Genomic DNA, 57,671 nt, shown 5'->3' with positions numbered 1-57,671 from the left:
ATTACACCAATAAAGATTGGAATATATGGATGAATAGGTGGTTTATCCAGTTCATTCCCCTACTTTCTATTAAATTATATTTTCCATAAGCACTTATTTTACTCCTTTCATTTGTAGAAAACTATAAAAAATAGAGGATTTTTCACTTGTGAGTTCGAATCTCGATATATACATAAAAGGAGATGGACTTCATGGGATGGTTAACAGGAGATCAATTTATACTAGATGTATTGTTAAAATTATTAATTGCGGCAACCCTTAGTTTGATTATCGGGATAGAAAGAGAATTAAAAAAGAAGCCAGTTGGGTTAAAAACGAGCATGGTTATCGCGACATTTAGTTGCTTATTAACGATTATTTCAATCGAAACAGCGTATTCAACACCCGCGCGTCCAGATATTAATATCACGATGGACCCTTTACGTTTAGCAGCACAAATTGTTAGTGGTATCGGATTTTTAGGTGCTGGTGTTATTTTGAGAAAAGGAAATGATAGTATTACAGGTCTTACTACTGCCGCGATGATTTGGGGTGCGGCTGCGATCGGTATAGCTGTCGGAGCTGGTTTTTACATTCAGGCTTTTATTACCGTTGTCATCGTAGTAATCGGAATAGAAGTAATAGCACCACTTCTAATGAGATTTGGTCCTAAACGATTACGTATGCGCGAAGTAAAACTTGTTGTTATTATCGATCAAGCCGAGCATATTCAAGATTTAATTGACTATATGAAAATGCACGGAATGTTTATCGAAAATATTTGCATTCGCGATATACTTGCAACTGAAAAGCCTCTACATGAAATTGATATGCGTTTTTCAACAGTAGAAGCAAATAATACACTCGCAATTTATAATAGGCTTCGCAAATTACCGTTTATAAAAAACATCCATATAGAATACTTAGATTAACGGAGGCGGATTGGCCATGGGAGAACTTTTTAGCTTATTAAAAGGTGGGAATCGACCTTCCTTATTAGCTGCATTTGTAAACACTTTTTTAGGTGTCATTAAGGGCGTGGCATTTTTCTTAACTGGAAATGTTGCGATGTTTGCAGAAATGATGCATTCATTCGGTGATGCAGCGAATCAGTTTTTCGTATTTATTGGTTCGGCTTTATCAAAAAAGGCACCGACACAGCGATTTCCAAACGGTTACGGACGAATTGTTAACCTAGTTTGTCTAGGGGCTGTATTAATCGTTGCGATTCTTTCATACGAAACAATTAAAGAAGGATGGCATCACTTCCTACATCCAGCAACTGAATCATCAGGTATTTGGATTGCACTAGGGGTACTTGCTATTGGTACAATTTTAGAATTTACCGTTTTGCATAAGGCAGCAAAAGAAGTATTGCATGAGGTTGGCGTTGAAACAAAAGGTGTTGCAATCATACAATCAATAAAATATTTGAACCGTGCAAAACCTGCCACAAAACTTGTTTGGATGGAAGATTCAGTTGCAACATCAGGTAATATACTCGCATTTTTTGCAATTATTATTGCTTATTTCACAGAGTTCTATCGTATTGAAGGTTTAGTGTCAATGATTATCGGTCTGATGATGTTTTACGTGGTTGGTCGTGTGTTTTTAGACAACGCAAGAGGCGCAATCGGAGAAACAGATGAGGAAATGCTTGTACACATTGGAAACTTGGTAATGGAAGATCCAAATATTAAAGATATCGCTCGCTTAGAAGTAATTAAAGAGGGTGAGTTTTTACATGTTGAGCTTATAGCCGAAACAGATCCGAAGTTATCGCTCGCCTATTTGGATGACGTACGAGATCATTTAACGGATTTACTATTAAATCAAAAAGGCGTAACAAAAGTGACAATGGCCTTTGACGAAGACGACGGTGAGCGCAGATGGCAACACACAGCAATGAAACAGAATAACAAAAAGGTATGATGTAAATTTGAGGGGAGTACTGTCCAAAAGCAAACACTTTTGGACAGTCTTTTTTTATAGAGACATTTCTAAAATTTTTCGTACGTCCTCTGCTTGAAGCTTATTAAAATTACCAAATGGACCATTGACCATGCAGTGCTCAACAATTTCATTAAAGTATGTTGCATCAATTTTATAATCCGCTAAGCGATTTGGTGCACCAATTGAAGTCCAAAATGCCGATAATGCGTCGATTCCTTCTAATGCCATTTCTTCATCTGTTTTATCCTTAACGTCAATACCGAATACATTCACCGCAATTTTTGCAAAGCGTGCTGGATTGACTTGTACATTATGCTTCATCCAGTGTGGGAAAAGTATTGCTAAACCTCCTGCATGTGCAATGTCATAGTATGCCGAAACCGCATGCTCGATATTATGCGTTGCCCAGTCTCCGCGCGAACCTAATGATAAAAATCCGTTTAAGCCGAGCGTACCCGCAAGCATTAACGTTTCGCGGTAGTCATAGTTAGTAGGATCTTTTAAAGCTTTTGGTGCAACTTCGATTAATGTCCGTAAAATCCCTTCGCTCATCTCATCCGTTATTGGCGTGTTTGATGCGTTGTTGAAGTATTGCTCGAAAATATGTGACATCGTATCAACAACACCGTTTATCGTTTGATCTTTAGGGACAGAAAATGTATAAGCAGGGTCTAAAATCGAAAATTTAGGGAAGCATGCCGGACTGCCCCAACTGAATTTTTCCTTCGTTTCTAAATTTGTAATCACAGATCCTGAGTTCATTTCAGATGCAGTTGCCGCTAGTGTTAATACAGTTGCAAGTGGTAATGCTTCTGTAGGCAAAACCTTTTTCAAAACGATATCCCAAGCATCTTCCTCTACCTTAGCCCCTGCTACGATAAGCTTTGAACAGTCGATTACAGAACCACCACCAACAGCTAATACAATATCAATATTATTTTCTTTACAAATGGCTATCCCTTTACGTGCCGTTTCAACACGCGGATTTGGTTCAACACCAGCCAACTCAAATACATTCATATTCAAGTCACTTAAAATCTTCATGATATCATCATACACACCGTTCGCTTTAATGCTTCCTCCACCATATACGATTAAAATATTTTGTCCATACTGCGGTAGCCCTTTACGTAAATATTCAACACTGCCCCTACCAAAATGAATTTTTACTGGATTATAAAATGAAAATTTGTTCATGAAAATCCTCCTGTCGTTTATCCCGCATTTAGAAAGCAAAGTGGACGATCCACTATCCCTAAAAGCCCGATTAGTGAAAACTAATGCTCGGTGGGATGAGGCCTCCCGAGCAAAGTTTCAATTTATAAAAAGCCCCACCTCTACGAAAGAAGTGAGACTAAATTATTTCCTATACCCAACCACGGAAGCGTGATGCTTCTGCTGTGCGGCGTACACCTACCATGTAAGCTGCTAAGCGCATGTTGATGTTACGGTTTTGAGCCGTTGTGTAAACATTGTCAAAAGCCGTTATCATTTTTGCATATAATTTTTCACGTACTTCTTCTTCCGTCCAGTAGTAGCCCATGTTATTTTGTACCCACTCGAAGTAAGATACCGTAACACCACCTGCTGATGCTAAAACGTCTGGTACTAAAAGAATGCCACGCTCTGTTAAAATTTTTGTTGCTTCTGACGTTGTCGGACCGTTTGCCGCTTCAACAACGATGTTTGCTTTAATGTTATGTGCATTTTCTGCCGTAATTTGGTTTTCAATTGCAGCAGGAACTAAAATATCACAGTCTAATTCTAATAGCTCTTTATTAGAAATCGTATTTTCAAATAATGTTGTCACCGTTCCGAATGAATCGCGACGATCTAATAGATAGTCAATATCTAAACCATTCGGATCATGCAGTGCACCATGTGCATCTGAAATACCAATTATTTTTGCACCTAAATCGCTCATAAATTTCGCTAAGAAGCTACCCGCGTTACCGAAGCCTTGAATAACAACACGTGCACCTTTAATTTCAATACCACGCTTTTTTGCAGCTTCTTCAATTACAATAGTAACACCTTCTGCAGTTGCACGATCGCGACCTTGTGAACCACCAAGTACAATTGGCTTACCAGTAATAAAACCTGGTGAGTTAAACTCGTCCATGCGGCTATATTCATCCATCATCCACGCCATAATTTGTGCATTTGTAAATACGTCTGGTGCTGGAATGTCTTTTGTTGGCCCTACTACTTGGCTAATTGCACGTACATAACCACGGCTTAAACGCTCAACTTCGCCCATGGACATTTCACGTGGGTCACAAATTATCCCACCTTTACCACCACCATAAGGAAGGTCAACAATACCGCACTTTAATGTCATCCACATAGAAAGCGCTTTCACTTCCTCTTCACTAACCATCGGATGGAAGCGTACCCCACCTTTTGTTGGACCTACTGCATCATTGTGCTGCGCGCGGTAACCAGTAAAAACTTTTGTTGTACCGTCGTCCATTTTTACTGGAATGCGTACTGTTAACATACGAAGTGGTTCTTTTAATAATTCGTACATTCCTTCATCATAACCTAGTTTATTTAATGCCTCATGAATTACTTCTTGAGTTGATGTAAACAAGTTTAAATTTTCAGCCATTGTTATTCGCCTCTTTAAAATTTAATGTAATAGTGTCTTTCCGCCAACATTGTAACATACTTCAATATAACTTTGTTAAATAATTTGTCACACTTCGAATAATTTTCTGAATTCAGTCGTGATTTAATGAAAAAAATACTTTTTCGATATAAAAATATACAATATTGCTAGTTTTTATTACAAAAAAGAAAATCGAAGTGGTTGGTACATATCTCGTTTTTTTTGAAAAATGTGAAAAATAATATTAATATTTCACCTAATCAAATTGAAGCTCCCTCGTAAGTCAAAAAAGTGTTAGTCCGATTGTATTTTGTTCTATCATTTTCTTTTTTGTCCCTGCCTCTTGCTCTACTATGCAAAAAAGATGTCCAAGAATTACTTCTCGGACACCTTCTTATTGTCATTACTGACCTGATTGCTCAATCCAATCTTTTAATTTGTCTTTTAAAATTCTAAAGCCGTCCGCATCGACTTCATCCACACGATCTTGTAATGAACGTCTTGGATGCGACTCTTTTTTTCGATAATAGGGTACTTCTTGTAACTCACGAATCGATAAACTAATTTTCTTTTGTTCTTCGTCTACTTCAAGCACCTTAACTTCAATGTCTTCCCCTACCGATAGAAAGTCATTTACATCTTTTACAAATCCGTAAGTAATTTCTGATATATGGACAAGACCTTGTGTCTGTTCATCTAAAGCAACAAAAGCTCCGTATGGTTGAATTCCTGTTACTTTACCGATTAGTACGTCACCTACTTCAATTTTTTTTACCATACTTTGTTCCTACCTTCTTTTTTCATCAATACGTATATGTCATGTTAAATTATAACATATGATACTATGCGTAACAAAGAATCGACTTAATATAGTATTTTCTGTATATAGAGTACAAAATTAACGTCTTAAAACAAAAAGATCGATCTATTTTCCTTTTAAAATTATTGCATTTCACAAAATATTTTGCTTTAAATGTATAGTTATTATAGGTTTACCTTTATTAATAGCCGAATTTATGATTGGGCGTCGAGGTCAAAAGGATCCAAGTGCGATTGCTATGCTTGAAGTTGTTGTATCAATTGGAATTCGCGAAAAAACACAATCTCGCAAAAAAACAACTTGGTTTTTGCAGCAGTCATTTTCATCGTAGGGATTCCTAGAGCCTTATCATTTGGACTTCTATTAGATATTAATTTTAAACCGTTCGATTTTCGGCTTCGTAGATTATGTTACAAGCGCTATTCTAATGCCGATTGGTGCATTATTAACGTCGATTTTCGCGGGATATCATTGTTCGAAGAAAATTTCGCGTGAGGAAATGCAAACTTTACCGGTTGTCTATAATATTTGGTACTTTATTGTTTGTTATTTAGCACCGTTATGCATCATTGCTATTTTCGTAAATAAAGTGTTCTTTAGTTAAGTATTAAAAGGTTTATCCAAAAATTATTTATCGGATAATCCTTTATTAATTTTCATTTTTTCACATAATATTGGATTTCATAAATCTTCCTGCATATTATATTTAAAATAATCGAAATTTCAGGAAGGATGTGAACCACATGAAGGTTTCACTTCATGAACAATTAAAACTTTTACGTATAGAGAAAAAATTATCAATTGAAGAGCTTTCAATGAAAACGCAGCTAGGTATCGAAAAATTAACTGCATACGAAACAGGTGAACAAATCCCTTCAAAGCAATCATTATTCGTGTTATCTACAATACTAGATGTACCCGTTTCGAATTTAGTCGACGGTTTAAAATAAAAAAACGAGCAGCCCATTGGTTTGGGTTGCTCGTTTTTGTTAGATAATACATTTTGCTATAAATTTTTCTGCGATAAGTTTATATGAAATCGCGACACAGTCTTCAAATGGGATCCATTGTTCGTAAGAGTATTCATAAACAGTTTGAATCACTTTTGCTAGTTCAGATGGGTCGTCAATTCCTTGCAAGGCAGCTACAACATCAGCAGTTTCAGTTTCATAGCTTTCTGAGCCTAAATTAAACGGATCCCAGTCCAGCAATAGTTGTACACACTTCTGGTTCATTTCTGTATTTTCCATTTTATTCACCTAACTACTCTCTTTCTATTAGTTAGTATGATAACATAGGTTCGAACATATCAAAAAGAAAAGAGGATTATTAATGTCATTTTTTAATGAAATTCATGAACGCCGAAATTCTAGCTCCATTAAATGGGATAAAATGTGCGAGGTTTATAACTTAGAGAATACATCAGAGCTTCTACCAATGTGGATTGCTGACATGGATTTTCCCGCACCAACAGTAGTAAGTGAAGCCATAACTGAACGTTTAAAACATCCCATTTTTGGTTATACGTTCGAAAACTGTAAGGTTAAAGATGCCACGGTGCAATGGTATCAAACACGTCACAACTGGACAATCGATCCAGATACAATCCTATTCCAATCAGGAGTTGTACCTGCAATTGCCACTATTGTTGAGACATTTACGAAAAAAGGTGACAAAATCGGAATGGCGACACCAGCCTATCCTCCATTTTTCAATATTCCAAATGCACAACAACGAGAAATCATTACATGTGAGCTAACTGAGCAAGATGGTCAATATTTTTTAAACTTTGAAAAACTCGAACAAATCTTCCAATCTGATATCAAGATGTACATTTTATGTAATCCGCACAATCCAATCGGTATTGTATGGAGTCGTGAACAATTAGAGGAGCTTGTTGCACTTTGCATTAAATATGATGTGTATTTATTAGCAGACGAAATTCACGCAGATATTTTAATTAAGAAAAGTTATACACCGACACTAACTGTTAAAAATGCAGATAATGCAAAAATTATTGCATGTATCGCGCCGACAAAAACATTTAACATCGCGGGTATTCATGCAGCGATGATGATTGCATCAAACAAAGAATTATTTGATGCATTAAAATCACATACAGAAGCACATGGACAAATGGGCTTAAATGTTTTTGCATGTACAACAGTTGAGGCCGTTTATACAAAAGGAGCACCTTGGTTAGATGAGCTACTTCCCTATATAAAAAATAATATGGACTATGTTGTTACTGAACTTAATGCAATTCCAGGTATTTGTGTTTCAATTCCTGATGCAACATACTTAATGTGGATTGATTACCGTGGAACTGGTCTTGAAGAAAATGAAATAATGCATCGCCTTATACATAAAGGCTTAGTTGCTCTTGACCCAGGAACAAAATATGGTAAAGCAGGACAAGGTTTTTTACGTATGAATGTCGCATGCCCATTTGATTTAGTGAAGCAAGGTGTGGAAGGTATTAAAAAAGCATTACAATAGGAACAAAAGCGCTAAAGCGCCCTTCCAGCCCCGAGTGGGCAAAACGCCACGTCCATGTGGCATGCCTCCAATGACTCACATCGTGTGGGCCGCAAGTTTTGGAGGGCCCGACGAAAAAGTAAACGCTCCACCACTTTTGCATGAGGGTTCTAATGGTGCGAGGGGCTGGCGCTTTAACCTAGACGGGAGTTGACTTTTTGTAAAAGTTATCCTCAATGCGATAGTTTATAGTTTCCTTAACAAGAACAAAAGCGCCCCAATTTAGCTTCGGGACGCTTTTTGTATATTGCTTTTGCAGTTATTTTCTTGCATTTTCTTTCGCCATGCGCTCATCACGCTCTTGTAACGCGCGCATTTCTAGATGTTGTGCCTTTTCAGCTTGACGAGCAGAAATTCGACGGAATAAATAAAATGTTGCAAAAACAATAATGATTAAAATCAAAAATTCAATAGCAGCTGGTAAATAAAGCGATTTATCTTTAGGGAAATATAAGAAGCCACCAGAGAAATTGATTAAAAATTGATTCACCCGCGAAACACATCCTTTAAAAATTAGTCAATTACAGTGATTGACTCAATTTTAACATCTTCTTTTGGTTTATCGTGCATATTTCGGTCAACGTTCGTAATTTTGTCAACAACTTCCATACCTTCAACTACTTGACCGAATACAGTGTGCTTACCGTCTAACCATGGTGTACCACCGTTTTTCTTATAAAATTCTACTTCTTCTTTAGACCAGCCACGAACTTCCATTTGCTTTAACATCGAAACTTCAACTTGAGGAGCTTGTACAATAAAGAATTGAGAACCGTTTGTGCCAGGACCAGCGTTTGCCATAGATAGTGCACCACGGATGTTTAATAACTCTGGAACACACTCGTCTTCGAAAGTACCACCCCAAATTGATTCGCCGCCCATACCTGTACCAGTTGGGTCGCCACCTTGAATCATGAATTTAGGAATAACACGGTGGAAAATAATGCCGTTATAATAACCCGATTTTGCATGACCTAAAAAGTTTTCAACTGTTTTTGGTGCTTGCTCTGGGAATAATTTAATTTTGATTGAACCCATAGTTGTGTTCATTTCTACCATTACTTCACCAGGATTTAATTCTTTTGATAATTGTGGAAGCATATTTGTCTCTCCTTTAAATAAATTATGAATGCTTGGGTATAGATAAATAGAAATGTTTACATGAAAAATCAATGACAGTATATCCATTTATATTCTCCCATTGCTACCAAGTTTCAGTTTACCACAAGTTATGCAATTTCTGCTATTAACTTGCGAAGCACTTTCTTCGGAACCCGAAATAAGTTATACTGAAATTTAATTAATAAATTTACGGAAGAATGTGATTTATTTGCAAAATATGAAACATAACTTCATCATCATTTTAATTGCCAATTTTATCGTAGCAGCTTCAGCTACAATGATTATGCCCTTTTTATCACTATATATTGATACGTTAGGTGATTTTTCAGATAGCTACGTACAAACTTGGGCTGGTTTAATTTTTGCAGCGACCTTTATTAGCGCACTGTTAATGTCACCCATTTGGGGAAGAATTGCCGATAAATATGGTTACAAGCCAATTATGATAATTAACTGCTTCGGCATTGCTGCGAGTATTTTCTTAATGGGTTACGTACAAAACGTTGAACAATTTTTCTTACTGAGGCTCGCAATGGGGATCGTAACAGGCTTTATTCCTACTTCTATGGCGTTTATTAGTAAACACACACGGAAAGAAGTCGCTGGTAAAACTCTTGGAACACTACAGATGGGAAGTGTTGGTGGGACATTATTTGGTCCTGTCATTGGTGGAATAATGGCCGATTCATTTGGTTTTAAATATACATTTATTATTACTGCAATCTCAATTACGATTGCTGCAATCATTATTATCATTGGTATTCATGAACCTACGATTATTCGTAAAATGAAAAATTCCATCTACTCACGCAAAAATGTCATTTGGGCGATTTTTCATCACCGCCTCATTTTAAATGTCATGCTCGTTACAACACTTATTCAAATCGGGAACTTTAGTATTCAGCCTTTGCTTTCGCTTTATGTCTCTGAACTTTCTCGCACACAGGAAGTTGCGATGCTTGCAGGCGTTACATTTAGTGCTGCAGGGCTTGGGAATATATTATTTGCACGCTTTTGGGGAAAACTGAGTGACCATCATGGCTACGAAAAAGTATTATCTTTTTTACTTATCCTTGCAGTTGTTTTCATTATTCCACAGGCATTCGTTACAGAGCTTTGGCAGCTTATTTTATTACGCTTCATGTTTGGTATTGTGTCTGGTGGGCTAATTCCAATTACAACCGCGCTCATTCGTCGTGAAGCACCTATTGAAGTGCAGGGTGAGATTATGGGCTATAACCAAAGTTTCCGTTTCCTTGGCAATATTTTAGGACCAGTACTTGGTGGGATTGTTGCAAGCTTTGGTGGTATTCATTCAGTATTTTACACAACGGGCTTATTATTTTTAAGTGCTTTTACAGTAATGTATTTCTTACGTAAACTTCCAAAACAATATATGAATGAACTTTTAAAAAACCACGCTTAAATGTATGTCCCTTTTATGGTACTCTTTTGTAGATACATATAACTGGCTTCAGCAATTCTTTTTGTACCGAAAGCGAAACGACAGGTACAGAAGTTCCCTTCTTCTATAAGTGGGAGATGATTGCTAAATATGCAATTCTATTCAGTGGGGGTTCAAACCCCGGCTGAATCAAGTTAATGCCTCGGCGGATGTCACAGATTTTTTAGGGGAGTTTTTCGAGCGAGCTCGAAAAAAATCTGGACGCAATTACGCCGAGGCGTAATTGATTAGGGGGTAATTTATGAAACAAGTTTTTGGCTACATGCTTATCTTATGTAGCATCCCTTTACTACTTTTACTCGGAAGCGAAGTATGGAAAGAACTCGCAAAAGCACAACAGCACGAACAACTTATCGAAAAATCGATGGAGCTTCCTGAAAATACTGTTTCGACATTACCAATCACATTGTACGATGCGAACAATGAAATTTTTAGTGAAGAATATACAGAATGGTCACAGCCTCTAAAGCTTGATGATATTCCTGAAGTGGTGAAGGATATTTTTATTTTTAGTGAAGATGAAAGTTTTTATGATCATATCGGCTTTGATGTCAGCGCGATTGCACGTGCATTTATTGCCAATAGCAATGAGCAGTCGATTCAGCAAGGTGGGTCGACCATTACGCAACAGCTCGTCCGTATGCGGTATTTATCAGTCGACAAAACATATGAACGTAAACTAATGGAGCTATTTTACTCGTATGAGCTTGAAAAAGTTTATTCAAAAGAAGAAATTTTAGAAATGTACTTAAATGAAATGTACTTTAGCAATCAGGTATATGGTATCGGTGCAGCGGCAACCTATTATTTTGATCGCCCGCTCGAAAAACTAACGATAGCGGAAATGGCGTTTATTGCCGCGATTCCGAATAACCCATCCTTGTATGATCCATTACGAAACTTTGACAATACGAAAGCCCGTCAAGAACGCTTACTTGATAAATTAACTGAACATCAAATATTAACCTTACAAGAAGCAGCTATGCATAAGCAACAGCCAATTGAACTCGCTGTTAAAACAAAGATTCAACAGTATCCAAGTTATAGCACTTATGTTTTACAAGAGTTGAAATGGCTCATCGGCGAGCAAACAGGTTATAATGAACAAATTGCTTCTACGACAGACAAAATGGAAAAAGAATTTTTACAGCTAGAGCTACAAAAGAAAATTGATACCCTATTACAGCAAGGTATCCATATCTATACTGCGCTCCAGCCAGATAAGCAGAAGCAAGATGAGGCAGCAATTAACGATATTTTATCTCACTCAGAATTACAAGCGAGTGCGACAGTTATCAATAATGAAACACGTGAAATCGTCAGCATTTTCGGTGGCAAGAATTATCAAAAGTATGATTTACATCGGGCATTTCAATCCCCTCGTCAACCAGGTTCTGCCTTTAAACCAATTAGCGTGTTTGCCCCGTATTTCGAAACAACAACCGCTACAAAAAATTCCATTGTTAGTGGCGCACAATATTGTGTAGGTAATTTCTGTCCTGAAAACTACAGAGGGATTTGGTATGGCAACGTAACGATTGAGAAGGCATTCCAAGACAGTATTAATACAGCTGCATTAAGGCTTTACAATACAATTGGTGTGGATACCGCCTTCTCATATATCGATCGTTTCCAATTCCGCTCGATTATCGATAAGGATCGTACATATGCGTCAGCTTTAGGAGGGTTAACTTACGGTGTTACCTCACTTGAATTAGCCGATGCGTATTCTAGCTTTATTGACGGCTTTTATGCACCCGCACGTAGTATTCGTAAAGTAACAAATTTACAAGGGGAAACAATCTATAGTTGGCCACGTGAACGTGAGAAAATTTGGTCGGCAAGCACTGTCAATACGATGCGGGATTTATTGCATAAAGTAGTCACAAACGGTACAGGAAAAGGATTATATAGCTCTTCAGGCTATCTCGGTGCAAAAACAGGTACTACCAATCAGTTTAAAGATTATTGGGTTGCAGGCTTAACAAATGATTATACGACAGCCGTATGGATCGGTTATGATACACCACGCTCGATGGAAGCAATTGAAAAGCAAAAGATTCATTTCTCAATTTTCAATGCCATAACCAATTAGAACATTTTATATTTTCCTACCCACATAAAAAAGCTTGTTTGTCTTGAATTAACTTAAGACAAACAAGCTTTTTACATTATACAAACGGCAAACTCGCTATTACACCATTATACAATTTCACAATCGCGTAAACGATTAACGCTAATAATAAACACCACGATAACACTTCAAAGAATATAAGCCCAATTACACCAACAACCGACATGTATTGGCTCATTTTATAGACGTAATAAATGAAATAACAGAACGTAGTCGTTAAAAATACAGCAATTAATAGTATCCAAGATTGAATTCCAATAACTGATGCAAACGCACCGAAAAAGAAAATCACATAGCCACCGCGTGCTGCATGAATAGTTTGACCTTCTTTATCCTTCGAAAAAAATAACATGCCAAGTTCATGAATTGTTTCACCAATCAACTTTAATGCCGAAAAAACCATGAAAAATAATAATGCAAATACAATTAATAGCACAAAACGCAACTCTAAATCCGATAAAAACTCACGCATCCCATTGTATACACCGATAGATTGAAAAAACTGAAGCGATTCAGATACTCCAAAAATACCAAATGTAAAACTAAATAAAATGATTGTAAATAGTGGTAAGTAACCATATAAATATGGATTTTTCATAAATTAATTCCCTCAAAGCTCGTAATATTTCTTTACTTATCATAGCTAACAATGGTGGGGTGAGCAAGAATGTTCTTATGTTATACGTATGGCCTTACCAATTACGGTGTCTGCGATATGGTGGATAAGGTTGGTACGGTTGATATGGATATGGATACGGCGGATAGTAATAGTATGGTTGCGGATAACGGTTAAATGAACCCCCTAAAAAACTCCCTAAAAATCCTCCTAGAAATGGTGCGCCGAATGGAAAAAAGCCGCCAAAGCCACCATATGGATAACGATTCACCAATTGTAAAGCCTCCTCCCCTTTTTCCTAGCATATTCTACCGCATTTCTTGCTATTAGTTACTCGCCTATAATTCTCGAATTGTAGGCTATTGTTTTGTATAAGCTAATCTTAAAAAGGTAAATTTACAGCATTAATAAATTGTCTATACATGCACGTTTTTTATTTAGACAGCATATCTGCAGTGATTTTGTGCAAAATCAGGAAGGTCTTTTTATAGCTATGTTTATATACCGTTTCATAAAAACACGCATAACAATGTTCATAAAAAAGGCTACAAACACTAATTTAACAGCGTTTATTGCTTTCCCTTGTATTCCCTACCTTTGATTTGGAAATATTATTTAGGTTCGTTTTGTATGCTTTATAAATATATGAGTACTTTGATAAGTGCTCTAAAGGTTTTAGTCTATTTTACTCGTTGGAACATAGGATGATTTTTTTCAAATTGGATTAAATCCCATAAGTTTCCGTACAAATCTTTAAATACCGCAACAATACCATATGATTGTTCTTTTGGTTCTCTAACGAATTCAATTCCCTTACCTATCATTTCATTATAATCTCGCCAAAAGTCATCTGTCCCAAGGAATAGAAAAACTCTTCCTCCTGCTTGATTACCAATAATAGATGTTTGTTCGGGTTTTGAAGCCCTTGCAAGTAATATTGTAGTACCAGATGAGCCAGGTGGGGATACTACTACCCATCGTTTATCTTGTTCTGGTTGATATATATCTTCAATTAACGTAAAATGTAGTTTTTTTGTGTAAAACTCAATAGCTTCATCATAATCTTGAACAACTAAAGCAATATGTACAACAGATTGTATCATTTTATTAATCCTTCTTTCATCTTCGATATGCAAAAATTCTTACTCCGTATTTATTGTAATCTTTATCTTCTCAAAACTCTTTTTGTTTACCTCACCCATCGCTCGCTAACCTTACATAAAAAACATGATTCAATACTATGGCTTGTTTATGAAACGAGAAAAATCCTGCGTATCAACTCAGGATTTTTCATCAAACTTTTTTTATAAACTTCATGACTTTGTTTAAAAACTACAATAAGACGTCCGCATTAAGGCTTTGAAAGCGTCGATGGGAGATCATATGCCCGTAAAAGGGGCTTGTTATTGTTATTCGTTATCGCGTAACTCTACTAACGTAGCAAGTGTACGAACCATAACGCCCGTACCACCTTTAGGACCTAATACATGTGGTGCATCAGCATCTGATGTCCCCGCGATATCTAAGTGAATCCATGGTGTATTTTCTGCGAATTCACCAACGAAGCCTCCACCGAAAATCATATGACCATCGCGCCCTGGTGAGTTATTTAAGTCGGCTACATCCGATTTACGAATACGTTTTTTGTCGCTTTCAGTTAAAGGTAAGCGCCATACGAATTCCCCTGCTTCAATGGCAGCACCCATAAACTCTTCGAAAAATTCTTCATCATTTGTTAGTGCGCCTGTTTTATCTTTACCTAGCGCGACAATTACCCCACCTGTTAATGTAGCGACATCGATTAAATAATCCGCGCCTTGTTGTTTTGCATAAGTTGTAGCATCGGCTAATACTAATCGACCTTCAGCATCTGTATTTAATACTTCTACTGTTTTACCATTGTACATTGTAATGACATCATCTGGTTTAAACGCTTCACCTGAAACCATATTGTCCGTAGAACCAATTACTGCGACAACGTTTTGTTTTGGACGTGTTTCACCGATAATACGCATTGCTCCTAGTACAGCAGCAGCGCCTCCCATGTCACCCTTCATACCAACCATACCTTCACGCGGTTTTAATGAGTATCCACCTGTATCATACGTTACACCTTTACCAACAAAGCCAATTACATCTTCCCATTTTTGTTTCCCTTGGTATTTGATCGTAATTAAGCGTGGCTCTTCAACCGAACCTTTATTAACCGCTAAAATTCCGCCCATACCAAGCTCTTCAATTTGTGCTTTATTTAACACTTCGATTTCTAAATCATATTGGTTGGCTAGCTCTGTTGCGTAATTTGCTAAATCCGTTGCAGTTAGTAAGTTTGGTGGTAAGTTAATTAGTGTTCGTGCTTCATTTACCGCATCGGCATAAATTTTACCAACTTCAAAGTTTGCGACCACATCGTCCATCGCCGCTTCTGTTACGAATTGGATTTGGTCGAAGTATACGTCTACTTCGTTTGAAGATGTTTTATAGTTTTGTACAGAATAAAAGCCTAAATTTAGACCTTCACCTGCTAAATAAGCAACTTCTGCTTCTTCTAGCGTATCAGTTGTAAATGATTCTACCCAAAGTGTTACATTACCAATTTTCGCTGCTTTTAACTCTTTCCCAACTGCAGCAAAGACTTCACGTAATTCATTTGCTGTTAGGTTTTTGCGCTCGCCTAAACCAACGAAGTATACACGCTTTAATGAAGCCGGTGAACCTGCATAAGGTAGCTTCGTAATTTTTTTTGCATCGGTAATAATTTCACCGGCACGTAACCAAGCATCTACTGTTTCACCGTAAAATTCGATAAATGCTGGCCAATTTTTCATTTGCTCGCGGTGTTTTTGTACTCCGACAATTAATGTTTCAGAAGTAAGAGTATCAAATGTTTGTGCTGTAGTTTCTATATTCATAACAAAACGCCTCCTAATGTATAGCTCCATTATATACAAAAAAGTTAATTCGGGGAACGAAACAAATTAAGTTTTCGGATTTTTAGTGGGGAGGAAAGTATATATTTTTCAGTGTAATCCGCATAATAAAAACACAATACTCGCTATTTTCACTCGAGTTATCTTTTTCAAAGGAAAACTGAATCTATATTTTTCACCGATTTAATGTTCTGACAAAAATATTCGTATGTAAAAAAATGTTACCTTTAATGCTATAATATTAGCAATTACAAGAAAGTGGGTGGGAATAATGGAGCTGTTACAAAATACGCCACTATGGCTAGGTGTCTGCGCGATTCTTTTTGCACAAATATTAAAAATTCCCATTAACTTTATTATGACAAAGAAAATAGATTGGAACTTACTTACTTCTACAGGGGGGATGCCAAGTTCACATTCTGCAGCTGTAACAAGCATCGCATCGGCCATAGGAATTGAAACAGGCTTTGGCTCCCCTACATTTGCGGTAGCGGCGATGCTTGCTGGTATTGTTATGTACGATGCCAGTCACGTACGCTTTCAAGCAGGTCAACATGCTGCTGTTCTAAATGAATTGCGCCACGACTTACAATTATTCTTCAAAGAGATCAAACGTTGGCCAGAAATGAATGAACAAGAAAAAATACAAGACTTAAAAACATTATTAGGCCACAAAAAAAGCGAGGTATTTATCGGTGGACTTTCGGGAATAGTACTGTCATTTACATGGTATGCGCTTATGATGTAAAGAACAAAAGCGCTAATGCGCCTGTTCAGCCCCGAGTAGGCAAAACGCCACGTCCATGTGGCATGCCTCCAATGACTCACATCGTGTGAGCCTCAGACATTGGAGGACCCGACGCAAAAGTAAACGTTCCACCACTTTTGCAGGAGGGATCGAAATGGCCGAGGGGCTGGCGCTTTAGCCTAGACGGAAGATAAATCTTCGTAAAAGTAATCCACAATTCGATAATTTATTATTTCCTTAACAGACAAAAAACACGCCTACACAATAATTGTAAGCGTGTTTTTTCCATCTAAAATCAATTAAGCCTTGGCTTAATTGCGTCTGGATTCGGCTTTGCGCTCGCGGAAAGCCGAATCCATGACATCCGCCGGAAGCTTTTACTTCTTACAGCGGGTGTTTGAACATCTGCTGTATGAGGTTAAAACATTCGATAGCCAGCTTTTCGAAGCGCGATCATGACAAAGCCCGCTACAATCGCACCACCAAAACCACCAGTTAAAATTAATATATCTACTAAATGCAACGCTTGAGCTTTATCGACTAAAGCTGGAAAAGCTGTTCCCGGCTTGAAAATATAATCTAAAAAGCTCACCTCATCAATAATAAATACAACAACAATCGGATAAAGTACGGCCATTAACCACGTCATGCGTAATAGCATGTTTAATAAAAATCCAATTCCGAAAAACATGACAAAAAATAACACAACCGAAATAATTAATTGTACTAACGAAACGTCATTCATGTTATGTATACCCCCAATAATCTCTCATAATTTTACATGATTGGGGTTATGCTTTCAATTGTACATCCAAAATAATGAAATTAAGAACCAAATTGTCAAAATTCATTCATATTGTACGTGATTTTTATCATTTTATAAGGGTTATTTCTTGAAATATAAATGATATTCATTATAGCCAAAATCATCGCCTGGATTAATGTCCTCTATAATGGGGTGCATATGGCGCGCAACATGCTCCTGTGCCATTTCTTTTAACATCACTGACGATAATTCATGCATGACAATATCTCTCGGTGACATCCAGCAGGCTTCTTGAATTTCTCGGTCTTGCAATATAAACGGTGCCAACTCATCGACCAGTCGACAATAAAAAATCGCCATATTATCACTAATATCATTTAATATCACACCTGAACGAAAACCAACTAAACCAACGACTTTACACATAACACCTGTTTCTTCTAATACTTCACGCATCGCTGCTTTCGTTACCGTTTCAGCTTCTTGAACAAAACCCGCTGGTAATGACCAAACCCCCTTAAGTCCCCCATAGGTCTTTTTTACAAGCAGCCACTCACCGTTTGCATTTTCAACAATGGATGCTACCCCTAGCCAAACTTTCCCTCGATCCTTTTTTACCATTATTAATCCCCCGTATATGAAAAAACATGCAAAGGTGACCTTCACATGTCTTTTTCCATTAATTTTTGCTACATCAATTTACAATATTATGCTCATATAAATAATCATAAGCAATATCAATAAATAAAAATTCTCCATTTGCTAATGCCATTGAATAGGTGCGCGTTAATTCACCTGTTTCAATATCACTATAAACAGACGACAAATCACCTTTATGGTCCTTCGCCAATTTAATAATATTTAACAGAAAATACGGTCGCCAACTCCAATTTTTCCCTTGAGCTGCTTCTTGAATTTCCCACTTGCCTTCCTTCCTGCGAATATTCGGGCTAGTCTGGAATCCATTATTATCACAAATATAAATTCGGAATGCGCAGTTTTGGAGGGCATTCGCTAACTGCATCAGCTTATTCTGTTGCGAGCCTGATGGGTTCACTTGCTCAACAATTGTACAAATCTTTTTTTCTAAACGCTTCATTTCCTCATATTTATGAAGGAGTTGTTTTTTTTCCGTTGCAATAAACTGCTCACATTCGCTACGGAAACGCTCTTTTAGCGAATCACGTGAGTTAAATTGTTTGTCTGGTAATTGTAAATAAGGGCCTTTAAAAAAACGTGCCCCATTTTTCCACCCGTGCTGTAATTGGTACACTGTTTCGATATGTTCGATGAGTAACAATGTGCCCATTTTCACCGCAAGTGCGCGGATTGTCGCAAATGCATGGTTTTGTGAGCCCCATAAATTATAATTCAGCTGCCCGACATTAATTTTTAGGACAGCCGGTTCTACCATGAGTAAGTTTTCTAACTGTGTTTGTGAGCCGACATCTGAAAGTGCAATTTTCACACCATACGTTTTGATATAACGAATTAAATGGTGTAACTGATCAATTTCACCTGTATATTTATGCTCAGCCATAACAAGCGTAATTTGAGGTAAATTTTGCTCATCTATAAGCTCCTTCAACATCGTAAAATAGCTTTCACCGTAATCTAACACTAATAAATTCGGATTACATGGAATATAAAGCCCGACATCTGAAATCAAGTGTGCAACGGATTGTAGTGACTTACGTACAAATAACTGTTCAATTTCGGCACGTATATCTGCTGGCACGTCTTGTTCGTATGTAATTTGCTCAATATTAATTATGCCACTTTCACTATCTACTTGCCCGATAACCTCATACGCAACGACGCGATGACCATCAGCACTATATATTGGTTCATATAAGATTTCAATTTGATCAAGCTTATCTAACATTTCTAAAACACTCAATGTAAAAGCCTCCTTCACTCGTAAGGTGTACCACTATCATAATTCAAAAATTTAGATAATACAAAGAGATACGTTAAATTATAGTAATATACTAGGGAAAGTTTGAAATATTCGTACAAAAAAGCGGTTAGCAATTTTTTTTGTAATGCTAAGGCTTTCATTTATTTATGATCGAATGTAAATCACAGAGTGGATTGTATATGTCACTGATTCAATTGAACCCTAACCAACTTAATGAAGTGCTAACGCAATCTCATCATTACTTGCATTATAAGTTTACATACCTCTATCTTGCTTTTCAAAGACTCGATAATAGGGGAATTTTAATTTTCATTACTAAATCGAATATTTGTCAGAAAGATATTGTACAGTAGTCAGGAGATATGAATAATTGCCATGTTATACTTACGAAAGACTTCACTGTATCCTTAAACAAGAATTAGGGCATTTATCACCCTTGAAAGAAGCATCCTAAGATAGGGAGGATTAAGACGTGAATATTACAAGGGAAAAGATAGAGAATCATCAAATCTGGATTTATGTTTTTTCATTAATTTTTGGAGGAATAATAGGTCTATCAGATAAAAATTTAGGAACTAGTTTAGATTGGACTATTTCACCTTTCATAGCTGTACTCATGTATGGAATGTTTGCTCAAATTCCATTTTTAAAACTACGTGAGGCGATTTCAAACCTCAAATTTATGGGTGCATTACTAGTGGGGAATTTTATTGCAGTCCCTATTATCGTTTGGTTCTTAATAACAATATTTCCTCAATCTTCACCAATATTATTAGGAGTTTGTTTGGTCTTACTAACTCCATGTATTGACTACGTAATAGTCTTTACTCAGCTTGGGAAGGGAAACGAGAAATTAATGTTAGCTTCGACACCTATTTTATTTGTAGTACAAATGATATTACTTCCATTCTATCTATGGCTATTTATAGGTGAAGAGATGGTAGGAGTTGTTCATTTAGAGCCATTCCTAGAAGCTTTTTTATTTCTAATAGTAGCACCTCTAATATTAGCTGTCTTTACTCAATTATGGGCTAAAAAGAAAACAATAGGTGAGAAGGCACTAGATTTTACTACGTGGTTGCCCGTTCCGTTTATGGGTTTAGTATTAATTGTGGTAGTGGCTTCGCAAATTGGTAAGCTATACAGTGATTTCGAGATAATCGTGCGTGTTATTCCGATATATATCTTGTTTTTAATCATTACACCACTTGTATCTCGTTTTATTGCGCATGCATTCAATTTAGATAAAGGGGCAGGAAGAGCATTAATTTTTAGTACAGGAACAAGGAACTCCCTAGTAGTTCTACCTTTAGCATTAGCTTTACCTAAGCCTTGGGCAACGTTAGCGTCGGCTGTAATCGTTACACAAACCATTGTGGAATTAATAGGGGAAATAATCTATATCAAGGTAATTCCTAAACTAATACTTAAGGATTCTGATAATTAAAGAAAAGGACTTGCATTTATGTTAGAATCCCATATTTGCAAGTTCTTTCGCTGTGCCTTCACATACTCACTCCTGTAACTTCACGAAAGGGTTTGTAGCAAAGCCTGTGTGAATGTTTCTTCTGCTCCAATTTCTGCGCTCATAAGTACTACCAGCTCATTAAACGCTTCTTAGAAGTTGCTAAGTTTGTTTTTATAAGATCATTCAAAGTTGGAACTGATTAGACACCCTCACCTATTCCTGTGGTAACAGCCCCCTTTCTTCCATTTATCTACCAATCCAAACTCTATTATGTTACGATTTCTGTATTAACGTAATTTTCAGTTATTAAGAAACAGGGAGATGATGACTTGAGTATTAAAGCTTCTTATCAGGGAATAGTTGAACTTAACATTGTACATTGGGAATCTATTGACAATTTAGGCGTAAAGATTACCGAAGTTAGAGACTCACAAAAAATTTATACGAATGACATAGTTGAAATACAACAAATTGTTGATTTTGGTCGAGTTACAGAAAGGTCTCATAGAATAGTAATTTTTTTTAACTTAAAAAGAGATTTAGACAACCTTGGGGAAAAAATAATTTTATGAGTTATTTTCAGCAATGGGAACAATAGCCATTACACATCATTCAAGGACTTGCATCAATGGTTTAATCCCATTATGCATGTCCTTTTGTTATCATCGCCTCTATCTCGCTGTAGCCCTCCACTTTACTGTACAGCAACATTTAGATAGCCTGTGTGAATGATTCTTTTGCCACACACCCTCAGCACTTCTAGCAGATATTACAAGGTCAATATTTTTCTTAAAACCATACAAAAAAGCCTTCTTGATTCGTTTTGCTTTCGCAACTTACAAATCAAAAAGGCTCGGTATCTACAACCCTAAACATCATTTTAAGGTTGTGTTTACACATTTTCAGGATTGTGTGCACACCAATTCTAACCGTTATTTACAATCCATCACTCACAACTTTGCGGTTCAGCTGGACGTGCAGCCGCTTTAAAGCTCGTGCCACAACCACATGAAGCTAATGCGTTCGGATTATCGATGGTAAATCCACCGCCCATAAGCGATTGTTTAAAATCAATTTTTGTACCTTGTAAAATGCCGGCATCATCCTTAGAAACTAAAATGCGAATGCCGAACTGATTATCTGTAAAATCATCTTCGTTTACATCATTATCAAAAGCCATCCCATACGATAAACCACTACAACCGCCGCCTTTTACTGCGACACGTAAGCTTGCATGTTCCTCTTCGTTATGAGCCATCATTTCTTTGACTTGAAATGAGGCTGCTTCTGTTAAAATTACTACCTGTTTTTCAATCGCCATTCCAGTCACCTTCCTTTATACGGTTATCATATCAATTGTATTTCCCTTCTGACAACAAAACTGCCTGTTAGAAAAACATATTTTTCGCAATATAGAAGGAAATGATGTGTTTTCTATTTGGATTATCTTGAAAAATTAATACGTTTTCATCCTCCAAAGAAAATAAGACTATATATAATAAGTAATTCAAAGGAATATTGTACTAATAATTTCATAATATATCTAATAATTAGTTACTACTTTAATAAGAATATTGATATAATATACTTAATATTTTAGCAGAGAGGTATGATCACATGGAAATTTCTCCATTTTATGAAAAAAGTATAGAATGTATGCACTGCAAAAAAAGCTTCACATCACTAAAAGTTCGTACAAAATCAATAAAAATTGAGCATACCGAATCCGACTTTCAACCTATTTATGCAGATAAGCATGTAAACGCTTTATACTATAATGTATTTGTATGCCAACACTGTGGGTTTTCATTTACCGAAGATTTCAATAAATATTTTGCACCTGGTGTAAAAGAGAATTTAAATAAGCAAATTTGCGAAAATTGGATACCTCATAGCTTCAAAACTGAGCGTACGGTATTTGATGCAATTCAAGCTTTCAAACTAGCCTTTTTATGTGCAACGATTAAAAAAGAAAAATATGTTATTACATCGGGCTTAGCGCTGCGTTTAGCATGGCTGTACCGTTCATTAAATAATTATAACCAAGAACTACGCTTCTTAAAAATTGCGCGTGACCACTATATGGAAAGCTTCTCTAATGGTGACTATTCAAGTACGCAAATGTCTGATGTACGCATAATGTATATGGTTGCGGAATTATCACGACGTTTAGAAGACTACGAAAACGCAACACGCTTTTTCTCACGCGTTATTGAGACTCAACGTGTTGGTGGTGAGGCCAAATTAGTAGATATGGCAAAAGAACAATGGGAACTTGTACGCGCTGCCCGTGAAAAAGTTGCACATTAAAAGGCAGGAGAGCTATTCTCCTGCCTTTACCCGTTATATTAGAATACTTGCTCTACTTCAATAATGCCTGGTACTTCTTCTAATAAGGCACGTTCGATACCAGCTTTTAACGTGATTGTAGAACTTGGACAGCTACCGCATGCACCTAATAAACGTAATTTTACGATACCATCTTCAATGTCTACTAATTCACAGTCACCGCCATCGCGTAATAGGAACGGACGTAATTTATCTAAAACTTCTTGTACTTGTTGATATTGTTCTGTTTCTGTCATTTTGCTCGACTCCCTTCACTAAAGTTATTATAATGTGAAGAAGTAAAAAAATCCATTAATGAATAACGAAAGGTTTGAAATTCTATGTCTACTAAAAAACCAATTATTGAAATTTACGGTGCAGATATTATGTGCGCAAGCTGTGTCAATGCACCATCATCTAAGGATACATACGAATGGCTACAAGCTGCTATAACACGCAAATATCCAAACCAAGTATTTACAATCCGATATATCGATATCGAAGGTGTAATTGAGAATGAACGCGATCAAGATTACGCCAATCGTATTCAAGAAGATGAATTTTTCTACCCACTTGTTTTGATTAATGATGAAGTTGTTGGTGAAGGCTACGTACAAATCAAGCCAGTATTCACTGCACTTGAACAGCTAGGCTTTGTTCCTGTAGAAGAATAAAAAAATGTCCAGCGCAAGAAATCCTTGGCTGGACATTTTTTTAGTTATCGTTTTGTCTTTTATAGTACCAAAGTAAACCAGACTTCATAAGGCGTGCAATACGACCTGTTACGGTTGTATCTGCTAAGTGGACGAAACCTTGTTTTTTACCTAAAGAACCCATGAAGCCCTTCATTTTGATTTCAGATAGTTTTTCTGGTAATGCTTCACCTTTCCAACGCATTTTTAGCACTTTTGCAATACGCTCTGCTTGCTCTTCTGCTAATTGTGCTGTTGGAGGTAAGTGTGAAGAAGCCGAATCCCCTACTACATAAACATCTTCGTCACCAATGACATGATAATGATCTGTGATAACTGGACGGTTGAATTTATCTTTTTCTACATCTAAGTCACGAACGATTTTTACCGGTTGAACTCCAGCAGTCCATACTATAACATCTGCTTCGATAATTTCGTCATGATTGTGTAATCGACCTTCTTCAACACATGTAATATTTGAATTTGCGATTACTTCCACGTTGTTTTTCTCGAACCAACTTTTAATGTATTCACTTAACTTTTCTGGGAAGTCACGTAAAATACGTTGAGAACGGTCAAATAATTTAATTTTTAAATCCGCGCGACTTTCACGTAATTCACTCGCAAGTTCAATACCCGAAAGACCTGCACCGATAATGGCTACCGTTGCACCTGGTGCTAAACCACATACTTTTTCGAATGTAGAACGAGCCTTTGCAATCGTTTGAATGCTGTATGTGAATTCATCTGCACCTGGAACACCGTGATATTTATCAACACAGCCTAAACCTATAACAAGCTGATCGTATTCTACTTCTTGCCCATCTTCTAAGAAAACTTTTTTGTCTTCTCGATCGATTCGAACAATTTCACCATAAACGCGTTTTAATCGATCATGTTCAGGAAAATCAACACGAATTTCTTTATCTGTTGATGTACCTGCTGCAAGTGCGTAGAATTCCGTTTTTAAGCTGTGGAATGGTGTACGGTCTACTAGTATAATTTCTACATCTGCCGGTAAGCTCGGTAATAGACGTAGTAAAATACGCATATTTCCATAACCGCCACCTAATAAAACTAATTTTTGCATAGCATTTTCCCTCATATCTCTAATTAATCAATTGAACTTCCTATGTTTCGAAGATGTCCTACCTTCACTTAGTAATATGTTCACTATTTACAAAATGAAGAGCTCCAGTGTTCACAAACTTTCCATATTCATTATAACCGTTTGTGATAACATTCACAATATATTATAATATGTTTTGTGAAAAAATTCACATAAAGAATTCCGATTAATTTTATAGAAATCTATGCAAGTACGTAGCATTTGACGCCAGTAAAAAAACAAAGTAGCATGTGAAAGTAGCGGGGTGACAAGATGTTTAACATGGTTGAATTTTGTATTACGAATTTAGCAAACGGTGCACAAAAAACATATGAGGAGCTCGAAAAAGATCCTGAAATTGATGTGCTTGAATACGGCTGCATGAGCTATTGTACAAAATGTGCGCGAGGCTTTTATGCGGTAGTAAATGGTGAAGTGGTGGAAGCAGATACGCCGGATGAATTAACAAAGGCGATTTATCAATATATTGAAGAAAATCCGATGTGGTAAACTTCCACATCGGATTTTTTATTTAATCAGTTCTAATAAATTTTCAACGCAATACGTTGGCAATTGTGCTTGTTGTTTGACGATAGCTGTTGGTGTTACACCTGTATTCACATGAATTGTATCACAGCCAAAATTAATGCCACATAAAATGTCCGTGTCATAATTATCACCAACCATGACCATCTGACACTTATCAAAGCCGTGATCATCTGCCATAATTTGTAGCATCAAAGGTGAGGGCTTACCAACAAAAATCGGTGTCACCCCAGCAACATTCGCAATTAAATGAACAAACGAACCATTGCCTGGTACAAAGCTATCTTCATTTGGAAATTTAATATCGCCATTTGTTCCGACTAAAACCGCACCATTTTGTACATATACACTCGCCTTAGCAAGCTTTTCATACGTCATTTGGCGGTCAATTCCCATTACTAAAATATCCGCTTGCTCTTCAGTAATGATGAGTCCTTCTTGAAGAAGTGCTGTACGAATCCCCTGCTCTCCAACAACATTGACACGCTTGTCCTTACTCATTTTTGCTACATACTTTGCTGTAGCAAGCGAGCTCGAATAAATATGCTCAAGCGGTGCAGTAATGCCCATATCATGTAGCATTTGCTGAATGGTTTCACGTGTTTTTGATGAGTTATTCGTTAAATAAAACGGCTCGATTCCTTGCGCTTGTAATTGATGTACAAACTGAATAGCCGAATCAATACCAGCTTTACCGCGATAAATCGTGCCATCTAAATCAAAACAATACGCTTTATAGTGCATATTATTTATCCTCTGGTAAAAATGCAGATACTGGTCCTAACTCATTTGTTAAATAATCTTGTACTTTGCCTGAGTATTGTTTCATTGTCGGTAAGTTTTTTGTTAATACAGCTAAAATTTCGTCATTATCTACTGCAATATATTCGCGCACGATCATTTTACGTAGTCCAACTATTTCTTTTAACGGTGCATCCATTTCTGTTGCGATGACTTTTTCATCAACGAAAATATCAATAATATCTTCATAGCTACCAGGGTCACGCATAATGAAGCCATCGATTACTAAGTTCCCTACATCCATCATTGCTTCCATAACGTTATGACCAATACGCTGTAAGGCTAATTTATGAATATCGTCGGCTAACCAGTTGTCTGTGCCTTCAAAAATGGCAATCAATTCGTCTAAATGTGCTAAGTTGTTAGTAATTTTATTTCTATCTACGAAATACATAGATAAAGCCTCCATTCAATTAATAAAAGTTGATAGTGTTTTCTAATATATAGTACCATATTCTTTAGATATGGAAGGGGTACAAAACAAAATGGAACGATTTTTCTTATATGATGATGTAGAAGATACAAAAACGCGCTTTGTGAGTTTCGCAGGAAAAACACAGCGCTACGATTTAGCTATTTTACAAAGTAGCCGATTCTTTGGCAAAGTACTTGTACTAGACATTCAATTTGGCCGCTTTGCTATTATCGGCGCAGATGATGTCGAAGAACCAGGATACTTAGAACACGCCTACAACCGTACTGAAGTAGAAACAGAGGATTTACGTGATTACTTAAGAGAGTTATTAAGCTGAAAAAACGAGGAGGCATATTGCATGCTTCCTCGTTTTTATGTTAATGGATATGTTATTCAACTGTTGTTTCTTCTACTGGCGCTTCCTCTGTAGCTTCCACTGCCACAATTTCTGGTGCGCGGCCTGCTTTTTGTACGATAAAATACGCACAGCCAAAATTACAATACTCATATAAATAATCTTGCACCGTGCTAATTTTCGTATCAAATGTAGATTTTTGATTTTTGTCGTCAAAAAATCCTTTTAAACGTAGCTGACCATAACCCCAGTCCCCTACGATATAATCGTACTTCGATAAAATATCTGAATACCGTGCTGTAAATGCTTCTTCTTCGAAGCCCTCTCGCACATCTTCAATAATTTCATACATATAACCTTCTACAATAATCAAATTAGACACCACCTATCATACGTTCCATGTTATATAACATTTCACCTGAAAGCAATATCGACCGTTAAATTTCTAGTTGATGTTTTGTAGCAGCGTTTACTTGTTCATCAGCATGGTAGCTACTACGTACGAGTGGTCCAGCTTCACAATGACTAAAACCTTTTTCCATCGCAATTTTACGAAGCTTGCCAAATTCTAACGGTGAATAATATTTCTTCACTGGTAAATGCTTTTTCGTTGGCTGTAAGTATTGGCCAATTGTCATAATGTCGACGTTATTTGCACGTAAGTCATCCATTACTTCATAAATTTCTTCCAGTGTTTCACCTAAACCAATCATCAATGAAGATTTCGTTGGGATTGATGGTTCCATTTCCTTCGCACCACGTAAAAACTCTAATGAACGATCATATGTCGCTTTTGCACGCACACGAGGTGTCAAGCTACGTACCGTTTCAATATTGTGGTTTAAAATATCAGGCTTTGCATCCATTAACATTCGTAAATTTTCTTCACGCCCCCCTAAGTCAGACGGTAAAACTTCAATTGATGTTAATGGGCTTTTACGACGAATCGCACGTACTGTTTCAGCAAGTACTTCCGCGCCACCATCTTTTAGGTCATCACGGGCTACCATTGTAATTACAACATGCTTTAAGTTCATTAATTGTACTGAATCTGCTACACGTTCTGGCTCTGCTAAATCAAGCTCATTCGGAAGGCCTGTTTTTACAGCACAAAAGCGACATGCACGTGTACATACCGAACCTAAAATCATCATCGTTGCGGTACGGCGTTCTCCCCAGCATTCGTGAATATTGGGACAGCGAGCTTCTTCACAGACAGTGTGTAAATTTTTTTCACGCATTAGCTTTTTTAACGCTTTATACTCATCATTTGTATTTAGCTTAATTTTTAGCCACTCGGGTTTGCGTAAATGCTCCTCTGTTGGACTAGTTGGTTTACAAGATGTCATTGTTTTCTTCCTTTCACTCAACTACTACTAAGATACTGCTGTTGTCAATGTACCATAGATAGCGTTTGCCAACAACTAACTATCGCTATTATTTTAACTAATTAGAATAGAGCTTAATCATACGGAATTGGTACTTCGATTGATGGTTGAGTACCTTCTCCTGCACTGTAAATATGTGGAACAGTACCTTGGACTAAGCCAATTGCTATTGGGATTTTTTGTTCAACCGAAGCAGAATGACTAGCAAATGGAATAATAATTTTCACGTTTACTTCAATCAATAAATTTACTTCGACAATTGCGTTATTAATACCAAACTCCCTTATGCTTGATTGAACATCGCTATGTACATTACCAATAATATGAAAACGAATCGGGATTTTTGGACCAAGGTTACCGATGATGGGAATATTTAGTGCCTGACCAAGTGGCACAAAAAATACGATACCATCACCAGCCTCCATTTTACCAACATCGTATTCGACATTTTCTAAATTTGGCAAATGTGATAAATCCCCACTTTCTGCCTGCTCTAAATATTCTTTTACTAATGTTTGTGTTTCCGCGCGCACTTGATTAATAATCTCGGTATTAAATTTTGTCGTAATCATATCCTTTGATTGTGTAGGTAAATTGACAATAATCTCATTGACATCCAGTACACTAGAGGTACGTGAGTTAATCGCCTTACTCACAACATAAGAAGCCACTTTATTCGTTTGTACTTCAGCATACTCTTTATAGATCGGCATCAAACGCCCGTTAATAGTATAAATACTGAGTACAACCGAGAGCACTAAACTAACTAAAATAAGCGTTATTATATTTTTACTATTGCGCTTTTTCGTCCTAAAACGCATCCCTGTTTTTTTACGAAAACGCAAAAAAAATCCTCCTTCTCACAAAATATGAGAAAGAGGAATAGGTTATTCGGCTGGGACAACATAGTCCACTTCGATTTTTTCAATATTTAATAATGGATGGTCACTCAGACAAATTTCGTATGTAGCATCTAATAGCTTATCGTCTTCTTCAAAAATACGTACCCATGGACGTGTTACATCGACTATATTTTGTTTCGAAATAATGCCTCGTCGCCCATCACTTAATAACACAATTGAACCATTTGCATAATGAACTACGCTACGTAAAAAGGCATCTACTACGCGTGCATCAAACAACTTCGCTCGCCCTTCCATAATGATGGCAATCGCATCTATCGGTAGCATTTTTTTACGGTATACACGGTTTGATGTTAAAGCATCAAATACATCTGCAACTGCAATCACCTTTGCAAAAGGATGAATTTCAAAATCAACTATGCCTCGTGGATAACCACTACCGTCAATTCGCTCATGATGCTGGAACGCACAATGCGCAACAAGTAATGACACTGAATGCAAATTGCGTAATATGTCAAAGCCAAAACGTGCATGTTGCTTCATTTCTTCATATTCTTCATCCGTTAATTTGCCGGGCTTCATTAATATTTCAGATGGAATTAAGAGCTTCCCAATATCATGTAACAATGCACCAATACCGATTAGGCGAACATCTTCATAAGAATAGCCTAACTCTTTGGCAATCGCCAGGGAATACATCGTTACTTGAAACGAGTGCTGGTAAATATATTCATCATATAAATACGCATCTGTTAAAACCATTAATACTTCGCTACTATTCATGATCGAATTTAATATATCATCCACAATTAAGCCTAGTACTTTTGACTGTTGATCTAATACATATGAGGCTTGGGATGCTTTTGCTCGTTTCACGTCCGTAAAAGCTTTTGTCATATTCTTTACTGCTTCGATTCTTTTGGAAGGAGACACCGTTTCTTCGATTTCTATCCCTGTCGAAATCATATCATCAATATATAAATATTGAATTTTCAACTCACGTAATCGCTCAACAATTCGGTTAGTTACGATAACGTCTTTATGTAATAGTGGGTGTCCCGCTTCATTCCAGATAGTTCTACCGACTACCATACCTTCCTTCAAAACATTGATCGATATTAATCGCATTTCTTATTTGTTCTCCATTCTAAAGTTGCGTATATTATAAAATTATAAATATTCGGTGAAAAGGTATATTTATTATTCAGGCAAATTCCTTCACACAATATTCTATAAATATATCACGTAAAAATTGCGGTAAAAAATACTCTTTCTTTGCATACTTAAACCTTGGGAAGAAGAAGCCAAATGTAAATAAATCCAATGTCGCTAAACGGTATTCTTGCTCTGCATTAACAGGTACACCATTAATGAACAGTTCGCGTTCATGATTCATCGTTATTCCGTAATTCAGCATTTTACCGAAAATAACACCTCTAAAACCAAGCCCCTTCAGTTCAAGTCGTGGCCAATCTTTATTTTCTGATTGCACAAAAATTTCCTTTAATTCCGCACCTGTAATATGCACTACACATACATTTATCGGATGAGGTAAAATTTTGTGAATATCATATTTGGAAACAAAGCCCTTTTTTAATGATTCAACGAATATACCTGCATTAAACATGACACAATCTGCATTTGTATATTCATACATACACTCAGCAAATAAATCCGATAACTGCGAACGATGGAACCATTCTTTATTATAGAATTTTGCTGCATAAAATACAGGCTGCGCTAACATTTGCTTGGCCTGCTGCTGTATATCTAGTAACCATTCCGTTTCACCTGATGCTTCGGGTAATAATGCATTTTCATAGAGACGATCTGATTTTTTCTCTAATTTTTTTGTCGCATGATTAAACTCCAATATTAAATGACCCGTAAATTGTCCAAATTTCCCGCCACCTGTTAGCAGTACACCGTTTTCAATACGGCCATTCTCAAATACATGATGTGTATGCGAACCAAATATAACATCAATAATAGGACATTCTTGCGCAAGTAGCTCGTCTTCCGTAATGCCTAAATGTGATAGACAAACAATAACATCTACCTCATTTTTTAAAGCGTATGCCCATTTAATTATTTCAGCTCTAGGCGTAGTCACTTCCCAGCCAAGTTCCTTATAAAATACTTCAAACGATGCTGTCGCAGCTAAAACCGCGATTTTAGTTCCATATTGTGTTGTCAAAATCGTATAAGGCTTCATCCACTGTGGATTTTTCTGTTGAGCCGAAAACAAATTGCCAATAACAACCTCAAATTGGGCATCGTCATAAAGATGATACAGCTCATCATGTGCTAACGTTATGCCCTCGTTATTGCCTAATGTTACGACATCATAGTGGGCATCATTCAACATCTTTATGTTGCCTTGCCCAAGCGTGGCCTCAGTATACAAATTCGAGCGATCTAGATGATCTCCTAAATCGACTAAAAAGCTCGTCTCCCCTAGTTCTGCGAGCATTTTTCGTGTTGCTTCAATAAAATACTGACTACGTTTCCAATACGTAAAATGACTATGTAAATCATTTGTATGGAAAAAATGAATTTTCTCTCGCACAACTGCCACCTCATTTGATTTTTTATTTACAACAAAAGATGTTTAATCACCAAATAAGCCTAGCTGTTTTGGCGCTAAATTTTCAAATTCGAGTTGCAAAATTTGTTGCATCCGTTTGGCATTTTTCGCAGCATGACCACCAGAATTGTTGTTAAACAGTACATACACTTGCTTTGCCTGTTTATTTAAAAAATGTACTTGTTCACTTAGTTGCTGTAGTTCTCGTTCATTATAATCATATAAAAAACGTACTTTACGCCAATTTTCTCCATGTCCAATATTACGCCAACCATGTACATTGCGTCCATGAATCCGTACAAGTACTTTTTCATGCGTAGCAATTGGCACAAAAGGTACTGAACCACTACCAGCTTGTGGTTCATCACAAACGCAATGTATATAATCATTGTTCTTGAGAAAAGCCAATGTTTTGTCTTTCATTTGTTCGCTATACCAAGTTTGGTTACGAAATTCAATTGCCACTGGGTAATCGGCTAACTGCTGCTTGATATATTGAATATAATTAACATTTTTTGTCTGGCAATCAAACCACGGCGGAAATTGCACGAGCACCATCGCGAGCTTTCCATGCCTTTGGAAAGTATCTGCACACACACGAAACGCATTGAACATATCATTACGCGTTTCAAATGGCAATTCATCTCGTAAATGCCCCGTCATACCTTGATATGCCTTTACTACAAACTGAAACGTATCCGGTGTATCTTTACACCACTTCTCTACATTTTCAACAGAGGGAATCGCATAAAACGATGTATCCAATTCCACTACCGGAAAATGTCCACTATAATCAAATAATTTATCTTTTGCAGCTGTCACTGAACTATAAACGTCGGGGTGATCGCCCCAACCTGTTAATCCGATTGCAATCATCCCGTTCACCTCTTATCTTGATTGTACTACAACTGTTATTCTCTATACGAATTCATTGCAAAATACATTAATTCCAAGCATACTAATAGATAAAAGGAGAATGATTTTATGCATATTTTACAAACTTTAAGCGAATTTGAACAATTTAAAATTGGTGCAAAGCCAGTTATTTTCGAGTTTACAGCAAATTGGTGTCCGGATTGCCGATTTATCGATCCGTTTATGCCCGAAGTGGTAGAAAAATATTCAGACTTTCATTTTGTCAAAGTAGACCGCGATCAATTTATCGACCTTTGCATCGAGCTAAATGTCATTGGGATTCCAAGCTTCGTTGCTTATGAAAATGATACAGAGCTTGGTCGCTTCGTAAGCAAAGACCGCAAAACACAAGAAGAAATTGAAAGTTTTATCACAGGATTAAAGTCAGAAAAACACAGCTCACGCTAAATTGTCAAGAGTTGTTGTCTTTTCTGATGTGGATTATATTGAAAAACTTCTACTTTCCTATCCACAAAAAAATGCTTCAAACGCTTAATGTGCGTTTGAAGCATTTTTCATTATTTAATGATACCCTCATGCTCTTCGTTTTTCGAAAGTCTGCCGCTCTTCTTTTGTCCTAATGCCCAAAAGATAATTACAACCGCTACTACTAATACAGCAGCTGGTACGCCTAATGTTATTGGCCAAAATAAATTTTCCACAAAAAACCGCTCCTTTTATGTACTTAATATATACTATCCATTATTCCATCTAATTCAGATATTGTAAATGATTCCCTTTGATTTATTGTTATTTTTCCTCTTTTTCATCGTCATTTCTTCACGATTTCAACATAATTGTTCTCGAACTTATAAAAAAACACTTGCTGAAAAACAGCAAGTGTTTGAAAAATTGAATTACCCGATTGAACCTTCCATCTCGAACTTGATAAGACGGTTCATTTCTACTGCATATTCCATTGGTAATTCTTTCGTGAATGGCTCGATGAAGCCCATTACAATCATTTCTGTCGCTTCTTCTTCAGAAATACCACGAGACATTAAGTAGAATAATTGCTCTTCAGATACTTTTGAAACTTTTGCTTCGTGCTCTAAAGATACATTATCGTTTAAAATTTCGTTATATGGAATTGTGTCTGATGTAGACTGGTTATCCATAATTAATGTGTCACATTCGATATTTGCACGTGCACCTGTCGCGTTTTTACCGAATTTCACTTGGCCTAGGTACGTTACTTTACCGCCTTGTTTCGCAATCGACTTCGAAACGATTGTAGAAGATGTATTCGGTGCTAAGTGAATCATTTTCGCACCCGCATGTTGATGTTGACCTTTACCAGCTAGAGCGATTGATAAAGTCATACCACGTGCGCCTTCTCCTTTAAGAATACAAGCTGGGTATTTCATTGTTAATTTAGAACCGATGTTGCCGTCGATCCATTCCATTGTACCGTTTTCTTCAACTACAGTACGCTTTGTAACTAGGTTGTACACGTTGTTTGCCCAGTTTTGGATTGTTGTGTAACGGCAATATGCATTTTTCTTAACAATGATTTCTACTACTGCTGAGTGTAGAGAGTTTGTTGTGTAAACTGGCGCTGTACAGCCTTCTACGTAGTGTACAGAAGCATCTTCGTCTACGATAATAAGCGTACGCTCGAATTGCCCCATGTTTTCCGAGTTAATACGGAAGTATGCTTGCAACGGTGTATCTAATTTAACACCTTTTGGCATATAGATGAATGATCCACCAGACCAAACCGCTGAGTTTAATGCTGCGAATTTGTTGTCAGTGTACGGGATTACTGTACCCCAGTGCTTTTTGAAGATTTCTTCGTTTTCTTTTAACGCTGAGTCAGTATCTTTAAATACAATCCCCATATCTTCAAGATCAGATTTCATATTGTGGTAAACTACTTCAGATTCGTACTGAGCAGATACACCTGCAAGATATTTTTGCTCTGCTTCAGGAATACCTAATTTATCGAAAGTTGTTTTGATTTCTTCAGGTACTTCATCCCAAGAACGTTGTGTTGCTTCAGATGGCTTTACGTAGTACGTAATTTCATCGAAGTTTAAAGCTGAAAGGTCGCCACCCCATTGAGGCATTGGCATTTCATAGAATTTGTTAAGAGCTTTTAAGCGGTAGTCAAGCATCCACTGTGGCTCTTCTTTCATATTGGAAATTTCACGAACGATTTCTTCTGTTAATCCACGCTCAGAACGGAAAATCGATACGTCCTTGTCATGGAAGCCATATTTGTAATCGCCGATTTCAGGCATTTTTTTAGCCATGTTGTCTCCTCCGTTCATCAATTGAGAAGTGGGGCTGACCAAAAATTGCTTTTCGGACATTCCCCTTCACTTACATTATTTCATTTCGTTGTTTACGCCTTTTTCCATTGCTTTCCAAGCCAATGTTGCGCATTTAATACGAGCCGGGAACTTCGCTACACCTTGCAGTGCCTCTACATCACCAAGATCGTATTTTTCGTCGTCGAAGTCTTCACCTAACATCATTTTTGAGAAAATCTCCGCTAGTTCTAAAGCTTCGTCTAGTTTTTTACCTTTAACGATTTGTGTCATCATAGATGCAGAAGACATTGAAATCGAACAGCCTTCACCGTCAAATTTCGCATCTTCTACGATGCCATCGTTTAGCTTTAATGTTAAATGGATACGGTCACCACAAGTTGGGTTGTTCATATCAATTGTTACAGTATTTTCATCTAAAGACCCTTTATTACGAGGGTTTTTATAGTGATCCATAATTACGGAACGGTATAGTTGATCTAAGTTATTAAAAGACATCGCCAAAATACTCCTTCGCTGAGCGCAATCCAGCTACTAATGCGTCAATATCTGCTTCATCATTATACATGTAGAAGCTTGCGCGTGCAGTTGCTGTTACTTGAAGCCATTTCATTAATGGTTGAGCACAGTGGTGTCCGGCACGAACAGCAATTCCACTCATATCTAAAACTGTTGCGACATCATGTGGATGCACATCGTCTAAATTGAATGTTACAAGTCCGCAACGTTGCATCGGGTCACGTGGTCCGAAAATCGTTAAGCCTTCAATCGTTGACAGGTTGTCCATCGCATAGCCTGCTAAATGGTGCTCATGTGCTGCGATATTGTCTAAGCCGATTTCTTCTAAAAAGTCGATAGCAGCACCTAAACCAATTGCACCTGCAATGATTGGTGTACCGCCTTCAAACTTCCACGGTAACTCTTTCCATGTTGATTCTTGTAAACCTACAAAATCAATCATTTCTCCACCGAATTCTACCGGTTCCATGTTTTCAAGAAGCGCTTTTTTACCATATAGTACACCAATTCCAGTAGGAGCACACATTTTATGCCCCGAAAGAGCCGCGAAATCTACATCTAAATCTTGAACATCGATTTTCATGTGTGGTGCTGCTTGTGCGCAGTCCGCTACCATGATTGCACCATTTTCATGGGCAATTTTTGCGATTTCTTTGATTGGATTAATCGTACCTAACACGTTTGAAACATACATCACAGATACGATTTTCGTTTTTGGGGTAATCGTCGCACGTACCTTTTCTAATGAAAGTGTACCATCTGCTTCAAGATCAATGTATTTCAGTACAGCGCCTTTTTCCTTTGCAAGCTGTTGCCATGGAATAATGTTCGAGTGATGTTCCATGTACGTAATGACAATTTCATCACCTTCCACAATATTTTGACGGCCATAGCCTGACGCTACTGTATTTAATGCAGTTGTTGTACCACGCGTAAAAATGATTTCTTGCGTAGAGCTAGCATTAATAAACTTACGAACTTTTTCACGTGCGCCTTCATAAGAATCTGTTGCACGGTTTCCAAGTGTATGCACACCACGGTGAACATTGGAATTATCTAGATTATAGTAATTTGATAACGCTTCAATTACTTGAATTGGCTTTTGAGATGTTGCTGCACTATCTAAATAAACTAGCGGATGTCCATTGATTTCCTGATTTAAAATCGGAAAATAGCTTTTAATCTCTTTTGGTATCATTATCGAACTTTCCTTTCGATAACCTCCGTCAGCTGTTTTTTAACACCTTCGATTGGAAGGTTCGTAACAACTGGCGCAAGGAATCCATGAATTACAAGGCGCTCTGCTTCTGCTTTTGAGATACCACGGCTCATTAAATAGTACAGTTGAGTTGGGTCAACACGTCCAACAGATGCTGCGTGTCCTGCTGTTACATCGTCTTCATCAATTAAAAGAATTGGGTTGGCGTCACCACGCGCTTGTTCAGAAAGCATTAATACACGAGACTCTTGCTCTGCATTTGCTTTTGTACCGCCATGCATGATATGACCAATACCATTAAAGATAGATTGTGCGGCGTCTTTCATAACACCGTGTTTTAATATTTGACCGTCTGAATTTTTACCCCATTGACGGATTAATGTTGTAAAGTTTAACTTTTGATTGCCGCTACCTACTGTTACCATCTTGAAGTCTGAAGTAGAGTTATCGCCAATTAAGTTTGTTGTATTTTCATAAATTGTATCTGAGTTTGTCATTAAGCCTAATGCCCAGTCAATTTTTGCATCGCGAAGCGCGTGACCACGACGATTTACGTATGCAGTAAAGCCTTGAGCTAAGTTATCTACTGCACCGAATGTAACTTGCGCATTATCTTTTGCAATTACTTCCGTTACAACATTCACTTGACCCTTTGCTTCTTCAAATGTAGAAATATATGTTTCTACATAAGTTACTGCTGAAGATTCTTCTGCTACCACTAATACGTGGTTGAATAAAGAAGCTTCTGGGTTGTCGTTTAAGAAAACAACTTGTAGTGGTGCTTCAATTACTACGTTACGAGGAACGTAAACGAAAATACCACCGTTTACTAATGCTGCATGATAAGCCGTTAATTTATGCTCGTCCACTTTTACAGCAGTTGTCATGAAATATTTTTCTACTAAATCCGCATGATCGCGAATAGCAGTTTGAATATCCGTGAAAATAACACCTTTTTTCGTAAGTTCTTCTGAAACTTTTATAAATGCTGGTGTGTTGTTGCGTTGAATATATAAGTTTTCTTGAGTATCAGCATCAATGATTGCTTTTACTTCTGCAGGCACTTCGTCTAAAGAGGCGAATGGTGTGCTTTCTACAGTGTGTGCAGGGCAATCAATGAAGTTCCACTTTGAAATATTTGTTCTGTCTGGCTTTGGTAATTCAAGTGAAGCCGCTTTTTCAATAGCAGCCACACGGAAATCAGCAAATGCTGCTGGCTCATTATTTGTTGTTGAGAACGAGCGTACTTCTTCTGCTGATAACGCTAATTTTGTTTCAACCGTCATCTTCGTCGTCCTCCTTAATTATACTTCTTCTGTTACCGCGTCCGTATTTTCGATACCTAGCTCTTGTTTAATCCATTCGTAACCTTCTGCTTCTAAACGTTGAGCTAATTCAGCGCCACCAGATTTCACAACTTTACCTTGCATCATTACGTGAACATGGTCAGGTGTAATGTAGTTTAGTAAACGTTGGTAGTGCGTGATCATTAAGCAGCCGAAACCTTCGCCGCGCATTTCGTTAATCCCTTTAGATACTACTTTTAATGCGTCGATATCTAAACCAGAGTCGATTTCATCTAAAATACCAAATGTTGGTTTAATCATCATCATTTGTAAAATTTCGTTACGTTTTTTCTCACCACCAGAGAAGCCTTCGTTTAAGTAACGTTGAGCCATTTCTTCTGGCATTTCTAAGAATTCCATTGTTTTGTCTAATTCACGGATGAATTTCATTAATGAAATTTCATCACCTTCTTCACGACGTGCGTTAATAGCAGAACGTAAGAAGTCAGCGTTTGTAACACCAGCGATTTCAGATGGGTATTGCATCGCTAAGAATAAACCAGCTTTCGCACGCTCATCTACTTCCATTTCTAATACGTTTTCACCATCGATTAAAACTTCACCTTGCGTTACTTCATATTTAGGGTGACCCATAATTGCTGAAGCTAAAGTTGATTTACCAGTACCGTTTGGACCCATGATCGCGTGTACTTCATTTGTGTTAATTGTTAGGTTTAAACCTTTTAAAATCTCTTTTCCGTCGATTTCAACGTGAAGATCTTTAATTTCTAAAGTTGTCATTAAATTACCTCCAAATGTTCATTTGCATGACACATGCATGCTAAATTAATTTCATAGACAATCTTACCCGAAATGAATGTTGGTTGCAAATAGTTTAGAATGATTTTAATTAAAAAATCTTTATTTCTTTTTATTAACACTTTTATTTAAGTTGTTTCTACTATTAAAATAGTAGTGCTTTTAAATTTTTCATTTTCAATAGTGAACTTGTAATTGAGAATCAATTTCACTTATTTAATTGAATTCATTAAATTGTCATTGACTCCAATAATTAAAAGGACTTATCCGAAAAGCTAGAAACACCCTTTCTTAAATTAGCAAATAACGTTTCTTAGTTGTAGTAATGTTTTTGAAATTATTGATTAAATATTTATGCTATTACTTAAATATTGGAAAGAAATATAAGCAAACGAGGGTTTGTGAATGATTAAAGGATATAAACAATGATTGCAGAATTAATAATAAGGTCGATTATTCGGTGAAGGTCAATAATCCTTTCCTGAATACTGAAAGGTGCATATCTGTATTATTTATAACTTAGTAACAGGGGGAATACTAATGAATTTCGGAAATGAATATTTGAAAGTTGTCCTAGAAAGGTTTAAAAGTGTTAAAGAGCTTGGAGATAAGACAATAAATCAATTGTCAGAAAACAATATTCATTGGAGCTTAAATGAAGAATCGAATAGTATAGCAGTTATTATTAAACATTTAAGTGGAAATATGATATCTAGGTGGTCTGATTTTTTAACTTCAGATGGGGAAAAATCTTATAGGAATAGGGATCAAGAATTTGAGAACACTATATTATCAAAACAAGAATTGATTGCAATTTGGGAAAATGGTTGGAATATACTTTTTGACACATTAAGTGAGCTAGGAGAACAGGATTTACTAAAGAATATTTACATTCGCAGCGAAAGCCATACGGTAATTGATGCAATAGAAAGACAAATGGCTCATTACGCTTATCATGTAGGGCAGATTGTATATATTGGAAAGCAATTAAAGGATAAGGATTGGAAAAGTCTTAGTATCCCAAAAGGACAATCAGAAGAATACTTAGAATATATGCAGAATAAGCATAAGGAAAAATAGGCTTATTTCTAAACCGAGCAAAATAGGGGTACTCCATATAAAAGAGCCCCTTTTTAAATATAAAATTTCTTACTCTACACTTAAATTAAAATTTCTTCGCTTGCTCCTGCAAATAATAATGAACGCTCGCTGCAACGGCGCGACCTTCTTTAATTGCCCAGACAACTAAGCTTTGACCACGACGTGCATCGCCTGCTGCAAATACACTGGGTACACTCGTTTCGTAATCCTTGATGGAAGCGCGAATTCGGTTGTTTGTTAATTCCACTCCAAAATGCTTAGGCGTTTCTTTCTCAGCGCCTTCAAAACCAATCGCTACGAATACATGCTGTGCTGGCCATACTTTTTCTGTGCCTGGTAACTCTTTAAAGTAATGGAAACCATCTTCACCTAAGATTTTTTCCATTTGGATTGTGTGGAGCTCTTTGACGTTGCCATGCGCATCCTTCACAATTTTGGTCGTTTGAATGCAGTACTCGCGTGGATCGCGACCGAATTTTGCATCAGCCTCTGCATATGCGTAATCTAACGTGTAAACATTTGGGTCTTTCGGCCACATTGTATCCTCTGTACGCGTTGTTGCTTGTTGCGGATGTTTACCAAACTGGTACACCGAACGGCAATTTTGACGAAGTGCTGTTGCTACGCAGTCTGCACCCGTATCTCCACCACCAATGACGATCACATCTTTGCCTTCCACATTTAAAGCTTTTTTATCTTCAAAATTAGATTCTAGTAAACTTTTTGTCACATCAGTTAAATATTCCATCGCTAAATGGATATTGCCCGCGTCGTTGCCTTCCATATGCAGTGTACGTTGCTTTTGCGCACCGGTACATAAAATAACCGCGTCATACTGATGTTGTAGTTGTTCTTTTGTAATATCGTTACCGACTTCTGTATTAGCGATAAATTGAATACCTTCTAATGATAATAAATTCACCCGGCGTTCAACGACTTCTTTTTCAAGCTTCATGTTGGGAATCCCGTACATTAATAAGCCACCAAAGCGGTCTGAACGTTCGAAAACTGTAACAGAATGCCCCATTTGGTTTAACTGATCTGCCGCCGCCAAACCTGCTGGACCCGAACCAACAACCGCTATTTTGTAACCTGAGCGAATTTGTGGTATGCGTGGTGTTACCCATCCATTATCAAATCCTTTGTCAATAATCGTACGTTCAATGGATTTAATCGCAACGGCTGGGTCAGTAATCGCTAGCGTACAAGAACCTTCACATGGCGCTGGACATACGCGCCCTGTAAATTCTGGAAAGTTATTCGTCATATGCAGACGCTTCAATGCTTCTTCCCATTGCCCTTTGTATACTAAATCATTCCACTCTGGGATGACGTTGTTGATTGGACAACCTGCTGCCGTACCACGAATTTCAATCCCCATATGGCAAAATGGAGTGCCACAATCCATGCAGCGTGCACCTTGTGTTTGTAATTTTTCGTCTGTAAGCTTCCTCGTATATTCATTCCAGCTCGAAATACGCTCTAGTGGTACGTTTTCCTGAACCTTCTCACGCTTAAATTCCATAAATCCTGTTGATTTCCCCATGCTAGAACCCCTCCTATAATTTCGAACTCACAAGCTTTTTCTGACTTCCCGTTACCTCCACAAACGCTTGCATTGCCGCATGATCATCTGTTAACCCATTTAATTTATGACGCTCGATTCTTTCGATGATTGCCTTATAGTCTGTCGGTACTACCTTGACAAACTTCGGTACAAATTCTGTCCACTTCGCTAAAACATCAAGTGCATATGAGCTTTCTGTTTCTTCTAAGTGTTTAATAATTAACTGGCGTACTTGCTCAATTTCATGTGCTTCTTTTAACTTTTCAAATTGAATCATTTCCATATTGCATTGCGCTTTAAAGTGCGCTTCGTCGCTCGGTAAAATGTAGCCAATACCACCTGACATCCCCGCCCCGAAGTTTTGACCAACATCGCCTAATACGACGATTTTCCCACCTGTCATATATTCACAGCCGTGGTCGCCAATACCCTCTACAACAATATTTGCACCAGAGTTACGAACGCCAAAGCGATGACCTGCTCGACCATTTATAAACGCTTGCCCGCTCGTTGCACCATATAAGCAAACATTCCCTGCAATGACGTTTTTCTCAAAATCGCCTTTGATTGGTGCAATCGCAACAACTTTACCACCCGATAAGCCTTTTCCGAAGTAGTCATTGACGTCACCAATAACACGCATTGCCATACCTCGTGGAGTAAAAGCACCAAAGCTCTGTCCTGCATGCCCTGTAAACGTAAGGTGAATTGTGTTATCTGGTAAACCAACTTCACCGTATTTACGTGAAATTTCACTTCCTACAATTGTACCCATTGCACGATCCGTATTTTTAATTGGATAGCTTAGCTGTACTACCTCTTTATTTGCAATCGATTGCTCGACTTTTGGCAATAACTCACGCACATCAAAGCTTTCTGAGATTTGATGATCTTGCTCTTGCTGCTTCGTACGTGTACCTTGCATTTGGTGTAGCAGTGCCGATAAATCAAGCTGACTTGCTTTCCAATGCTGTTTTGTACGCGCTGAAATTTGCAAGACATCTGTACGGCCCACCATTTCTTCTACTGTGCGGAACCCTAAAATACTCATGTATTCACGCATTTCTTCTGCCACAAAACGCATATAACTTACCACATGATCCGCATTGCCCATAAATTTCGCTCGTAGCGCTGGGTTTTGTGTGGCTACCCCAACTGGACATGTATCTAAATGACAAGCACGCATCATCACACAACCTAAAACAATTAGTGGCGCTGTTGCGAAACCGAACTCCTCCGCTCCTAGTAACGCTGCCATTACCACATCTTTACCTGTCATTAACTTACCGTCTGTTTCTAATACAACGCGATCACGTAAGCCGTTTAACATTAACGTTTGATGTGCCTCTGCTAAACCAAGCTCCCATGGTAACCCTGTATGTTTAATGGACGTTTTCGGAGATGCACCTGTACCACCGTCATAACCCGAAATCACGATAACGTCAGCTGCACCTTTTGCAACGCCCGCTGCGATGGTCCCAACACCCGCTTTAGCTACAAGTTTTACTGAAATACGTGCATAGCGGTTCGCATTTTTTAAGTCATGGATTAGTTCTGCCATATCTTCAATTGAATAAATATCATGGTGTGGTGGCGGTGAAATTAAGCCGACACCTGGTGTTGAGCCACGAACCTCAGCAACCCATGGATATACTTTATTTCCCGGTAATTGACCACCTTCACCTGGTTTTGCGCCCTGTGCCATTTTGATTTGTAATTCATCTGCATTTACTAAATAATCTGATTTCACACCGAAACGACCTGACGCAATTTGCTTTATACTTGAACGACGATTATCGCCATTAGAATTTAGTTCATAACGTGCCGGGTCTTCACCGCCCTCACCTGAGTTTGAGCGTGCTCCTAATTTATTCATTGCGATGGCTAATGTTTCATGCGCCTCTTTTGACAACGAACCGAACGACATCGCACCTGATTTAAAGCGTTTAACGATTGAGTCTACAGATTCTACTTCTTCCATCGGTAAACGACGTTCTGCCTTTTTGAAATCAAATAAGTTGCGTAAAAAACCGATGCGCTCCTCATTTGCCATTTCCGCAAACATACGGTATAGACCGTAATCATTTTTACGTGTTGCCCATTGTAATGTGTGAATTGTTTTTGGATTGAATGCATGGTGCTCACCATCAGCACGCCACTGGAATTCTGAACCTGACTGTAATTCGGCAGTCATTGAATTCAACGCTGCCTCGTGGCGACGTTTTGCCTCTTCTCCGATTGTTTGTAAATCGATACCATCAATTTGAGAAGCAGTTCCTGTAAAGTATTCGTCGGTTACCGCCTTTGAAATACCCACCGCTTCGAACACTTGCGCTCCACGGTATGACTGTACTGTTGAAATACCCATTTTCGACATGACTTTTACAACACCTTCAGCAGCACCTTTACGATATTTTTGAACTGCTTTTTCATAAGGTAATGCTAAATGCTTTTCTTCAATTGCCTGCGCAATTGTTGCATAGGCCAAATAAGGATGAACTGCATCGACACCAAAGCCAATTAATGCGGCGAAGTGATGTACTTCACGAACTTCCGCGCTATTAACGACTAAACTTGCTTTTGTACGCAATCCGATACGCACTAAATACTGATGTATAGTACTTGCTGCAAGTAGTACTGGAATTGTTAATTGCTTTGCATCCTCTACAAAATCATCTAAAACGATGATTGTTCTTCCACCAAAAATTGCTGCTTCCGCTTCTGTTTTAATACGGTTTAATTCACTTTCTAAAGATTCTGTATATTTCATTGAGATTTCTGCTACTTCAAAGTCACTATCACCATTATTCATTAACTTTTCGTACTCAGCCGTAGTTAATACCGGCGTTTCTAAAATAATACGTCGTGCGTTTTGTGCTGTTGGATGAAGTAAATCACCTTCCGCACCTAGCATTGTCATAGTAGATGTAACAACATGCTCCCGAATGGAATCGATTGGTGGGTTTGTTACTTGTGCGAATAATTGCTTAAAGTAATTAAATAAAGACTGCGGGCGTTCTGATAATACCGCAAGTGGCGAGTCATTCCCCATTGAGCCGAGTGGATCCTTACCGTCCTTTGCAAGTGGTACGATATACTTTTTCACATCTTCATATGTGTAGCCTTGAATTTTTTGACGTAATGTAATGTCGTTTACTTGAACTTGTATCTCTTCATCCGCTTCAAGCTTTAACATATTATCTTGTAACCACTGTGCGTAAGGCTCTGCTGCTGCCATTTCCGCCTTCAGCTCTTCATCCGAAATAATTTTACCTTGCTCTAAATCGATTAACAGCATGCGGCCTGGACTTAAACGATCTTTATATAAAATATCTTCTTCTCCATAATCAACAACGCCTGTTTCAGAAGAAAAAATTACGTGATCATCTTTTGTTACGTAAAGTCGACCTGGACGTAAGCCGTTACGATCTAAAATCGCACCAATTTGCTTACCATCTGTGAAACAAATTGCTGTTGGACCATCCCATGGCTCCATTAAACTTGCATGATATTGATAAAATGCTTTACGGTCTTCCTCAATACGTGGATTTTCTGTCCAAGGCTCTGGAATCATCATCATCGCCGTCTCTGCTGGTGTACGACCTGCTAATACGAAAAATTCAAATGCGTTATCAAGCATCGATGAATCTGAACCTGTTGTATCAATGATTGGTAATAGCTTTTCTAAATCATCCCCAAACGCTTCCGAAACAAATTGTTGCTCACGGGCACGCATCCAGTTAATGTTCCCACGCAATGTGTTAATTTCCCCGTTATGAATAATGTAGCGGTTTGGGTGTGCACGTTTCCAAGATGGGAATGTGTTCGTTGAATAACGCGAGTGTACTAGTGCTAATGCCGATACGAAGCTTTCATCTTGTAAATCGATGTAGAAGTCACTTACTTCCTCTGGAGCTAGTAAACCTTTAAATACTATCGTCTGGCTTGAAAGACTTGGTACATACAATTCAAATTCTTGCTTGTCAGCCCAGTGCTCTAACTGCTTTCGGATTAAATACAGCTTACGCTCAAAGCTTTGTGAATCACTTGTTTTGGATCGAATAAATACTTGACGAATAATTGGTGCACTTGATTTTGCAATCTCACTTAAATTTTCTTTATTTGTTGGAACTGTTCGCCAGCCAATTAAGTCCTGCCCTTCTTGTACGATTAGTTCATTCATTTTTTGTTCAATTTGTTGGCGTTCGCTGTCACTTTCCGTGAAGAAAACTTGCCCAACGCCGTACTCACCTTTTTCAGGTAAATTTAGTTCTGGACAGTTGATTTTGAAGAAAGCATCTGGGATTTGAACCATTAGACCTGCACCATCGCCTGTTCTACCGTCTCCCCCACGTCCAGCACGGTGTTCTAAGCGACATAACATTTCTAAACCATTTTTCACGATTTGATGTGAAGGTTTTCCCTTCATATTTGCGTACATCCCGATGCCACATGCGTCATGTTCAAACTGTGGATCGTATAAACCTTGTGCTTGTGGTAACTGGTGAAAACTCATATTTAATTCCCCCTCATTCTTTCAATAACGTATTTACATTTTAAAGTTTTCGAAATAATATAAACAATATATAGTTTGGATAGAAACAATCTACTTTTTAGATGAATGGAGTGGGATTTATGGAATTACGACAATTACGTTACTTTGTCGAGGTAGCAGAACGTGAACATATATCCGAAGCTGCTGAGTATTTACACGTTGCACAGTCTGCAATTAGCCGACAAATTGCCAATTTAGAAGAAGAGCTCGGAGCACCACTTTTTGAACGTGTCGGACGTAACGTCAAACTGACACCGATTGGTAAAACTTTTTTAGAGCACAGCATTACCGCACTGAAGGCCATCGATTTTGCTGCCAAGCAAGTTGAAGAGTATTTAGACCCAGCAAAAGGAACAATTAAAGTTGGCTTTCCTACAAGTTTAGCTAGCTATGTTTTACCAACCATCATTTCTGCATTCAAAAAAGAGTACCCAGATATTTCATTCCATTTACGCCAAGGTTCCTATAAATATTTGATTGAAGCCGTAAAAAATCGTGAACTTAATTTAGCATTACTTGGTCCATTACCACCAAAAGATGAGGCGATAGAAACAACCGTACTTTTTAGTGAAAGCATTCACGCTTTAATACCCGCGACACATCCATTAGCAAAACAAGACTCAATTCATTTAATTGATTTAAAAAATGACAACTTTGTATTGTTCCCAGAAGGATATATTTTACAAAAAGTTGCCGTCGACGCTTGTCGTTCAGCCGGCTTCGTTCCAAAGATTACATCTGAGGGTGAAGATATGGATGCATTGAAAGGTTTAGTTGCTGCAGGAATCGGAGTTACACTACTCCCGGAAAGCTCACTTTACGATTCGACACCGCGTATGACGGTGAAGATGCCAATTGCAAGTCCTACAATCCGTAGAACGGTCGGCATCATCGCGCCAACAACACGGGACCTTGCTCCATCTGAACAAGTATTTGTGGATTTTGTATCCAAGTTCTATTCACGTCTGTCGAGGTTTCAATAATCAAAAAACCATTCTCCAGAACAAACTGGAAAATGGTTTTTTTGTAAATACAATTATTATGTTACTTCCCGTCAACTGGAACTACTGAGCCGCCCCATTCTTCTACGATGAAGTCTTGAATTTCTTTTGAGTGTAATGCTTCAACTAATGCTTTAATTTCTTTTGAATCTTCATCACCAGATTGAACAGCAATGATGTTCACGTATGGTGAATCACCAGACTCGATTGCGATTGCGTCTTCTAATGGGTTAATACCGTTGTCGATTGCGAAGTTTGAGTTAATTAATACCGCGTCACCTTCTTCGTTATCGTACATTTGGAATAACATTTCTGGAGCTGTATCATGATCAAACACTAAATTTTTTGGATTTTCTACAACATCTTTAAGCTCTGCTTTTGTTTTATCGATACCATCAGCTAATTTAATTAAGCCTTGTGCTTCAAGTAATGAAAGCATACGACCGTGGTCAGCTACAGAGTTTGATAATAGAATTGTTGCACCTTCAGGAAGCTCTTCTAAAGATGCATATTTTTTAGAGTAAATACCGATTGGCTCGATATGAACACCACCAGCGTTTACAAAATCATAACCAAATTCCGCTTTTTGTCCTTCGAAATAAGGGATGTGTTGGAAGTAGTTGGCATCTAAGTCACCAGAATCTAAGTTTTGGTTCGGTAATACGTAATCTTGGTAAGTTTCAATTTCTAATGTAATGCCTTGCTTTTCTAAAATTGGTTTTACTTGTTCTAAAATAACCGCATGAGGTGTGTTTGAAGCACCTACTACTAATGTTGTTGGCTCTGCTGTTGAATCACTGCCTGTTGTTGATTTTTCATCTGTTCCACATGCTGCTAATGCAAGGATTGAAGCACCTAATACTACTGAAAATAATAATTTTTTCATCATTTTTTCCTCTATTCTATATTTTTTCTCACCTAAACTTTTCGAACATTTTTTATATTCTGGATATTCACTATACAGAGGCACCTCTTAATCAATTACGCCTCGGCGTAATTGCGTCCAGATTTTTTCGAGTTTGCTCGAAAAATTCCTCTAAAAATCTGTGACATCCGCCGGAGGCTTAACTTGATTCATCAAGTTAAGAGATGCTTGTTCGATAAGTAATGGCTATATAATTACGGCGCAATTGCCACTAACTATCGTTTATCAATTTTTGTTGTAATGCTATCACCAATAATTTGAATAATAAATACAATGATTAATATAATAATGGTCGCCATAAATGTAACGTCTGTACGATTACGAGAGAAACCATCAAGGAAGGCTAAGTTTCCAAGACCACCTGCACCGATAATACCAGCCATCGCTGTATAGCCTACAAGTGCTACCGCTGTTACTGTTATCCCTGAAATAAGCGCCGGTAAGCTTTCTGGAATTAGTACTTTCCATATGATTGTTGACACTTTCGCACCCATTGAACGAGCCGCTTCGATAACACCTTTATCAATTTCACGTAGCGCAATTAATACCATGCGCGCATAAAACGGTGCGGCCCCAATAATTAAAGCCGGTAATGCTGCATTGGCACCACGAATTGTTCCTAGTAAAAACTTCGTGAAAGGAATTAATAAAATAATTAGCACGATAAATGGAATCGAACGGAAAATATTAACGATAGATCCCGTTAAAAAGTGGACGATTTTATTAGCCCATAGTTGATTGTCGCTTGTTAAAAATAAGACAATCCCGATTAAAATACCCAATACGAATGTCACTGCCGTTGCGACTGTTGTCATATACAATGTTTCGTATGTGGCTTCGAGCATTTTGTCCCAATTTACATTCGGAAATAATTGATTAATCATGCTCAATCACCTCCATTTGTATTTCATGCTGTTTTAAAAATTGGAGTGCCTGTTGTATTTGCTGCTTGTCACCATCAATATGGACAAACAATGTACCAAGTGAACCGCCCGTTGTAGTTGAAATTTTGCCATGTACAATATTAATGACAACATCGAATTGCTTAATAATTTGGGAGATGACCGGTTGCTCTGTTGTAGCTCCAGCAAATGTCAATTTCACAATTTTTCCTGATGGATAATTCGTTAAAATTTGCTCTAGCGATGCTTGTGTTTCTTGCGTTTCACCAGCAGCTTTCGATACGAAGTTTTTCGTAATCGGTGCTTGTGGATGTTGGAACACTCGTAATACGTCCCCTTGCTCTACTACTTTACCAGCTTCCATAACTGCGACACGGTTACAAATTTTACGGATAACGTGCATTTCGTGCGTAATCAGAACAATTGTTAACCCGATTTGCTTATTAATGTCTAGCAGTAACTGTAAAATCGATTCCGTTGTTTCTGGGTCTAGTGCAGATGTTGCTTCATCACAAAGTAATACTTCTGGATTGTTTGCTAATGCGCGGGCAATGCCGACACGCTGCTTTTGACCACCCGATAATTGTGACGGATACGCTTTACCGCGCCCCTTTAAACCAACTAGTTCGATTAATTCCTCTACGCGCTGTGCACGCTTGGCCTTCGGTACACCTGCAATTTCAAGTGGGAACGCAATGTTTTCCTCAACCGTACGTGACCAAAGTAAATTAAAGTGTTGGAAAATCATGCTGATCTTTTGGCGAGCTGAACGTAACTCATTACCTGACGCTTTCGCAATATCTTGTCCATTGACAATAACCGAGCCAGTTGTTGGCTTTTCTAAACCGTTTAATAAGCGAATCATCGTACTTTTACCGGCCCCACTATATCCAATAATTCCGAAAATTTCACCTTTATTAATTGACAAGTTTACATCGTTGACGGCAGTTAGTTCGCCGTTTTTTGTTTTATAAACTTTCGTTATGTTTTGTATATCAATCATCGCTTGAACTCCTTTAACTTGAAATAACCTATTCGTTATGTTCAATAATCGCTTTTTTGCTTATTCGCCTCTTAGAACAAACAAAAAACCTTTCTACCACGACAAGTAGAAAGGTTTCGCAAATTTATACGTTGAACCGTTCTCTCATCTTTCAAAGATAATCTTTGTGTGAATTGGCACCTTTGCAATAATTGCTGGTTGCCGGGCTTCATAGGGCACTTCCCTCCACCACTCTTTATAAGAGTAACGCTATTAAGTTTGTTTTGTATGAGTGTTACTTTAACATGCTAATAATTGTTCGTCAATTACTTTTTTAATATTTCATACAAAAATGGTACGGATTGAAAAGCATAAATTTTTTCCTGTAATTGTCCATTATTAGAAACAAGTAAGCAAGGAACACTTTCAATTTTCAGATCTATTGCGAGGTTCTCTAAATAATTGATATTTGCCATTCCAATCGGTAAATCTGGTAGTAATTCCTCAATTACATTTAAAATTCTTTTGGCCACATCACATGTCCCACACATAGGGGTATAGATAAAAAGTGCGCTTTTTTTATGTTGCTGCACGCTTTGCTCCCATTGGCTTCTTGTCCATTGTTCCATCGTAATGTCATTCCTATCTTACTAAAAATTTTGCCTGTTGTAATAAATCGCGTAATATTACGATTGGTGTTTTTTCAACTTCATTGTACTGTTGCGGAATAATAAATTGTTGCGCTTCTGGATATACCCGATTCATGAGCTTTCGTAATTTTTCTCCATTTTTATCCGCGTCAAAAAATGTCACAATTTCATCTTGCTCGTAAGCTGCTAATAAATCAATTAAATCGACTTCGCTGATTGTGCCGTTCGTACAAAGAATTGTCACATTCTCTGCTAAAATAGGCTCGATTCTTAACTTATCTGCACGTCCTTCTACTATGATACATTTTCCCATGAAAGCACCTCCCATAGTTTAATAACCAAAAAACGCCAAAACCTAAACATACTAGGTTTCGACGTTAAAATATTATTGCTCGATTAATTCAGCGTATGCATCTGCATCCATTAATTCTTCAACTTCAGCTTCATTAGAAAGCTCAACTGTAATCATCCAAGCTGTACCGTATGGAGATTCGTTAACGAATTCTGGGTTATCTGATAATTCTTCATTTACTGCAACAACTGTACCTGACACTGGTGCGTAAAGTTCAGAAACTGTTTTTACTGATTCCACACTACCGAATGGTTGATCTTTAGCGATTTCGTCGCCTACTTCTGGTAGCTCAACGAATACGATGTCGCCTAATTCAGATTGTGCGAAGTCTGTAATACCGATTGTTGCTTTGTTTCCTTCAACTTTAATCCACTCGTGCTCTTTTGTATAACTTAATTCTTTTGGTGTGCTCATGAGAAAACCTCCAAGTAATATGTAGTATATTCAAGTTCATTTTGCCATATTTCGTTCGGAAATTCAATGATATTCCACGGTTATTTCCAAGTTTCCAAGAAGTCAGACTCCTTAAATCCTAATGTTAATTTTTTTCCATCTGTTACGAGTGGACGTTTAATTAACATGCCATCTGATCCTAATAGTGCTAATTGCTCGTCTTCAGACATTGTTGGTAATTTGTCTTTCAACTCTAATTCACGGTACTTCATGCCTGATATGTTAAAAAATTTCTTTAAGGGCAGACCACTTGCTTCATAATATGCCTTTAACTGTTCTTTAGAAGGCGTTTGTTCAACGATGTGAATATTTTCATAGGCAATACCGTTTTCATCTAACCATTTTTGTGCTTTTTTACAGGTTGTACAATTTGGGTAGTTAATAAATTGAATTGTCATTTTTCCGCTCCCTTAGTATAGTTCAATTTTTTCTATTGTAATCGAAATATAATAACAAATCGAGCGAAATTCTATTGAAATAAATCTACATTAAAACGAGATGCGGGACGCCGAGTCCACATCTCGTTTGTCTTAACCGATTAAACGACAAACTTTTCAGCTTCGATTAACTTCACTGAAGCTTGGCGTTTTTTCAGAATTAAGTTGTATGGGTTGTTACGTGTTAACTTACGTAACGCTGAAAGAATCAAACGTGCATTGTCACCTTCAACTGATGCGATTAACGTTTCTTTTGCTTCTTTTTCGATTTCTGCAAATGCTTCTTGGCAGAAAATTTGAGTGTAGAGAATTTTTTGTGCTGCTTTTTCTTCACCGTCACGTGCAATTGCTTTTTGCGTACGAATAACAGCTGATTCCATTGCGTATAGTTGGTTTGCAATGTTAGCGATGTTTACAAGAACTTCTTGCTCTGCATCTAATTTTGCTCCGAAGCGCTGAGCTGCTGCACCTGCTGCAAGTACCGCAATTTTTTTCGCGTTTTTCACTAAATATTTCTCTTGCTCTAATGCTTCATTGCCAATTTCTTCAGGCATTAACATTAATAGCTCGTTTTGTAGCTCTTGTGCTACTTGTAATAACGGTAACTCGCCTTTTAATGCTTTTTTCATGAATGTGCCTGGCACGATCATACGGTTGATTTCGTTTGTACCTTCGAAAATACGGTTAATACGAGAATCGCGGTAAATTCGCTCTACTTCGTACTCTGCCATGAAGCCGTAGCCACCGTGTAATTGCACTGCCTCGTCTGCTACATAATCTAATGTTTCAGAGCCGAATACTTTTGCGATTGAACATTCGATTGCATATTCTGCGATAGCACCTGCGATTGCTTTACCGTCTTTTTGCTCTACTTCAGATAACTGACTTAAACGGTCCTCGAAGTAACCAACTGTACGATAGTTTAATGACTCAGAGGCATAAATATGAGATGCCATCGTTGCAATTTTTTCTTTCGTTAAGTTGAAATCTGATAATTTTGTTTTGAATTGTTGACGTTGGTTTGTGTACGCTACTGCAAGCTCAAATGCACGTTTTGAAGCTCCTACAGTACCTACTCCTAATTTATAACGTCCGATATTTAAGATGTTGAATGCGATTACGTGACCACGACCAATTTCACCTAGTACGTTTTCTACTGGCACCTCAGCATCTTCTAAAATTAATGTACGTGTAGAAGATGATTTAATCCCCATTTTCTTCTCTTCTGGACCAACAGAAACCCCTTGGTATGTGCGTTCTACGATAAACGCTGTAAATTTATCGCCATCGATTTTTGCGTATACTACAAATACATCTGCAAAGCCTGCATTTGTAATCCATTGTTTTTCACCATTTAAAATGTAGTGAGTGCCTGCTTCATTTAATTTTGCCGTCGTTTTCGCACCTAATGCGTCTGATCCTGAACCTGGCTCTGTTAACGCGTAAGCAGCGATTAACTCACCTGATGCCAACTTCGGTAAGTATTGTGTTTTTTGCTCGTGGTTACCGAATAATACGATTGGTAAAGAACCAATACCAACGTGTGCACCGTGCGTAATAGAAAAACCACCCGCTGGCGACATTTTTTCACCAATTAATGCTGAAGAAATTTTGTCTAAGCCTAAACCTTCGTACTCTTCTGGTATATCTGCAGCTAATAAACCTAACTCTCCTGCTTTTTTTAATAAACGTACAGAGTGCTCAAACTCGTGATGCTCCAAGTTTTCAATTACTGGCACAACTTCATTTTGCACATACTCTTGTGTTGTTTGTGCAATCATTTTTTGCTCGTCAGTGAAGTCCTCTGGTGTAATTACACGCTCGATTTCTACGTCTTCGATTAAGAAGCCGCCACCTTTAATAATGTTTGTTGTTTGTTCCATAATAAATTCCTCCTTATTTCCCACTGTGAAATTTTTTTCCGTTCCCTGTTCCGCTTACAGTACTTCAAATACGCCCGCTGCGCCCATACCTCCGCCGATACACATTGTTACGACACCATATTTACCACCGCGGCGTTTTAGTTCGTTAATTAGCTTGATTGAAAGAATAGCACCTGTAGCCCCTAGTGGATGCCCAAGAGCAATCGCGCCACCGTTTACGTTAACTTTATCAATATCGATGCCTAGCTCACGTACAACTTGAATTGACTGTGAGGCGAATGCTTCATTAATTTCCCATAAATCGACTTGGTCTTGTGTAATGCCCGCGATTTCTAACGCTTTCGGTACCGCTACGATTGGACCAATTCCCATTACTTCCGGTGGTACCCCGCCAACCGCAAAGCCTAGGAATTTGGCAAGTGGTTTCATGCCTTGCTTTTCTGCCTCTTCACGATCCATGACAAGCACTGCCGCCGCGCCATCTGATGTTTGTGAAGCATTACCAGCTGTTACCGAACCTTTGACGTTGAATGCTGGACGTAATTTCGCTAAGCCTTCAACAGATGTTCCTGGACGAACGCCTTCATCTGTATCGAAAATCGTTTTCTTTTCTTGTAATTGATTGTTTTCATCCACATAGTATTCAACAATTTCAACAGGTACGATTTCATCTTTGAATTTGCCTTCTTTAATCGCTTTTTCAGCTAATTCATGTGAGCGTACCGCGAAAGCATCTTGATCTTCACGACTAACGTTGTAACGATTTGCTACTTCTTCTGCTGTGTGACCCATACCAATGTAATACTGTGGCGCTTCTTCCGCTAATTTCGGATTTAAACGAACGGTATTTCCTGTCATTGGAATCATACTCATTGATTCTGTCCCACCTGCAACGATCGCTTTTGCGTGACCAAGCATAATACGCTCTGCTGCATATGCAATTGTTTGTAAACCCGATGAACAGAAGCGGTTTACTGTTAATGCTGGCGTTGTATCTGGAAGACCTGCTAGCGCACCAACTAAACGTGCTACGTTCATACCTTGCTCTGCTTCTGGCATCGCACATCCCATAATTAAATCATCAACTGGACCTTCATAGCCCGCACGTTTTAACGTTTCTTTTACTACTACTGCACCAAAATCATCTGGACGAGTATTGGCAAGTGTTCCTTTTTTTGCTCGACCGATTGGTGTTCGTGCACCTGCAACAATAACGGCTTCACGCATAATGATGTTTCCCCCTTGTGATTGCTAGCAAGAGAGAACTTGCTAGCGAAATAGTTTCATGAACGTTTAATTAGTTACGCAACGGCTTTCCTTTTACGAGCATGTGCTGCATACGCATTTGTGATTTTTGGTCTGCAACTAGTTCTAAAAATGCTTGTTTTTCTAAGTTTAATAGGTATTCTTCAGTTACTTCTGTTCCGTATGGCACTTTTCCGCCCGCGATGACATAGGCAAGCTTTTTCGCAATTTTTAGATCATGCTCTGAAATAAAGCCTGAATCGAACATACCTTGAGCGCCTAATAATAATGTCGCATAACCTGGTGCGCCCACTACTTTCACAGGCTTTTTCACAGGAGCTGTGTAGCCTGCATCCGCTAATGCTAACGCTGCTTGTTTTGCGTCATAAATTAAGTGATCTGGGTTTACCGAAATTCCATCTGCAAAGTCTAAGAAGTTATTTTCACGCGCTTCTTCGCCTGATGTTGAAACTTTTGCCAATGCAATTGTTTCAAATACTTTATTCGCGATATTTTGGTAGTCTATTTCTACGCCATTTGGTAAGCCTTTAATGAATTTTTCATATAGTCCGATATTACCGCCACCGCCTGGGATTAAACCGACCCCTACTTCAACAAGTCCCATATACGTTTCAGCAGATGCTTGAATGTGAGCAGCAGGTAAACATACTTCCGCACCACCACCTAAAGCCATTTGGAATGGTGCTGCAACAACTGGCTTTGTTGCGTACTTAATACGGCGCATTGCTTGTTGGAATGACTTAATAACGAAATCAAGTTCGAAAATGTTATCGTCTTGTGCTTCCATTAAAATCATCGCAAGGTTGGCTCCTACACAGAAGTTTTTGCCTTGGTTCCCGATGACAAGCCCTTTGTAATTTTTCTCAACCTCATCAATCGAGAAGTTAATCATTTGCACGATATCTAAACCGATTGCATTTGATTTTGAGTGGAATTCAAGTAAGGCAATACCATCGCCTAAATCGATTAGGCTTGCACCTGAATTAGATTTAATAACTCCATGCTTTTTCTTGTAGCGCTTTAAGTCGATTGCCTTTTCATTTACTGGTACTTTTACGTACTCTGTGCCGTTGTAATATGCTAGGTCGCCTTCAATTTCTGAATAGAAAGTTGTTAGCTCTTTATCTAGTAATCCTGTTACAAATGCAGGAATCTCATAGCCTTCTTCTTTCATTTTTTCGACTGATTTTTCTACACCGATTGCATCCCACATTTCGAATGGACCTTGTGCCCAGCCGAAGCCCCATTTCATGGCATTATCGATTGCTACGATATCGTCTGCAATTTCACCTGTTAGCTGTGCAGAGTAAATTAATGTTGGTGCAAATGAATTCCATAATAATTCGCCAACACGGTCTTTTGCATAAATTAACGTTTTTAATTTGCCGCCTGGACCTTTTGCCTGCTTCGCCATTTCAAGTGATGGCGCAACGAGCTTTTTCGCTGGCTCATATTCAAATGTTGATAAGTTTAGCTCTAAAATGTTTTTGCCTTCTTTTTTGAAGAAGCCTTGACCTGATTTCGCGCCTAACCAACCATTTGTAATCATTTTATTTAAGATCGGTGATTCATCAAATACTTGCTGTTCCGCACCTGTCGTATGGTCGTATACATTTTTGGCAACGTGTGCAAATGTATCTAAACCAACTACATCTAGCGTACGGAATGTTGCTGATTTTGGACGACCAATAATTGGACCTGTTACTGAATCCACTTCACCTACTGAGTAGTTGCGTGCGATCATTTCGTTCATCGTCACGATTAAACCGTACGTACCGATTCGGTTGGCGATAAAGTTTGGTGTATCTTTGGCAATTACGACCCCTTTACCAAGTACATCTTCACCAAATGCTTGCATAAATTCGACTACTTCTGGCTTTGTCGTATTTGACGGAATCACTTCTAGTAATTTTAAATAACGTGGCGGGTTGAAGAAATGTGTGCCAAGAAAATGTGCTTGGAAATCTTCTGAACGCCCTTCCGCCATCGCGTTAATGCTTACCCCTGATGTATTTGATGAAATGATTGTGCCTTGTTTACGAACTGCATCAATCTTTTCGAATAACCCTTTTTTTATGTCTAATTTTTCTACGATAACTTCGATAATCCAATCGACATCTTTTAATTTATCTAAATCATCGTCAAAGTTACCTGGTGTAATTAAGGCTAGATTTTTTTTCGTAGAAAGTGGTGCTGGCTTTTGCTTTAGTAATTTTTGCATAGCCGAATTAACGAAACGATTTTTTACTGCTTTCGAATCAAGCGTTAAACCCTTAGCCTCTTCTTCTTTCGTAAGCTCTTTTGGCGCGATATCTAATAATAATGTAGGAATACCGATGTTTGCTAAATGTGCTGCAATACCTGAACCCATAACCCCTGAACCTAAAACCGCTACTTTTTGAATGTTGTAAG

61 protein-coding genes and 1 riboswitch (2 of these 62 only partly in view) are annotated in these 57,671 nt (G+C 37.8%); of the genes, 18 read left to right on the top strand and 43 right to left on the bottom strand.

Annotated features, from left to right (window positions below; all coding sequences use genetic code 11):
* Nucleotides 1-50, bottom strand: the 5' portion of a protein-coding gene (locus LZ480_RS14325; protein WP_241370226.1) for a DMT family transporter. It extends 841 nt beyond the left edge of the window; 50 of the gene's 891 nt are visible here — the first part of the coding sequence; its start codon is at nucleotides 48-50; its stop codon lies beyond the left edge, outside the window.
* A 141-nt stretch (nucleotides 51-191) separates the two neighbouring features.
* On the opposite strand from LZ480_RS14325, the gene LZ480_RS14320 reads away from it, so the two are divergent.
* Nucleotides 192-911 carry an MgtC/SapB family protein gene (locus tag LZ480_RS14320; protein WP_241370210.1) on the top strand — a complete coding sequence of 240 codons (720 nt, stop codon included), beginning with the start codon at nucleotides 192-194 and terminating at the stop codon, nucleotides 909-911.
* 16 nt (nucleotides 912-927) lie between these two features.
* Nucleotides 928-1,911, top strand: a complete 984-nt coding sequence (locus LZ480_RS14315) for a cation diffusion facilitator family transporter (RefSeq protein ID WP_241370209.1) — start codon at nucleotides 928-930, stop codon at nucleotides 1,909-1,911.
* A 54-nt stretch (nucleotides 1,912-1,965) separates the two neighbouring features.
* Here the strand turns inward: LZ480_RS14315 and LZ480_RS14310 are convergent, their stop codons facing one another.
* From LZ480_RS14310 to yugI, 3 genes are all read right to left on the bottom strand, one after another.
* Nucleotides 1,966-3,129, bottom strand: coding sequence for an iron-containing alcohol dehydrogenase (locus tag LZ480_RS14310; protein WP_241370208.1), 1,164 nt, complete (start codon nucleotides 3,127-3,129; stop codon nucleotides 1,966-1,968).
* A gap of 169 nt (nucleotides 3,130-3,298) precedes the next feature.
* The gene (locus LZ480_RS14305) at nucleotides 3,299-4,543 is read right to left on the bottom strand and encodes a Glu/Leu/Phe/Val family dehydrogenase (RefSeq protein ID WP_241370207.1); all 1,245 of its coding nucleotides are present in this window, start codon (nucleotides 4,541-4,543) and stop codon (nucleotides 3,299-3,301) included.
* A gap of 403 nt (nucleotides 4,544-4,946) precedes the next feature.
* The gene (yugI, locus tag LZ480_RS14300; protein ID WP_241370206.1) at nucleotides 4,947-5,321 is read right to left on the bottom strand and encodes a S1 domain-containing post-transcriptional regulator GSP13; all 375 of its coding nucleotides are present in this window, start codon (nucleotides 5,319-5,321) and stop codon (nucleotides 4,947-4,949) included.
* 238 nt (nucleotides 5,322-5,559) lie between these two features.
* Between yugI and LZ480_RS19930 the strand changes: the two genes are divergently transcribed.
* From LZ480_RS19930 to LZ480_RS14290, 3 genes are all read left to right on the top strand, one after another.
* Nucleotides 5,560-5,694 carry a hypothetical protein gene (locus LZ480_RS19930; RefSeq protein WP_255731452.1) on the top strand — a complete coding sequence of 45 codons (135 nt, stop codon included), beginning with the start codon at nucleotides 5,560-5,562 and terminating at the stop codon, nucleotides 5,692-5,694.
* Between the two features lie 96 nt (nucleotides 5,695-5,790).
* Nucleotides 5,791-5,967, top strand: a complete 177-nt coding sequence (locus tag LZ480_RS14295; protein ID WP_241370205.1) for a hypothetical protein — start codon at nucleotides 5,791-5,793, stop codon at nucleotides 5,965-5,967.
* 139 nt (nucleotides 5,968-6,106) lie between these two features.
* Nucleotides 6,107-6,313 (top strand): helix-turn-helix domain-containing protein, encoded by a 207-nt coding sequence (locus LZ480_RS14290; RefSeq protein WP_241370204.1) that lies wholly within the window; start codon nucleotides 6,107-6,109, stop codon nucleotides 6,311-6,313.
* Nucleotides 6,314-6,352: 39 nt separating this feature from the next.
* Here LZ480_RS14290 and LZ480_RS14285 read toward each other — a convergent pair whose 3' ends face one another.
* Nucleotides 6,353-6,613, bottom strand: a complete 261-nt coding sequence (locus LZ480_RS14285) for a DUF1871 family protein (RefSeq protein ID WP_241370203.1) — start codon at nucleotides 6,611-6,613, stop codon at nucleotides 6,353-6,355.
* 82 nt (nucleotides 6,614-6,695) lie between these two features.
* Between LZ480_RS14285 and LZ480_RS14280 the strand changes: the two genes are divergently transcribed.
* Nucleotides 6,696-7,862, top strand: coding sequence for a MalY/PatB family protein (locus tag LZ480_RS14280; RefSeq protein WP_241370202.1), 1,167 nt, complete (start codon nucleotides 6,696-6,698; stop codon nucleotides 7,860-7,862).
* A 298-nt stretch (nucleotides 7,863-8,160) separates the two neighbouring features.
* Here LZ480_RS14280 and LZ480_RS14275 read toward each other — a convergent pair whose 3' ends face one another.
* Together LZ480_RS14275 and LZ480_RS14270 are read right to left on the bottom strand one after the other, a co-directional pair.
* A complete protein-coding gene (locus LZ480_RS14275) occupies nucleotides 8,161-8,391 on the bottom strand; it encodes a hypothetical protein (RefSeq protein ID WP_241370201.1) in 231 nt (76 codons plus the stop codon).
* 23 nt (nucleotides 8,392-8,414) lie between these two features.
* On the bottom strand, nucleotides 8,415-9,002 hold the full coding sequence (locus LZ480_RS14270) for a peptidylprolyl isomerase (protein WP_241370200.1): 588 nt from the start codon (nucleotides 9,000-9,002) through the stop codon (nucleotides 8,415-8,417).
* 229 nt (nucleotides 9,003-9,231) lie between these two features.
* On the opposite strand from LZ480_RS14270, the gene LZ480_RS14265 reads away from it, so the two are divergent.
* Nucleotides 9,232-10,449, top strand: a complete 1,218-nt coding sequence (locus LZ480_RS14265; protein ID WP_305037327.1) for an MFS transporter — start codon at nucleotides 9,232-9,234, stop codon at nucleotides 10,447-10,449.
* Nucleotides 10,450-10,729: 280 nt separating this feature from the next.
* Nucleotides 10,730-12,583, top strand: a complete 1,854-nt coding sequence (locus tag LZ480_RS14260) for a transglycosylase domain-containing protein (protein WP_241370199.1) — start codon at nucleotides 10,730-10,732, stop codon at nucleotides 12,581-12,583.
* A 76-nt stretch (nucleotides 12,584-12,659) separates the two neighbouring features.
* Here LZ480_RS14260 and LZ480_RS14255 read toward each other — a convergent pair whose 3' ends face one another.
* The 4 genes from LZ480_RS14255 to LZ480_RS14240 all read right to left on the bottom strand — a co-directional run bounded on the left by LZ480_RS14255 (nucleotide 12,660) and on the right by LZ480_RS14240 (nucleotide 16,150).
* Nucleotides 12,660-13,220 (bottom strand): YufK family protein, encoded by a 561-nt coding sequence (locus LZ480_RS14255; protein ID WP_241370198.1) that lies wholly within the window; start codon nucleotides 13,218-13,220, stop codon nucleotides 12,660-12,662.
* 94 nt (nucleotides 13,221-13,314) lie between these two features.
* Nucleotides 13,315-13,512 (bottom strand): uroporphyrin-III methyltransferase, encoded by a 198-nt coding sequence (locus tag LZ480_RS14250; protein WP_241370197.1) that lies wholly within the window; start codon nucleotides 13,510-13,512, stop codon nucleotides 13,315-13,317.
* 406 nt (nucleotides 13,513-13,918) lie between these two features.
* The gene (locus LZ480_RS14245; protein WP_241370224.1) at nucleotides 13,919-14,341 is read right to left on the bottom strand and encodes a VOC family protein; all 423 of its coding nucleotides are present in this window, start codon (nucleotides 14,339-14,341) and stop codon (nucleotides 13,919-13,921) included.
* Between the two features lie 306 nt (nucleotides 14,342-14,647).
* Entirely contained in the window at nucleotides 14,648-16,150 is a 1,503-nt protein-coding gene (locus tag LZ480_RS14240; protein WP_241370196.1) for a leucyl aminopeptidase, read from the bottom strand.
* Nucleotides 16,151-16,439: 289 nt separating this feature from the next.
* On the opposite strand from LZ480_RS14240, the gene LZ480_RS14235 reads away from it, so the two are divergent.
* Nucleotides 16,440-16,916: a divergent PAP2 family protein gene (locus tag LZ480_RS14235; protein WP_241370195.1), complete on the top strand. Its 477-nt coding sequence runs from the start codon at nucleotides 16,440-16,442 to the stop codon at nucleotides 16,914-16,916.
* 418 nt (nucleotides 16,917-17,334) lie between these two features.
* On the opposite strand, the gene LZ480_RS14230 is transcribed toward LZ480_RS14235, so the two are convergent.
* From LZ480_RS14230 to LZ480_RS14220, 3 genes are all read right to left on the bottom strand, one after another.
* Nucleotides 17,335-17,661 carry a YuiB family protein gene (locus tag LZ480_RS14230; protein ID WP_241370194.1) on the bottom strand — a complete coding sequence of 109 codons (327 nt, stop codon included), beginning with the start codon at nucleotides 17,659-17,661 and terminating at the stop codon, nucleotides 17,335-17,337.
* A 141-nt stretch (nucleotides 17,662-17,802) separates the two neighbouring features.
* Nucleotides 17,803-18,303, bottom strand: coding sequence for an NUDIX domain-containing protein (locus LZ480_RS14225; RefSeq protein ID WP_241370193.1), 501 nt, complete (start codon nucleotides 18,301-18,303; stop codon nucleotides 17,803-17,805).
* Between the two features lie 73 nt (nucleotides 18,304-18,376).
* On the bottom strand, nucleotides 18,377-19,582 hold the full coding sequence (locus LZ480_RS14220; RefSeq protein ID WP_241370192.1) for an EAL-associated domain-containing protein: 1,206 nt from the start codon (nucleotides 19,580-19,582) through the stop codon (nucleotides 18,377-18,379).
* 493 nt (nucleotides 19,583-20,075) lie between these two features.
* Here LZ480_RS14220 and LZ480_RS14215 point away from each other — a divergent pair, with 493 nt between their 5' ends.
* Complete coding sequence (locus LZ480_RS14215) at nucleotides 20,076-21,050, top strand: arsenic resistance protein (protein ID WP_241370191.1); 975 nt, start codon at nucleotides 20,076-20,078, stop codon at nucleotides 21,048-21,050.
* 350 nt (nucleotides 21,051-21,400) lie between these two features.
* The gene (locus LZ480_RS14210; RefSeq protein ID WP_241370190.1) at nucleotides 21,401-21,643 is read left to right on the top strand and encodes a hypothetical protein; all 243 of its coding nucleotides are present in this window, start codon (nucleotides 21,401-21,403) and stop codon (nucleotides 21,641-21,643) included.
* A gap of 374 nt (nucleotides 21,644-22,017) precedes the next feature.
* Here the strand turns inward: LZ480_RS14210 and LZ480_RS14205 are convergent, their stop codons facing one another.
* Nucleotides 22,018-22,392, bottom strand: a complete 375-nt coding sequence (locus LZ480_RS14205) for a HesB/IscA family protein (RefSeq protein WP_241370189.1) — start codon at nucleotides 22,390-22,392, stop codon at nucleotides 22,018-22,020.
* Between the two features lie 296 nt (nucleotides 22,393-22,688).
* On the opposite strand from LZ480_RS14205, the gene LZ480_RS14200 reads away from it, so the two are divergent.
* Entirely contained in the window at nucleotides 22,689-23,381 is a 693-nt protein-coding gene (locus tag LZ480_RS14200) for a DUF2225 domain-containing protein (protein ID WP_241370188.1), read from the top strand.
* A gap of 38 nt (nucleotides 23,382-23,419) precedes the next feature.
* On the opposite strand, the gene LZ480_RS14195 is transcribed toward LZ480_RS14200, so the two are convergent.
* Complete coding sequence (locus tag LZ480_RS14195) at nucleotides 23,420-23,656, bottom strand: NifU family protein (RefSeq protein ID WP_408641623.1); 237 nt, start codon at nucleotides 23,654-23,656, stop codon at nucleotides 23,420-23,422.
* Nucleotides 23,657-23,740: 84 nt separating this feature from the next.
* On the opposite strand from LZ480_RS14195, the gene LZ480_RS14190 reads away from it, so the two are divergent.
* Complete coding sequence (locus LZ480_RS14190; RefSeq protein WP_241370187.1) at nucleotides 23,741-24,073, top strand: YuzD family protein; 333 nt, start codon at nucleotides 23,741-23,743, stop codon at nucleotides 24,071-24,073.
* Nucleotides 24,074-24,113: 40 nt separating this feature from the next.
* Here the strand turns inward: LZ480_RS14190 and LZ480_RS14185 are convergent, their stop codons facing one another.
* Nucleotides 24,114-25,181 carry an NAD(P)/FAD-dependent oxidoreductase gene (locus tag LZ480_RS14185; protein ID WP_241370186.1) on the bottom strand — a complete coding sequence of 356 codons (1,068 nt, stop codon included), beginning with the start codon at nucleotides 25,179-25,181 and terminating at the stop codon, nucleotides 24,114-24,116.
* 291 nt (nucleotides 25,182-25,472) lie between these two features.
* On the opposite strand from LZ480_RS14185, the gene LZ480_RS14180 reads away from it, so the two are divergent.
* Nucleotides 25,473-25,709, top strand: a complete 237-nt coding sequence (locus LZ480_RS14180; protein WP_241370185.1) for a YuzB family protein — start codon at nucleotides 25,473-25,475, stop codon at nucleotides 25,707-25,709.
* 18 nt (nucleotides 25,710-25,727) lie between these two features.
* Here the strand turns inward: LZ480_RS14180 and LZ480_RS14175 are convergent, their stop codons facing one another.
* Both LZ480_RS14175 and LZ480_RS14170 read right to left on the bottom strand, forming a co-directional pair.
* The gene (locus tag LZ480_RS14175; RefSeq protein WP_241370184.1) at nucleotides 25,728-26,489 is read right to left on the bottom strand and encodes a TIGR01457 family HAD-type hydrolase; all 762 of its coding nucleotides are present in this window, start codon (nucleotides 26,487-26,489) and stop codon (nucleotides 25,728-25,730) included.
* Between the two features lies 1 nt (nucleotide 26,490).
* Nucleotides 26,491-26,940: a DUF86 domain-containing protein gene (locus LZ480_RS14170; protein WP_241370183.1), complete on the bottom strand. Its 450-nt coding sequence runs from the start codon at nucleotides 26,938-26,940 to the stop codon at nucleotides 26,491-26,493.
* 91 nt (nucleotides 26,941-27,031) lie between these two features.
* On the opposite strand from LZ480_RS14170, the gene LZ480_RS14165 reads away from it, so the two are divergent.
* Nucleotides 27,032-27,298, top strand: coding sequence for a DUF3055 domain-containing protein (locus LZ480_RS14165; protein ID WP_241370182.1), 267 nt, complete (start codon nucleotides 27,032-27,034; stop codon nucleotides 27,296-27,298).
* A gap of 52 nt (nucleotides 27,299-27,350) precedes the next feature.
* Here LZ480_RS14165 and LZ480_RS14160 read toward each other — a convergent pair whose 3' ends face one another.
* The 6 genes from LZ480_RS14160 to LZ480_RS14135 form a co-directional block, all read right to left on the bottom strand.
* Nucleotides 27,351-27,689, bottom strand: a complete 339-nt coding sequence (locus LZ480_RS14160) for a YutD family protein (RefSeq protein WP_241370181.1) — start codon at nucleotides 27,687-27,689, stop codon at nucleotides 27,351-27,353.
* A 64-nt stretch (nucleotides 27,690-27,753) separates the two neighbouring features.
* The gene (gene lipA / locus LZ480_RS14155; protein WP_241370180.1) at nucleotides 27,754-28,665 is read right to left on the bottom strand and encodes a lipoyl synthase; all 912 of its coding nucleotides are present in this window, start codon (nucleotides 28,663-28,665) and stop codon (nucleotides 27,754-27,756) included.
* A 113-nt stretch (nucleotides 28,666-28,778) separates the two neighbouring features.
* A complete protein-coding gene (gene yunB / locus LZ480_RS14150) occupies nucleotides 28,779-29,549 on the bottom strand; it encodes a sporulation protein YunB (protein ID WP_408641622.1) in 771 nt (256 codons plus the stop codon).
* A 42-nt stretch (nucleotides 29,550-29,591) separates the two neighbouring features.
* Nucleotides 29,592-30,695, bottom strand: a complete 1,104-nt coding sequence (locus LZ480_RS14145) for an HD-GYP domain-containing protein (RefSeq protein ID WP_241370179.1) — start codon at nucleotides 30,693-30,695, stop codon at nucleotides 29,592-29,594.
* Nucleotides 30,696-30,771: 76 nt separating this feature from the next.
* On the bottom strand, nucleotides 30,772-32,136 hold the full coding sequence (locus LZ480_RS20020) for a bifunctional metallophosphatase/5'-nucleotidase (protein WP_241370178.1): 1,365 nt from the start codon (nucleotides 32,134-32,136) through the stop codon (nucleotides 30,772-30,774).
* A gap of 42 nt (nucleotides 32,137-32,178) precedes the next feature.
* Nucleotides 32,179-33,030 carry a DUF72 domain-containing protein gene (locus tag LZ480_RS14135; protein WP_241370177.1) on the bottom strand — a complete coding sequence of 284 codons (852 nt, stop codon included), beginning with the start codon at nucleotides 33,028-33,030 and terminating at the stop codon, nucleotides 32,179-32,181.
* 108 nt (nucleotides 33,031-33,138) lie between these two features.
* Between LZ480_RS14135 and LZ480_RS14130 the strand changes: the two genes are divergently transcribed.
* Nucleotides 33,139-33,477 (top strand): thioredoxin family protein, encoded by a 339-nt coding sequence (locus LZ480_RS14130; RefSeq protein WP_241370176.1) that lies wholly within the window; start codon nucleotides 33,139-33,141, stop codon nucleotides 33,475-33,477.
* Nucleotides 33,478-33,587: 110 nt separating this feature from the next.
* On the opposite strand, the gene LZ480_RS14125 is transcribed toward LZ480_RS14130, so the two are convergent.
* The 6 genes from LZ480_RS14125 to sufC all read right to left on the bottom strand — a co-directional run bounded on the left by LZ480_RS14125 (nucleotide 33,588) and on the right by sufC (nucleotide 39,167).
* The gene (locus LZ480_RS14125) at nucleotides 33,588-33,731 is read right to left on the bottom strand and encodes a hypothetical protein (protein ID WP_241370175.1); all 144 of its coding nucleotides are present in this window, start codon (nucleotides 33,729-33,731) and stop codon (nucleotides 33,588-33,590) included.
* 195 nt (nucleotides 33,732-33,926) lie between these two features.
* Nucleotides 33,927-35,324, bottom strand: a complete 1,398-nt coding sequence (gene sufB / locus LZ480_RS14120; protein ID WP_241370174.1) for a Fe-S cluster assembly protein SufB — start codon at nucleotides 35,322-35,324, stop codon at nucleotides 33,927-33,929.
* A 75-nt stretch (nucleotides 35,325-35,399) separates the two neighbouring features.
* Nucleotides 35,400-35,840, bottom strand: coding sequence for a Fe-S cluster assembly sulfur transfer protein SufU (gene sufU / locus LZ480_RS14115; RefSeq protein ID WP_241370173.1), 441 nt, complete (start codon nucleotides 35,838-35,840; stop codon nucleotides 35,400-35,402).
* The gene (locus LZ480_RS14110) at nucleotides 35,830-37,059 is read right to left on the bottom strand and encodes a cysteine desulfurase (protein WP_241370172.1); all 1,230 of its coding nucleotides are present in this window, start codon (nucleotides 37,057-37,059) and stop codon (nucleotides 35,830-35,832) included. Before LZ480_RS14110 ends, sufU begins: the two co-directional genes overlap by 11 nt.
* Nucleotides 37,059-38,366 (bottom strand): Fe-S cluster assembly protein SufD, encoded by a 1,308-nt coding sequence (sufD, locus tag LZ480_RS14105; RefSeq protein WP_241370171.1) that lies wholly within the window; start codon nucleotides 38,364-38,366, stop codon nucleotides 37,059-37,061. The genes LZ480_RS14110 and sufD overlap by 1 nt, the downstream gene beginning before the upstream one ends.
* Before the next feature lie 18 nt (nucleotides 38,367-38,384).
* On the bottom strand, nucleotides 38,385-39,167 hold the full coding sequence (gene sufC / locus LZ480_RS14100; RefSeq protein WP_241370170.1) for a Fe-S cluster assembly ATPase SufC: 783 nt from the start codon (nucleotides 39,165-39,167) through the stop codon (nucleotides 38,385-38,387).
* Between the two features lie 558 nt (nucleotides 39,168-39,725).
* Here sufC and LZ480_RS14095 point away from each other — a divergent pair.
* Nucleotides 39,726-40,265: a DUF1572 domain-containing protein gene (locus tag LZ480_RS14095; protein WP_241370169.1), complete on the top strand. Its 540-nt coding sequence runs from the start codon at nucleotides 39,726-39,728 to the stop codon at nucleotides 40,263-40,265.
* An 85-nt stretch (nucleotides 40,266-40,350) separates the two neighbouring features.
* Here LZ480_RS14095 and gltD read toward each other — a convergent pair whose 3' ends face one another.
* Together gltD and gltB are read right to left on the bottom strand one after the other, a co-directional pair.
* On the bottom strand, nucleotides 40,351-41,832 hold the full coding sequence (gltD, locus tag LZ480_RS14090; RefSeq protein WP_241370168.1) for a glutamate synthase small subunit: 1,482 nt from the start codon (nucleotides 41,830-41,832) through the stop codon (nucleotides 40,351-40,353).
* Nucleotides 41,833-41,845: 13 nt separating this feature from the next.
* Nucleotides 41,846-46,369 carry a glutamate synthase large subunit gene (gene gltB / locus LZ480_RS14085; protein ID WP_241370167.1) on the bottom strand — a complete coding sequence of 1,508 codons (4,524 nt, stop codon included), beginning with the start codon at nucleotides 46,367-46,369 and terminating at the stop codon, nucleotides 41,846-41,848.
* Between the two features lie 119 nt (nucleotides 46,370-46,488).
* Between gltB and LZ480_RS14080 the strand changes: the two genes are divergently transcribed.
* Nucleotides 46,489-47,391, top strand: a complete 903-nt coding sequence (locus LZ480_RS14080) for a LysR family transcriptional regulator (RefSeq protein WP_241370166.1) — start codon at nucleotides 46,489-46,491, stop codon at nucleotides 47,389-47,391.
* A 61-nt stretch (nucleotides 47,392-47,452) separates the two neighbouring features.
* On the opposite strand, the gene LZ480_RS14075 is transcribed toward LZ480_RS14080, so the two are convergent.
* The 10 genes from LZ480_RS14075 to LZ480_RS14030 all read right to left on the bottom strand — a co-directional run.
* Nucleotides 47,453-48,295 (bottom strand): MetQ/NlpA family ABC transporter substrate-binding protein, encoded by an 843-nt coding sequence (locus LZ480_RS14075; RefSeq protein WP_241370165.1) that lies wholly within the window; start codon nucleotides 48,293-48,295, stop codon nucleotides 47,453-47,455.
* A 254-nt stretch (nucleotides 48,296-48,549) separates the two neighbouring features.
* Nucleotides 48,550-49,218, bottom strand: a complete 669-nt coding sequence (locus LZ480_RS14070; RefSeq protein ID WP_241370164.1) for a methionine ABC transporter permease — start codon at nucleotides 49,216-49,218, stop codon at nucleotides 48,550-48,552.
* Nucleotides 49,211-50,239: a methionine ABC transporter ATP-binding protein gene (locus LZ480_RS14065; RefSeq protein ID WP_241370163.1), complete on the bottom strand. Its 1,029-nt coding sequence runs from the start codon at nucleotides 50,237-50,239 to the stop codon at nucleotides 49,211-49,213. The genes LZ480_RS14070 and LZ480_RS14065 overlap by 8 nt, the downstream gene beginning before the upstream one ends.
* Nucleotides 50,240-50,380: 141 nt before the next feature.
* Nucleotides 50,381-50,483, bottom strand: a riboswitch (SAM riboswitch).
* Between the two features lie 61 nt (nucleotides 50,484-50,544).
* The gene (locus tag LZ480_RS14060; RefSeq protein WP_241370162.1) at nucleotides 50,545-50,847 is read right to left on the bottom strand and encodes a thioredoxin family protein; all 303 of its coding nucleotides are present in this window, start codon (nucleotides 50,845-50,847) and stop codon (nucleotides 50,545-50,547) included.
* Between the two features lie 13 nt (nucleotides 50,848-50,860).
* Nucleotides 50,861-51,181 (bottom strand): toprim domain-containing protein, encoded by a 321-nt coding sequence (locus LZ480_RS14055; protein ID WP_241370161.1) that lies wholly within the window; start codon nucleotides 51,179-51,181, stop codon nucleotides 50,861-50,863.
* A gap of 72 nt (nucleotides 51,182-51,253) precedes the next feature.
* Nucleotides 51,254-51,634, bottom strand: coding sequence for a glycine cleavage system protein GcvH (gene gcvH, locus LZ480_RS14050; RefSeq protein WP_241370160.1), 381 nt, complete (start codon nucleotides 51,632-51,634; stop codon nucleotides 51,254-51,256).
* 80 nt (nucleotides 51,635-51,714) lie between these two features.
* Complete coding sequence (locus LZ480_RS14045) at nucleotides 51,715-52,071, bottom strand: arsenate reductase family protein (protein WP_241370159.1); 357 nt, start codon at nucleotides 52,069-52,071, stop codon at nucleotides 51,715-51,717.
* Between the two features lie 140 nt (nucleotides 52,072-52,211).
* The gene (locus tag LZ480_RS14040; RefSeq protein WP_255731450.1) at nucleotides 52,212-53,993 is read right to left on the bottom strand and encodes an acyl-CoA dehydrogenase family protein; all 1,782 of its coding nucleotides are present in this window, start codon (nucleotides 53,991-53,993) and stop codon (nucleotides 52,212-52,214) included.
* A gap of 54 nt (nucleotides 53,994-54,047) precedes the next feature.
* Nucleotides 54,048-55,220, bottom strand: a complete 1,173-nt coding sequence (locus LZ480_RS14035; protein ID WP_241370158.1) for an acetyl-CoA C-acetyltransferase — start codon at nucleotides 55,218-55,220, stop codon at nucleotides 54,048-54,050.
* A 70-nt stretch (nucleotides 55,221-55,290) separates the two neighbouring features.
* Nucleotides 55,291-57,671, bottom strand: partial view of a 3-hydroxyacyl-CoA dehydrogenase/enoyl-CoA hydratase family protein gene (locus LZ480_RS14030; protein WP_241370157.1) — the 3' portion only. It continues 4 nt past the right edge of the window; the window shows 2,381 of its 2,385 coding nt (coding positions 5-2,385); its start codon lies beyond the right edge, outside the window; the stop codon is at nucleotides 55,291-55,293.

The sequence above is a fragment of the Solibacillus palustris genome, assembly GCF_022549215.1.
Lineage (GTDB): Bacteria > Bacillota > Bacilli > Bacillales_A > Planococcaceae > Solibacillus > Solibacillus daqui.
The sequence above is the reverse complement of the archived record's forward strand: the minus strand, read 5'-3'. Positions and strand labels throughout refer to the sequence as shown.

Coding starts and splice junctions, on each gene's coding strand:
- LZ480_RS14310 (WP_241370208.1), bottom strand. CDS start 3,129: ATGAACAAATTTTCATTTTATAATCCAGTAAAAATTCATTTTGGTAGG.
- LZ480_RS14195 (WP_408641623.1), bottom strand. CDS start 23,656: ATGACAGAAACAGAACAATATCAACAAGTACAAGAAGTTTTAGATAAA.
- LZ480_RS14180 (WP_241370185.1), top strand. CDS start 25,473: ATGTTTAACATGGTTGAATTTTGTATTACGAATTTAGCAAACGGTGCA.
- LZ480_RS14165 (WP_241370182.1), top strand. CDS start 27,032: ATGGAACGATTTTTCTTATATGATGATGTAGAAGATACAAAAACGCGC.
- LZ480_RS14175 (WP_241370184.1), bottom strand. CDS start 26,489: ATGCACTATAAAGCGTATTGTTTTGATTTAGATGGCACGATTTATCGC.
- LZ480_RS14185 (WP_241370186.1), bottom strand. CDS start 25,181: ATGCAAAAATTAGTTTTATTAGGTGGCGGTTATGGAAATATGCGTATT.
- LZ480_RS14060 (WP_241370162.1), bottom strand. CDS start 50,847: ATGGAACAATGGACAAGAAGCCAATGGGAGCAAAGCGTGCAGCAACAT.
- LZ480_RS14045 (WP_241370159.1), bottom strand. CDS start 52,071: ATGACAATTCAATTTATTAACTACCCAAATTGTACAACCTGTAAAAAA.
- LZ480_RS14305 (WP_241370207.1), bottom strand. CDS start 4,543: ATGGCTGAAAATTTAAACTTGTTTACATCAACTCAAGAAGTAATTCAT.
- LZ480_RS14295 (WP_241370205.1), top strand. CDS start 5,791: ATGCCGATTGGTGCATTATTAACGTCGATTTTCGCGGGATATCATTGT.
- LZ480_RS14110 (WP_241370172.1), bottom strand. CDS start 37,059: ATGATACCAAAAGAGATTAAAAGCTATTTTCCGATTTTAAATCAGGAA.
- LZ480_RS14190 (WP_241370187.1), top strand. CDS start 23,741: ATGTCTACTAAAAAACCAATTATTGAAATTTACGGTGCAGATATTATG.
- LZ480_RS14075 (WP_241370165.1), bottom strand. CDS start 48,295: ATGAAAAAATTATTATTTTCAGTAGTATTAGGTGCTTCAATCCTTGCA.
- LZ480_RS14145 (WP_241370179.1), bottom strand. CDS start 30,695: ATGCGATTAATATCGATCAATGTTTTGAAGGAAGGTATGGTAGTCGGT.
- LZ480_RS14205 (WP_241370189.1), bottom strand. CDS start 22,392: ATGGCGATTGAAAAACAGGTAGTAATTTTAACAGAAGCAGCCTCATTT.
- lipA (WP_241370180.1), bottom strand. CDS start 28,665: ATGACATCTTGTAAACCAACTAGTCCAACAGAGGAGCATTTACGCAAA.
- LZ480_RS14285 (WP_241370203.1), bottom strand. CDS start 6,613: ATGGAAAATACAGAAATGAACCAGAAGTGTGTACAACTATTGCTGGAC.
- LZ480_RS14260 (WP_241370199.1), top strand. CDS start 10,730: ATGAAACAAGTTTTTGGCTACATGCTTATCTTATGTAGCATCCCTTTA.
- LZ480_RS14065 (WP_241370163.1), bottom strand. CDS start 50,239: ATGATTGATATACAAAACATAACGAAAGTTTATAAAACAAAAAACGGC.
- yugI (WP_241370206.1), bottom strand. CDS start 5,321: ATGGTAAAAAAAATTGAAGTAGGTGACGTACTAATCGGTAAAGTAACA.
- LZ480_RS14320 (WP_241370210.1), top strand. CDS start 192: ATGGGATGGTTAACAGGAGATCAATTTATACTAGATGTATTGTTAAAA.
- gcvH (WP_241370160.1), bottom strand. CDS start 51,634: ATGAGCACACCAAAAGAATTAAGTTATACAAAAGAGCACGAGTGGATT.
- LZ480_RS14245 (WP_241370224.1), bottom strand. CDS start 14,341: ATGATACAATCTGTTGTACATATTGCTTTAGTTGTTCAAGATTATGAT.
- LZ480_RS14130 (WP_241370176.1), top strand. CDS start 33,139: ATGCATATTTTACAAACTTTAAGCGAATTTGAACAATTTAAAATTGGT.
- LZ480_RS14135 (WP_241370177.1), bottom strand. CDS start 33,030: ATGATTGCAATCGGATTAACAGGTTGGGGCGATCACCCCGACGTTTAT.
- LZ480_RS14070 (WP_241370164.1), bottom strand. CDS start 49,218: ATGATTAATCAATTATTTCCGAATGTAAATTGGGACAAAATGCTCGAA.
- LZ480_RS19930 (WP_255731452.1), top strand. CDS start 5,560: ATGATTGGGCGTCGAGGTCAAAAGGATCCAAGTGCGATTGCTATGCTT.
- LZ480_RS14200 (WP_241370188.1), top strand. CDS start 22,689: ATGGAAATTTCTCCATTTTATGAAAAAAGTATAGAATGTATGCACTGC.
- LZ480_RS14230 (WP_241370194.1), bottom strand. CDS start 17,661: ATGAATGACGTTTCGTTAGTACAATTAATTATTTCGGTTGTGTTATTT.
- gltB (WP_241370167.1), bottom strand. CDS start 46,369: ATGAGTTTTCACCAGTTACCACAAGCACAAGGTTTATACGATCCACAG.
- LZ480_RS14280 (WP_241370202.1), top strand. CDS start 6,696: ATGTCATTTTTTAATGAAATTCATGAACGCCGAAATTCTAGCTCCATT.
- LZ480_RS14095 (WP_241370169.1), top strand. CDS start 39,726: ATGAATTTCGGAAATGAATATTTGAAAGTTGTCCTAGAAAGGTTTAAA.
- LZ480_RS14225 (WP_241370193.1), bottom strand. CDS start 18,303: ATGGTAAAAAAGGATCGAGGGAAAGTTTGGCTAGGGGTAGCATCCATT.
- LZ480_RS14235 (WP_241370195.1), top strand. CDS start 16,440: ATGGAGCTGTTACAAAATACGCCACTATGGCTAGGTGTCTGCGCGATT.
- sufB (WP_241370174.1), bottom strand. CDS start 35,324: ATGGCTAAAAAAATGCCTGAAATCGGCGATTACAAATATGGCTTCCAT.
- LZ480_RS14290 (WP_241370204.1), top strand. CDS start 6,107: ATGAAGGTTTCACTTCATGAACAATTAAAACTTTTACGTATAGAGAAA.
- LZ480_RS14055 (WP_241370161.1), bottom strand. CDS start 51,181: ATGGGAAAATGTATCATAGTAGAAGGACGTGCAGATAAGTTAAGAATC.
- LZ480_RS14170 (WP_241370183.1), bottom strand. CDS start 26,940: ATGTATTTCGTAGATAGAAATAAAATTACTAACAACTTAGCACATTTA.
- sufD (WP_241370171.1), bottom strand. CDS start 38,366: ATGACGGTTGAAACAAAATTAGCGTTATCAGCAGAAGAAGTACGCTCG.
- LZ480_RS14255 (WP_241370198.1), bottom strand. CDS start 13,220: ATGAAAAATCCATATTTATATGGTTACTTACCACTATTTACAATCATT.
- LZ480_RS14240 (WP_241370196.1), bottom strand. CDS start 16,150: ATGAATATAGAAACTACAGCACAAACATTTGATACTCTTACTTCTGAA.
- sufC (WP_241370170.1), bottom strand. CDS start 39,167: ATGACAACTTTAGAAATTAAAGATCTTCACGTTGAAATCGACGGAAAA.
- LZ480_RS14035 (WP_241370158.1), bottom strand. CDS start 55,220: ATGCGTGAAGCCGTTATTGTTGCAGGTGCACGAACACCAATCGGTCGA.
- LZ480_RS14040 (WP_255731450.1), bottom strand. CDS start 53,993: ATGGAACAAACAACAAACATTATTAAAGGTGGCGGCTTCTTAATCGAA.
- LZ480_RS14080 (WP_241370166.1), top strand. CDS start 46,489: ATGGAATTACGACAATTACGTTACTTTGTCGAGGTAGCAGAACGTGAA.
- LZ480_RS14270 (WP_241370200.1), bottom strand. CDS start 9,002: ATGCTTCCACAATTATCAAAAGAATTAAATCCTGGTGAAGTAATGGTA.
- sufU (WP_241370173.1), bottom strand. CDS start 35,840: ATGTCTTTTAATAACTTAGATCAACTATACCGTTCCGTAATTATGGAT.
- gltD (WP_241370168.1), bottom strand. CDS start 41,832: ATGGGGAAATCAACAGGATTTATGGAATTTAAGCGTGAGAAGGTTCAG.
- LZ480_RS14315 (WP_241370209.1), top strand. CDS start 928: ATGGGAGAACTTTTTAGCTTATTAAAAGGTGGGAATCGACCTTCCTTA.